This is a genomic window from Hallella multisaccharivorax DSM 17128, from assembly GCF_000218235.1.
Lineage (GTDB): Bacteria > Bacteroidota > Bacteroidia > Bacteroidales > Bacteroidaceae > Prevotella > Prevotella multisaccharivorax.
The window spans coordinates 2,924,093-2,981,763 of the sequence record NZ_GL945017.1 but is presented as its reverse complement, the minus strand read 5'-3'; the positions used below and the strand labels follow the sequence as shown (position 1 = coordinate 2,981,763).

Below are 57,671 nucleotides of genomic sequence, written 5' to 3'. Positions count from 1 at the left end.
CGTCAAACTCATCATACTTTGCTTTCTCTAAATTATTAATCTTTTTTATCCGGCCATCGCTATGCCGGTTGTTATCCTGAAAAACTTGTCAACTAAAACTAATCAACTAAACTACTGAATGTGTTACCTGAATACTTATCCTTTGCCTTTAAGAAGGCAGCCTAATTTCTTATGACGATGCAAAGTTAGGAAGAAAAACATGTGTACGCAAACAATACAGGGCTTTCCTATGCCGAACCCACGCTTTTATTGACAATCATCAAATGGGTTGACCGAAATCAATCCATTGGAATGATGACATCAGAGGCATCGGCTGAGAAACGGCATACAAGGCCGCAGAGAGTACCTTGAAACAGATAATACAAAAAAATATGCGGAACTGAATCATTCCTCAAATATATTTTATAATTTTGCCTGTGAAATGAATAAGAAGAAGGCGATCAACACTGTCATGCAGGTAGCATTGTCCCTGTTTTTGGGCGGCGCCATCCTCTATTGGATGTATCGGGGCTTTAATCTCCGAAGTATCGGCGACGTCATGCTCCACCACATGGACTGGACATGGATGCTACTCTCCTTCCCTTTCGGCATTTTGGCGCAAGCCTTTCGCGGCTGGCGCTGGCGGCAGAGCCTTGAGCCTTTGGGCGAGAAACCGCGCAGAAGCGTTGCGGTGAACAGCATCTTTCTCTCCTACGCGGCAAGCCTCGTGATCCCCCGTGTAGGCGAGTTTGCACGTTGCGGCGTGCTCAAGCGCTGGGATGGCGTCTCATTCCCGAAATCACTTGGCACGGTGGTCACTGAGCGTGCCATTGACACCCTGTTGGTGCTCCTCATCACCGTCTTCACCTTTCTATGGCAGCTGCCCGTCTTCCACCGCTTCTTCGCCCGCACAGGCACCCGTCTGGATGAGCTTCTGGGGCAGTTCACCACCACCGGCTGGTGGGTCACCGCCGTCTGTGGCGTGGCTGTGCTGGTGCTGCTATGGGCGATTGTAAGGAAGTTGTCTATATATAATAAGGTGAAAGAGACGTTCATCGGGCTATGGTCAGGGATTATTTCCATACGCAACGTACGCAATGTACCCCTGTTCCTTTTCTTCAGCATTGGGATATGGGCCTGCTACTTCCTGCATTATTATCTCACCTTCTTCTGCTTCATTCCCACAGCTCACTTAGGAATGGCATGTGCGCTGGTGACGTTCATCGTAGGCTCCATCGCAGTCATCGTACCCACGCCCAACGGCGCCGGCCCCTGGCATTTCGCAGTGAAGACCATGCTCATCCTTTATGGAGTGGCGGCCAGCAACGCACTCTACTTCGTACTTATCGTCCACACTATACAGACGCTTCTTGTGCTTGCGCTGGGCATCTACGCATGGATAGCGCTGGCACTGACAAAGAAAAGAATTTAAACAACATACACATTCATTTAATAACCAAAAGCTATGAGTGAAATCCGCAACTTACAACCTGCCGCCATCTGGCGCAATTTTGATGACCTTACCCAAATACCACGTCCCAGTGGCCACGTGGAGAAAGTGCAGCAGTTTCTGCTCGACTTTGCCAAGCGCGTAGGCGTAGAGGCATTCCAAGACCCCGCCGGTAACATTGTCATGCGCAAGCCCTCCACGCCGGGCTATGAGAATCGCAAGACGGTACTTTTACAGGCACACATGGACATGGTGCCGCAGAAAGCCCCCGACTCCACCCATAACTTCGAGACCGATCCCATTGAGACCTATATCGAGGACGGATGGGTACACGCCAAAGGCACGACACTCGGCTCCGACGACGGCATCGGCGTGGCAGCCATCATGGGCATCATGGAAGAGAAAGACCTGAAGCATGGCCCCATCGAGGCTCTCATCACACGCGATGAAGAAACGGGGATGTACGGTGCTAATGAGTTGCCTGAGGGCGAACTGCATAGCGATATTCTTATAAATCTTGACTCGGAGCTGTGGGGCAAGTTTGTCATTGGCTCGGCCGGTGGCGTCGATGTCACCTCCTCTCTCGAATACCAACCCGTGGACAACGACCAGGAGACAGCTGTCAAAGTAACCCTCAAGGGGCTTCGCGGCGGTCACTCCGGCCTGGAAATCAATGAGGGCCGCGCCAATGCCAACAAAGAGATGGTGCGCCTCGTACGCAAGGCTGTGGCTGAGAATGGCGCGCGACTTGCCGCATGGCATGGAGGTAATATGCGCAATGCCATCCCATTCAAGGCTGAAGTAGTGCTTGCATTGCCCGAAAGCCAAGTAGAAGCCGTGAAAGCCCTTGTGGAGCAGCAACGCCTCGCTATTGAGGACGAATTTAAAGGCATCGAGAAAGACGTTCAATTCTTTGTCGAAGAGGTAGAGAATCCTACCCAACTGGTACCCCGTGAGATTCAAGACAACCTCATCGACGCCATCTATGCCTGCCACAACGGTGTCATACGCATGATTCCCGCCTACCCCGACGTGGTGGAGACATCGTCAAATCTCGCCATCATCGACATTGAGGGAGGCAAGGCCGTCATCAAGATCCTCGCACGCTCCAGCCGTGAAGATATGAAGGAGTATGTAGGCTCCATGCTCGAAAGTTGCTTTGCAATGGCCGGCATGCGGACTGAGTTCAGCGGGAGCTATGGCGGATGGGATCCTAACCCTGACAGCAAGATCCTCAATCTGCTGAAAGAAATCTATAAAGAGCAGACCGGCAAGGATGCCACTGTACAAGCCGACCACGCCGGACTGGAGTGCTCGGTAATCCTGAGCAAGTATCCGGGCATGGATGCCGTCAGCCTTGGCCCTACCCTTCTCTCACCTCACACCACAAGCGAACGGTTCAAGATAGACACCGCAGAGCCCTTCTGGAAACTCCTCACCACTGCTCTTGAGCGGATAGAAGAGAAATAATTGCAGAAAAAAAACCGGGGAAATGTTTGCCTCTCCGGTTTTTTTTCTTTACTTTTGCAACGTCAAATATTCAGTTATCATCTTTATGGACGATTATCACGCGGACAGTTACAATTCATAGCGTGAGGATAAAGCCCTTTACGGCCAATCCCCACCAGCTGTTCATGTAATATAGGAGATTGGCTGCAATGAAAACATATTGGAACATTGAGAAGCAACTGAGAGTGATCAATGAGTGGGAAGCAGGGTGCTGGATTCAGGTTACCTGTCCCACCGACGACGACCAGCGCGAACTGGAAGAGAGATTTCATATCCCCGACTATTTTATGAGCGATATCAGCGATACCGACGAGCGTGCCCGCTATGAGTACGACGACGGGTGGACGCTCATTATTCTACGTATCCCTTATGTCAAGGAGATTCGCTCGCGCACGCCTTACACGACCGTGCCCATAGGCATCATCCATAAACGTGACGTCACCATCACCGTCTGCTTCTACGAGACCAACATGATGCTTGACTTTGTTAGCTACCAGCAGAAACGGGGCGTGGGATTCACCGATTATGTTGACATGACTTTCCGTCTATTCTTGTCCTCTGCCGTGTGGTATTTGAAACGATTGAAGCAGATCAACGCACTCATCGAGAAAGCCAAGCATAACCTCGACCATGAAGTAAACAACGAGAGCCTCATAGGCCTGAGTCGCCTTCAGGACTCACTCACCTACTTTATCACTTCCATTCGAGGCAACGAAAACTTATTGCAGAAGTTGAAGTTCAAACTACAAGTCGATGAGCTCGACGCCGATCTCATCGAGGATGTGAACATTGAAATGACACAGGCACGCGAGACCACTAATATCTATTCAGACATTCTTGAGTCGACGATGGACACTTATTCCAGCATCATCAACAACAACATGAATACCACGATGCGTACCCTTACCTCGCTCAATATCATCCTCATGGCACCTACACTCATATCCAGTATCTACGGTATGAACGTCATCAACGGATTGGAAAAGTCGCACTACGGCTTTGTCATCTGTATCGCTATCGCCGTGCTCGTGACAGGGGTAAGTTGGTGGATCCTACGCTGGAAAAAACTTATTTAACCACAGAAGCATAAAAAATAGTGTGAAAATTAGTATATTACAATCTTTTTCTCTAAGTTTGCACAATATTTACAACACGTATATATCATCAAGAAATATTTATAAATCATTGGAAGCCATGCGCATCCAAGGTGTTTGCTGGTCACAGCAGCATGGCCATGGAACTCCGAATCATAAACTTAATTTAGAGTGAAATGATGGACTCTCAAGAAAAGGCCCCCGAACAGGGCAATGCAGAAGAGCTGAAAACGGTGGTCAACTCCACTTCGGAAGCTGAGAACAAACCTGAAGCTAAGAACATGTCAGAAGCTGAAAACAAACCCGAAGCTGAGAACATATCAGAAGTCGAAAACAAGTCAGAAGCTGAGAATGAATCTGAGGAGACGAAGAAAGTCTACGCCTCAAAGCAGGAAGTCCTCAACCGTGTCAAGGAAATCGCCCAAAGCGATGAGCTCCCGAACAGGGACGAAATGGATCATCTCAAAGCCTCCTTCTACCGTTTCCACATCGCAGAACGCGACCAAAAACAGAAAGAATACCTGGAGGCAGGAGGTGACCCCGAGAAGTATCAAATGATGCCCGACGATGACGAGGAAACCTTTAAGGCAAACATGCAGGTCATCAAGGAAAAGCGTGCCAAGGCATTTGAGAGGGCGATGCAGGAGCGTGAGGACAATCTCAAGCGTCGCGAGGAAATCATTGAGAAGATAAAGACAATGGCCACTTCACCTGACGAAGCAAACAAATCATACAATGACTTCAAGGCTCTGCAGCAGGAATGGAAAGAGATAGGACCGGTGCCACCCGAAAAATCAAGCGAGACATGGCGCAACTATCAGCTATACGTCGAGCAGTTCTATGACTTGCTCAACCTCAACCGCGAAGCACGCGAATACGATTTCAAGAAGAATTTAGAAGCCAAGACACGCCTGTGCGAAGAAGCTGAAAAACTTGCTGAAGAGCCCGATGTGATCAGAGCCTTCCATCAACTCCAAGACCTGCATGAGCAGTATCGCGAGATAGGACCCGTGTCAAAAGACCTCAGGGAAGAAATCTGGACGCGCTTCAAGAATGCAAGCACCGTCATCAATAAGAGACATCAGGAACATTTCGAGAAGTTGCGCGCCAACGAGGAAGAGAATCTCGCCAAGAAGACTGCACTCTGTGAAAAGACAGAGAACATCGCCCAACAGGAAAATAAGAATTCAACTGATTGGGAAAAACACTCTAAAGAAATCATTGGCATCCAGCAGGAATGGAAAACCATCGGCTTTGCACCCAAAAAGAGCAACGAAGAGATTTTCCAGCGCTTCCGTAAAACATGCGACGACTTCTTCAGCCGGAAGGCTGCTTATTTCAAAGAGGTACGTGCACGGCTCTACGAGAATGCTGAGAAAAAGAAAGCTCTCGTGGCAAAAGCTCAAGAGCTCGCCGACTCTACCGACTGGAAAGCGACTTCTGACAAACTCATTCAGCTGCAAAAAGAATGGAGAGCCATTGGAACCGCGCCCCGAAAAGTCAGTGACCAGTTGTGGAACGACTTTCTCTCTGCCTGCAACCACTTTTTTGACGCCCGCAATGCTGCACATGCCGGCACACACAACGAAGAGAAGGAGAACTTGCAAAAGAAGCACGCCATCATCGAAGAACTCAAGAAAATTGCCGCTGACGCTGATGCCAACGCTCGAGAGAAAGTGCAGGAACTCGCTGATAAATACAATGCCATCGGACACGTGCCTTACCGCGATAAGGACAAGGTCTACAAGGAATACCACGACGTCATGGACAGAATCTTTACCGAACTGCATATCTCCGCGGCCAAACGTCATCTTGATAACTTCAAGAATAATCTTCGTGGCATAGCAAAGAAAGGAGAGGATGCCATTGATAATGAGCGCGCACGGCTCATGCACCGCTATGAGCAGCTTAAACAGGAAATCACAACTTATGAAAACAACCTCGGCTTTCTCAATATCTCAAGCAAAAAAGGCAACAGCCTTGTTGATGAGATGAATCGCAAAGTGCAGAAACTCAAGGATGATGCACAGATGATTCGTGAGAAAATCAAGGCCATTGACCAAACAAAGTAATCTCCGTTGAGATACAGGATTGCTGAATTCCAAAAGTCCAGAAGTACAGTCTGAGATTTAGTCTTATTACAAGAGACAGCTACCTCTAATTATACTTCTGGACTTTTCTTCACTTTACTTCAGAGTTTCTGTCTACTGAACTCTAATCATTCAACTTCCCCATGATATAATCTACCGTCTCTGGCCATAATTTCCGTGGTGAGCGGGGCGTTCCCTGCATACCGTTCTCCCTCAGCTTTGCAAGGGATAGTTCAGATGTATGAAACTCTTTCAGGAAGGAATAACGTACGTAGAGATGATCCGCCTTGTGGCGTAACCAGTTCTCAAAATATTGTTGGGAGATATAGTAAGATTCATCATTGGCGATCTCCTCACAAGTCAAGGCGACAGACGTTACCTCCATCATGAAAGTAATACGGCTTTCGGGAGCGGTGGCATAGAGGAAAACTACATCTCCTTTCTCAAAACGGTTCCTCATTCCCCAGTCAATAAATCCATTATCGTGTATGAAGTCGGCAACCCGGAAACGCTGATTGTTGTAAGCCCTAATCCAATAGTTCATATCAATCCTTCTCAAAATGCTGATAGTCTTTTACCGATTTCCACGATCCTCCCCATTTGAATCCCCGAGCCGTAAAGAGCCGCCAAAGCAGATCGCCACGCTCTATTTTATAAGGGAATGACGCCGACCGGTCTGAATATTTCCTTGCATTAGACGGCTGTACTGTAATGTTCCCGGATCTTGACTGCCTGACACAAGGATTATAAAATGTATTGATATCCACGGCCATTCCCTTAGCGTGAGCCGATAGTTTCCTGCTACCACGCACCACCCTATAGCAAAAGCTGCTGCTATTGTTAGCACGCATCGACTGCTCATCATCAGCTTCATAGTCATCAATAAGCCTAACTCGCTCTATAGGATACCTATGCTTATAGAGCTCCTCAAAGATTTCCAATACATCTTGAGCAATAGCCTTGTTGCAGACCATTTCACCATGATGGATTTTCCCTTCCTTATCAACATGCAACAACCGCAAGTACCTCAGCTCCGAGCGTTTAACAGGGCAGTCTGCTGGATAGCTCTTTCCTTTCATTCGCTGGAAAACGGCATCGGGAATCATCGAAACGGAAAAGTCCTCAGATTCACGAAAAGCATGGACTGTCAAAGGAATGAGGAGCAGCAAGAAAAAAATCAATATATTACGGCACATCATAATAGAGTAATCTTTACCTTCTTAAGAAAACGAAAAGAGACCAAGCAAGAAAAGCTTGATCTCTACATTGTTGGGGTACTCGGACTCGAACCAAGAATGACAGGACCAGAATCTGTAGTGTTACCATTACACCATACCCCAATTTGTCTCACTACTCTTATTTTCGAATGACGAGTGCAAAGTTACTGACTTTTTATAACCCCACCAAACTTTTCAACAACTTTTTTTGAAAAGGCCCATTACAATACGCTACACAATCGATGAAACAACCCAAGGCAAATCAGTTCATGGCATATTTATCCGTCCATTGACAAACATCATTGTCATCAATGGCCCATTCAACCCACCCGACTGTTTTTCCCGCAATGACATTGTGTCATATCGCTGTCCTGTCACCTCCACAAAATAATAAAAATAAGATTAATATTCTTTGTAATTCCTGTGTTTTTCACTAACTTTGTTGTATTATAGAAGCATTGACACACAAAAGATAATTATTGTATATCAACACTGCATGAAATCAACATCAACAGAAGCACTGCTCAAGACTATTATCGAAGCAATTGAAGACAAAAAAGGTGAGGACATTCGTATCGTAGATCTCCACCACATCGAAGGAGCTATCGCCAACTATTTTGTTATCTGTCAAGGTGGTTCACCTGCACAGGTAGAAGCCATCGCACAATCGGTGGGCGACAAATGCCGCGACAAGGAAAGTGAAAAACCAGTCGGAGTCAACGGTCTGGGCAGCGACCAATGGGTGGCCATAGATTTCGTTGACATCATCGTGCATATTTTTCTCCCTGGGCCACGTGCCTTCTACGACTTAGAGCACCTATGGGAAGACGCAGACATTTCAACACCCGCACACGCCCAGGTAATTTAATCAAAGCAAAAACAACAATACAACTATGGATAACAGGCAATTCAATCCAAACAACCAGCAACAGCCAAAGATGCCCCGGTTCAACATGAACTGGCTCTATATCATCGTAGCTGTAGTGCTTGCCATCATGCTCTTCTCAGGCGGAGGTGGTTCCATCATCAAGGGAAGCTCCAGTCAAGAGGTGAGTTACAGTGACTTTAAAACCTACGTGGAGAAAGGTTTCGCCCAACGTGTAGTCATCAACAAGAGCGACAACACGCTTAAGATGTTTGTCAAGCCTCAGTATATCCGCACCGTCTTCAACATGTCGGCGCAACAAGTGGGCACCAGCCCATGGGTAAGTGTACAGTTTGGATCCATTGACGAACTGGAGAAGTTTCTCGACAACCAGCAGCAGAAGCACAAGTTTGCAGGTTATAGCTACGATAATGAGCGCGGCACCGACTTTTGGAGCATACTTATCAACTTGGGACCCCTAATCTTCCTCTTCTTCATTATATGGATGTTCAGCCGGGGTATGAGCGGCAGCGCAGGCATTGGAGGTGGTGGAGGCATCTTCAATGTCGGCAAAAGTAAAGCCCGCCTGTACGAGAAAGGCAACGAGATGGGCATTACCTTCAAAGACGTTGCAGGGCAAGAGGGAGCCAAGCAAGAAGTGCAGGAAATTGTTGACTTCTTGAAGAACCCAAAGAAATATACTGAGTTAGGAGGCAAAATCCCCAAGGGAGCTCTGCTCATCGGACCCCCGGGAACAGGTAAGACCCTTTTGGCAAAAGCCGTGGCCGGTGAAGCCGGAGTGCCTTTCTTCTCCATGTCAGGCTCCGACTTTGTGGAAATGTTTGTCGGTGTCGGTGCCAGCCGTGTGCGCGATGTCTTTGCACAGGCAAAGCAGAAAGCACCATGCATCATCTTTATCGATGAGATCGACGCAGTTGGTCGTGCCAGATCAAAGAACCCTTCTATGGGAGGGAATGATGAGCGTGAGAACACACTTAACGCTCTGCTGACAGAAATGGACGGCTTCGGCACCAACTCGGGTGTTATCGTGCTTGCCGCTACCAACCGTGCTGACATGCTCGACAAAGCCCTGCTGCGTGCCGGACGTTTCGACCGGCAGATTCATGTCGACCTTCCGGATCTGGCAGAAAGAAAGGCTATCTTCCTCGTGCATCTCAAGCCCCTGAAGCGTGGCAACGATCTCGATGTAGACTTCCTGGCCCGGCAAACACCGGGATTCTCGGGGGCCGACATTGCCAACGTCTGTAACGAAGCTGCCCTGATAGCGGCAAGGCACAATAAGAAAGTCGTCTCAAAACAAGACTTCCTCAACGCTGTCGACCGTATCGTAGGCGGACTGGAAAAGAAAACCAAGGTGATGACTGCCAATGAGAAGCGCGCTATCGCCATTCACGAGGCAGGCCACGCCACCATCAGCTGGTTCTGCAAATATGCTAACCCTCTGGTCAAAGTCACCATCGTCCCCCGTGGGCAAGCACTCGGCGCCGCCTGGTATATTCCGGAAGAGCGCGTCATCACCACTAAAGAAGAAGAACTCGACCAAATCTGCTCACTACTTGGCGGCCGTGCGGCCGAAGACCTCTTCATTGGTTCCATCTCAACGGGGGCTATGAACGATTTGGAACGCTCTACCAAAGCAGCTTTCGGCATGGTGGCATATACAGGAATGAGTGACCGACTGCCAAACATCTGCTATTATAATAATAATGACTATTCCTTCCAGCGTCCCTACAGTGAGACCACGGCAAAGATCATCGATGATGAAGTCCTGAAAATTGTAAATGAGCAATATGCCCGTGCCAAACAGATTCTCACCGATCATAAAGATGGGCATGCCGCTCTGGCACAACTTCTCTTTGAGAAAGAAGTGATCTACCGAGAGGATGTGGAGAAAATATTCGGAAAACGCCCGTGGACAAGCCGATCGGAGGAGTTGATAAAAGAAAACGACAAGCTTGAAGCTGAAAAGAATGCCAAGTTAGAGGCCGAGACTCCAAAGCTCGAAGACATGCCTGACGAGGTGAAGCAGGCACAGGCTGAGCACGATAAGGCTGTGGCTGATCAAAAGAAGGAGACTGACGAAAATAAAAAAGATTGACTGTATCAAGACAATACGCTGAAATTATGACAGAAAAACAGAAGAATCTGATTGTCCGGACTATCACCGGCGTGCTCTTCGTCGCCATTATGGTGGCGGGATTCCTCAATGCTTCAGCGATGATGCTGCTCTTTGCCATTATCACGGGACTGACTCTCTGGGAATACTCAGGGCTGGTGAACGACCGCGTGGCAAACGTCAACATCAACCGCTTTATCTCTACTGTAGGTGGAGTTTATCTCTTTATCGCCGTAGCGCTGTGGAGTTTGGATGTCGTGAGAGGCTTCGCCGTAATGATGCCCTACGTACTTACGATTATCTACCTGCTCATCAGTGAGCTATATGCAAAGAACCGCGACGCGGTCAACAATATGGCCTACACCATGCTCGGTCAGATGTATATAGCCATGCCGCTGGCCCTCATCAACGTACTCGCCTTTCATCGCGATGCCAATGGTGACTTTTCCGGATATGACATGCTGCTGCCTCTCTCGGTCTTTATCCTGTTATGGGCCAATGACACGGGCGCTTACTGCTTCGGCTCTCTGTTTGGAAAGCATAAGCTTTTCCCCCGCATCTCACCGGGGAAGACCTGGGAAGGCAGTATCGGCGGTGGCATCTTCGCTGTCGTCATTGCCGGAGTGATCGGCTATTTTGCAAATAATGGTGCTGAGCCGCACTCCCTCAATGAGTGGCAATGGCTTGGACTTGGGGCTGTCATCGTGATATTCGGTACATGGGGAGACCTTGTTGAGAGCCTCTTCAAGCGCACCATAGGCGTCAAGGACAGCGGAAAGATACTGCCGGGCCACGGCGGAATGATGGACCGTTTCGACTCCAGCCTCCTTGCCATCCCTGCAGCTGTCATTTACCTTTACACCATCACCATCTTCATGCAATAAAAACCTGACATGGGGAAAACACAACAGGCAGACCTCCAAAACGGAAGCCTGCCTGTTCCTGACTGTCAGAAGAATAAAAACTTATACAGCGCTATAGCCTCTTGTCGAATTATCCTTCATGATGTCACGAATGTTTTTCTCAACATAAGGTCCTGCCTGATGTGCCGTGGGGTCAGCGTGGTGGGGAATATCCTCTACATAATTGAAGTTTTTGTAATGCAGCTCTCCAATGCCCCACAACAGGCATGCTACGACAAGAAAGAGTATCAAAGCTAATGCAATGCTCATAATGCTATCGTGTTTTAATTGATAATTTTCGGCAAAGTTACTGAAAATCCCACAAAAAACTAATTGTCGGCAACCCTTTTTTAGTAATTTTGCAAGGGAATAACGACAAACAAGTTTTACTTTGGCAGAATATGACAATGGGAAAATGGATAGGAGGATTTTTAGGCCTCATGGCGGCTGGTCCTTTAGGTGCCATCGCAGGCTTCGTATTAGGATCACTCTTCGACAAGAGCACAGAGCCTGCAGAGCTGGAGGGGGATGGCACACAAACGCAACAGCAAGTCTATGAAGGCCAGCGCAATACCTTCCGCTTCTCGCTATTGGTACTGGCCTCTTACATCATCCGTGCCGATGGACGGGTGATGCACTCTGAGATGAATGTCGTGCGCTCGTTTCTGAGAAACAACTTCGGAGAAGCTGCTGTCAGTGAGGGCGAACAGATCCTTCTCAAGCTCTTCGACCAGCAGAAACGGCTGGGCATGGGCGAGTTTAAGTCGGCCGTGATGAGCTCGTGCCGGCAGCTCCGACTATATATGCCCTACGCACAACGCCTCGAACTGCTCCACTTCCTGGTTATTATCGCTCAGGCCGACGGCGTGGTGTCTCCCGGAGAGGTGAGTGCCCTACGCGAGTGCGCTGTGGAATTGGGCATGGATCCATCCGATCTCGACAGCATGCTTAACCTCCACGACGCTTCCTCTTCTCTGGATGCCGCCTACAAAGTGTTGTGCGTCGAACCCACCGCCACAGACGATGAGCTGAAAGCCGCTTACCGAAAACTGGCTTTGAAGAATCATCCCGACAGGGTGGCCACACTGGGCGAAGACGTTCGCAAAGCAGCAGAAAAGAAATTCCAGGAAATCAACGCCGCAAAGGAGACCATCTGGAAAGCAAGAGGGATCAGAGGATAAAGCATCTTGATGAGACACTCCAGACGGATGACAGACAACTTGAATTTTAAATGACAAATTGCTTTCTGAGAATCGATTCTTACAAGTCGACCTGTCCTCCTGGTTAAAAAAACGCATTCATGGCTGAATTGGCAAGATGTTATCAATCAGCTGTTTATCATCTATCGTGCTTTTATGGAGCCCTTTTGTCGTCTCATTTCATTTGCCATTACAATTGAAACGCCACGTCTCTACGCTTGTTTGGCGATGCGATTGCACCATAAAGGCGATGCGATTCAACTGTAGAGGCCGTCTCATACAATAGAAATACCATTTCTCTCCACTTTTAAATGGCTGAAAATACGTTTTTGTCCTATTTATTACACGCTGAAAGTCAGTTTGCTTTCCTAAAACGTGTGCTCCGCAAGGTGCTTTTTTTTGATAGATTTCTTTACACTTTACAGACTCTCCTGCAAGAGTATCGTATAGATTTGCCCGGCTATCCTCCCAGCCCTTTCAATATTTTATAACATCTAAAACAGATCTTGCGGCAAAAGGTAAAAACAGTTGGACGCGGTTCTCATGGCCGCCCACAATAGCATTGATCATCAATGACTTCGCAGATGGTCACAGGAACCACATCCTGCATACGGATGTATCGACACCCCTCAAACGGGAAATTACTCCGCCTCGGTTTCTTCTTTCTTCTTCCTGGAAGTACGCTTCCGTCTCGGCTTCGTCTCATCAGGTGTCCCCGTCTTTACACCGGCAAGCTCTGGGTCAATCAGGATGCGACCGCAATACTCACACACGATGATCTTCTTATGTTGCTTGATGTCCAGCTGCCGCTGTGGCGGAATTTTGTTGAAACAACCTCCGCACGCGTCACGCTGCACGTAAACAATACCCAGTCCATTACGCGCAGACTTGCGGATGCGCTTGAAACTCTGAAGCAGGCGAGGCTCTATCTTCGCCTCCAACTCCTTTGCCCTATCCTTCAAGTCAGCCTCGGCCTCACGGGTCTCCTGCATAATATCATCAAGCTCTGCACGCTTTGAGACCAGGTCGGCCTGGCGGTCAGTAATCGTTTCCTGTACCTTGGCGAGGTCACTCTGCCGCTCGGTGATCTTCTCGGTTGCCTCCTTGATCTTCTTGTTGGCAAGTTCGATCTCCAATGTTTGGAACTCTATCTCTTTTGACAGGTTGTCATACTCCCGATTGTTCCGCACGGTGTCAAGCTGTTCCTTATAGTGGTCCACACTGTGCTGGTACTGCTCAATCTCATTACGTTTCTGTGAGACCGCGCTCTGATAGTCGGCTACCTCGTCCTGTATCTTCTGCAGGCGTGTGTTGAGTCCGGCTATTTCATCCTCAAGATCGCCTACTTCCAACGGCAGCTCGCCGCGCAGGGCACGCTTCTCGTCAATAGCCGAAAGCGTCACCTGTAACTGGAAAAGCGTCTTCAGCTTTTCTTCTACCGACATTTCTGACGAATTCTTCTTGATTGTTGCCATATTAATATATGTGTTTGTTGTTTTGTTGAATCGCTAAAAATAAAGGATTGGGTTGGTGTTAATGCCCGACAGCACGCACCTGACTCCCGGGCAACTCCTCTCGATGATCTCTCTGAAGATCTCCTTGGTAAACTGCTCACTCTGGTAATGGCCGATGACTGCTATCTGCAACTCTTGTTCATGACCAAAATACTGATGGTAGTGCATCTCCCCCGTGACAAAAGCATCAGCGCCCGCCTTTACAGCTTCAGGAAGCAAGAAGTCGCCGGCTCCCCCACAGATAGCCACCTTCTGGATGGGCCGGCGCAACAGTTCATTAGCCATCACGCACTCCACGTCGAAGACCTCTTTGAGCATGGCCATGAAATCATCGGCAGCCATGGGAGCTTTAAGCAAAGCCATCACGCCGTCATTTCCGCTAACCACAGTACCGTTATCAGCCGTTGCTTCTTTATGTCCGCCAAGGCTCCCCATCACTTTCGCATTCATTTTAGAGGCGATCTTATAGTTCACGCCCCCAACGGCTGCGTCAAGATTGGTGTGCATAGACACGATGGCGACATCATTTCTGACAGCTTTCATCACCACCCGTTGCACTTCGTCCTCACCCGTGATATGGGCCAGCCGATGAAAGATAAGAGGATGATGGCTCACTATCAGGTTACAACCATTCTCCATAGCCTCGTCAAGCACAGTCTCGGTAACGTCCAGACACAATAATGCCCCTGAAACCTCGGCCTCTGTCAGTCCCACTTGCAGACCGGCATTATCATAGTCCTCCTGCAGGGGCAAAGGCGCGAAACGCTCAAGGGCATCAACCACTCCTATTATTTTCACGCTTTAAAAACGATTTGGCACAAAGTTAATAAAAGCGCGGCACTTATGTTGTGTTGCGCTTTATTATTTATGCTTTTTTAAGTTTAACCTTATTCCGTCTTCTCTGCAATGGCAGCCTCACCGTCTTCCGCTGCCTGTTCAGCAGAAAGCAATTCCTTAAAGTCCGTGTAACCATTCTCCACGAGGATGTTGTACCATTGCAGCAGCTTCTTAATATCGCTGTCATGCACGCGTTCACGGTCATAGTTGGGCAGCACCTCAGCAAAATAGTCATGCAACTCCTTAGCAGAGCACTTTCTGTAGTTGAGTGAAGCCTTTTTGGATGCTTCCTTCTCCCCCACCTTAGCCAGTACCTGCCAGAGAGGAATATCGTCGGCATCAGTATACATGGCGATGTCGCCCAGACTGGTCACCCTGTCGGTGGAAAAGACTGGAGTACGATGATGGGAAGCGTCTATTGCCTCAACGATCAGATTCATCTTTCCGTGTGAGAGGAGCTTGTAAAGTCCCGGCTTGCCTGAGATAGATAATATTGTTTCCATGTTATTAATAATTGATATGTTGTCTATTTGACGATAAATTCAATTGATTCAACCGATTGAGCATTTCCATAACCTGCTCGTTCAGGTCGCGATGACCGTCATTGACGATAACAAAATCGCTGTGACGCTCCACTTCTTCCTGCGGCCATTGCCTGGCCATCCATTCCATAGCCCTCTCACGGCTGATGCCATCGCGTCTCATTACACGCTCCACTCTGACATCAAGCGGTGCGGAAACACAGACTGTAAAATCAAAAACGAGACGTTTATAGAAACCGCTGTCAAAAAACACCGCACTTTCCAACCACCTAAGACCGCTTTGCAGAAAGTCGAGGGCTACAGCCGGATGAACGAGGTTATCGACTGCAAGCTTGTTGGATACCGATTGAAGAAGAAACGTTGCCAATACCCCTTTCTGCAGGTTGCCGTCCTTGTAGACCTCATCTCCCACAATGGCCTTCAAGCCATTCTGTAAAGCTCGGTCGGTCGCCCACAGTCTTTTCGCAGCCGCATCGCAGTCATAAACTTTGATGCCATAGGCCTCAAGCGTGTGACATACATAGCTCTTGCCACTACCGATTCCACCCGTAATCGCAAAATGCCCTATCATAAATAGTTAATAATTACGAGTTTATTGCTGCTCTATCAGGTAGTCCACTTGTGACACCTCCAATTTTGCATTGCGGGCATAACGTGAATTATTGTGCAGGTAAATATTGCACTTATCCGATGGATGAGATGAAATCTCCTTAAAGTCAGCCGTAACCTGAAAGTCAGCAGGACGCACCAACCGGTAAACATTAGCCCCTACATTGTATTTCACCTTAACCGATTGCGGGAAAGTTCTCACCACTAAGTCCTTCGGTCTGTTCACAGTTGTGATGGGCACATCAACAGAACCTTCGGTAAGTACGTCCGGATAAAGGGTCACCTTCACTTTCATCGGCACTATCTTTGCTCCTGTAATGGGTCGTAATCCTATCTCCCTTGTCACCGTATCGTTGAAATTAGAGATATCCAACTGCTCTGTCAACACTGAGCCAATGCGGCTGAGCACATGGCGGCTTGCATAGACCGTGGCATTGTCTGGCTTAATCTGCACATGCGCTAAATAATAGTTGTCGATAGGCACAACCTTACCTGTAAGCATGATCTTGATTCTGCGGTTCAGTCCGTAGTTGAAAGAAAATGAGGACTGCTCACATTTCACCGACGTGATGGTTGAGGAGCCATAGACCTGCAACCGAAGTTGTCTCAGCAAATCCGATGATGGGATTTCCCCATGCCCTGTCTCCTTATCGGCATAAGTTGCAAACCTGATTGCCAGTGGGTGAAAGCGTTTGTAGGTGGAATAGAGCAGGATGACAAGGCCCTTATCTCTCACCGAAACACGGATCGTATCGGAGGGCTCAGAAGTCATTACCACATTCTTCGGCACACCAGTAACGACCATCGGAACCTTGAACTCTACTTCATAGGTCTCATTGAGTGTCATCATCAACCAGAAAATGCTACTGAGTGCCAGGAAGAAGAGGAAAATCAAAAACTCCTTGCCCGAGAAATCAGACAAGAAGCTTTTTATGAGATGATAAGCTCGGTCCAGTGTACGCATCAGGCATTAGTCTGCCTTTGTGTGGTATCCTGAAACACACTGCCCTTGTCTACAGTGATCACGACGCCATGTGCCACTTCCACGTCAATCGTGTTCTTTGCTTGATCGATACGCCTCACGGTACCATAGATACCGCCACCCGTAACGACACGTGAGCCTTCCTGAAGAGAATTCTGAAACTCACGAATCTTCTTTTGACGTTTTTGCTGTGGGCGAACCATGAAGAAATACATGATGACGAAGATAGCAACCAGCATGAAGATCATACCGCCAAATCCGCCACCTCCTTGTGCTGCCTGTGCAGCAAGAACCAGTGATATCATAATTAGCTGTTATTATTGTTTGTCTTTATTGATCTGTAGTATTTTGAGCATCCCCGCCGACTGCCTTATCCTGAGTGGAAGAAGCCTCAACATCGTTGGCTCTGTGCACGAACCTCACAGGCTTGGAATAGCTTCCCTGGGGTCTTCTCTCCGCTTGCTTCCATCTCTCCTGACGTGGCGGCATCTCCTTGAGCATCTTGCCCGTATTGATAAGATGACGCGCGATAGCGTCAAGCATACCATTGATATACCCGCCACTCCGTGGAGTGCTGTAGCGCTTCGCCATATCCACATACTCATTGATGGTCACTGTGGCAGGGATATTAGGAAAGTTGAGCAATTCGGCAATGGCAATTTGCATGATGATAACATCCATGTAGGCCAACCGAGAGAAGTCCCAGTTACGGGATGTCTCGCTCATATAGCGCTGATAGTCGTTGGCGTTGAGAATGGCTGCACGGAAAAGTTTGCGGGCAAATTCCTTGTCGTCCTCATCTTTATATTCCGGCAACAGTTCCTGATTGCCTTTTTCTTTGGGATCAAATCGCTTGATGGTCTTGAGCACAAAAGTGTCCACTACCTCCTTATCGTCGTTCCAATAGATGCTCTTTTCCTCTAACAAGGCATCGAGATCCTCGTTATCCTTAATGAGTTGACGGTAGAGTTTGCGCCACATTTCACGGTCAGCCTCATAGTCACTCTCAGCCACAGCCATGTATTCTTTGTAGACTTCGCTCTGTTCAATCTTGTCGCAGAGCTTGCGCACAAAGTCAGCATCTCCGTCCCAAGACATATTCTTATCCTCATTGAAGCTGCTAAGCGTCTTGTTTTCCTCTAACTGTACAGCGAACTTATTGAAGATGAATTTGGAAGAAGGTTCTTCCGTTCCTTCCCTGCGGCTGCGAACAGAGAGTAGCTCCACACGGCGACGCTCCTCCTTGGTGACAGCTATAATGAGATCAAGGAGATAATTATAAAGGTCGTAAGCTTTCGAAAGGCTTAGCAAAAGCTCTTTCTCTGCATTCTCGATGTTCCTGCCGCCATTCTGATAATAAGCATAGGTCAACTGCACGATTTTCGTGCGTATCAGCTCTCTGTTAATCATTTGTTGTCTCTTTGGCGATGCCTGTGCACCGTTCTTTCGTTTATTCTTTGCAAAAGTAGTAAATAATCATATTCTACACAAAGAATAAGGGTAAATATTTGTTTTTTTTCAAATATGTTTGTGCAAATAGCAATAAAAGCCGTACCTTTGCACCGCTTTTCAGACTTGGAAAGTCTTCCAGTGTGATGGCGAATTAAAAAAAACAGTTTAATTTAGAGTAACACATTTAACGATGAAAGAAATCAACATCTCAGGTCAGAAGCGTGAGAACCTTGGCAAGAAAGCTTCTAAAGCCCTCCGTAAGGAAGGATTCATTCCCTGCAACCTCTATGGTGAGGCTAAGGATGCCAATGGTCAGCCCATTGCCTTGTCTTTCGCTTCCCCATTCAGTGAACTGCGCAAGATCATCTACACACCCCACATCTATGTTATCAAGATTACAATTGACGGTCAGGATCACACAGCCATCCTGAAGGAAATCCAGTTCCACCCCGTCACCGACGCTCCTTTGCACGTCGACTTCTATGAAGTCAACGACCAGAAGCCCATTACCATTGGTATTCCTGTCAAGCTCAACGGCCTGGCACAGGGTGTCCGCGATGGCGGCCGCATGAACCTTTCCATCCGCAAGATCAACGTCACCGCTCCTTACCAGCAGATTCCGGAGCACCTCGATATCGACGTCACCGGTCTGCGCTTAGGCAAGAGCATCAAGGTGGGTGAGCTTTCTTTCGAGGGTCTTGAGATTGCCACCAGCAAGGATGTCGTCGTCTGCTCTGTGAAGATGACACGTAATGCTGTCACCGCCGCTGCAACGGACGAAACGGCAGCCGATGAAGCAGCTCCTGCAGCTGAATAAGCTATTGATAAACACACCATAAAGGTAAAAAGGAAAGCCCCGCCATTTCATCGTGGAGCGCTTCTTTTTACCTTTTATTATATCATCACGTCAACAACATGGATAAATACTTGATATGCGGCCTGGGCAACCCCGGCGATGAATATGCAGGCACCCGTCACAACACAGGTTGGATGACTGTCGATGCTTTCGCCAAAGCCATGGGAGCCGATTGGCACGACCGACGCTACGGGTTCGTGGCGGAGACCTCGCTGAAAGGTAGGAAAATATTCGTGCTCAAGCCGACGACCTTCATGAATCTCTCCGGCAATGCCGTGCGCTATTGGCTCAATGAGGAGAAAATTGATCAAACGCGGTTGCTTGTCATCAGCGACGATGTCGCACTGCCTTTGGGAGAGTTTCGCCTTAAGGGTGGTGGCAGCGGCGGCGGACATAACGGGCTCGGACACATCATCCAACTTATCGGTCAGGACTTTTCCCGACTGCGCATCGGCATAGGCAACGACTATCCACGCGGCGGACAAATAGACTGGGTGCTTGGCCATTACTCAGCTGACGACATGCAGACGCTCCAGCCCACCCTCGACCTCTCCGTGGACATCATCAAGAGTTTTGTGCTGCAAGGCATCGACGAAACCATGAACGCATACAACAAGCTGGGGAAAATCAAGAAGGAAAAAGAGTAATAAAAGGGAAAAAGTACAAAGTATAGAATGAGCGACAACACTCCAAAGATGCCCGGCTATGGCGCGACAGCACGCATAGACAAATGGCTGTGGGCAGCACGTATCTATAAGACTCGGTCTATCGCCGTGGATGCCATCAAGAATAACCGCGTCACCATCGACGGCAATGCCGTCAAGCCAAGCCATACCGTCAAAGCCGGAGATGTGGTAAGCGTGCGCAAGCCTCCCATCACCTTCTCGTTTAAGATCATCGCCTGCATTGAGACGCGAGTGGGTGCCAAACTGCTTCCACAAGTATATGAGAACGTTACACCTGCAGAAGAATACGAGAAGTTAGAGATGAGCCGCATCAGTGGCTTCATCGACCGTCAGCGCGGCACCGGCCGGCCCACAAAGAAAGAGCGGCGGCAGCTCGACGCCTTCACTGATCCCCTGATGTTTGGCTGGGATGAGGAATGAACAGCCACGATTGAAACTTACGGAAAGACTTATAAACCACCATATATTGAGAGACGGTGAGGTTACGTCAACGTAATCACACCACCTTTCTTATTGAATGGCGTTGCCTCTACACCGTTAACGCATCGCCTCTACACCGTTAACGCATCGCCTTTACGCCGTAATGGCGATGCGTTTACGCCGTTGAGGCAATGGCCTCAGTATTGTATTTTAAATAAATTTGAAAAAAATACAAACAATTCCTTGCATGGAATAAATTTTCTTATTAAGTTTGCACCACCAACAGAAAAACGGAATGAACTGGAAGCATACCACTGCATATAGATGGGCCTACAATGCCTTTCATCTCTATTATGACGGATTCAAGAGCATGACCATAGGGAAAACGCTATGGGCTGTCATCCTCATCAAGCTCTTTATCATTTTCGTCGTCCTCAAACTGTTCTTTTTCCCTAACTATCTGAAGGAGAAAGCGCCCAGCGGAAACAGTGCTGCATATGTCTCATCACAGGTTATTGGAAGAAGCAATAACCACTAAGACAACGTCTCATCAACTGAAAACCTATTCGCAAAAACCAACGAAACTTTAACTTGCAAATTCAATTACTCAATAACTCATAAACTATGTTGAATCTCTTATTGGACATTACGACATCGACCGTGGACTGGTCGCGTGCGCAATTTGCGCTCACAGCCATCTACCATTGGCTCTTTGTCCCGCTCACGTTAGGACTTGCTGTCATCATGGGCATTGCTGAGACATGCTATTACCGCACGGGCAAGGCTTTTTGGAAAGAAGTGGCACGCTTCTGGCAACTGCTCTTCGGCATCAACTTCGCTATGGGTGTAGCCACCGGTATCATCCTGGAATTTGAATTTGGCACCAACTGGAGCAACTATTCATGGATGGTAGGCGATGTGTTCGGAGCGCCATTGGCCATCGAGGGCATACTGGCATTCTTCATGGAGAGCACCTTCGTAGCTGTCATGTTCTTCGGTTGGAAGAAGGTCTCACGCGGCTTCCATCTCGCCTCCACATGGCTTACCGGCCTTGGCGCCACCATTTCGGCGTGGTGGATTCTCGTGGCCAACAGCTGGATGCAATACCCCATCGGCCAGCGATTCAATCCCGATACCATGCGTTTCGAGATGACGAGCTTCACGGATGTGGCCTTCTCGCCTTTCGCCATCGACAAGTTCTGCCATACCGTCACCTCGTCGTGGATCATCGGCGCGGCGTTTACGGTAGCCGTGAGCGGCTGGTTCCTGATCAAGCACCGCAACCAAGCGCTGGCCAAGGAAAGCATCAAGATTGGTGCAATGGTAGGTCTGTGCGCCTCACTGTTGGCCGTTTTTACCGGTGACAACTCCGCCTACATGGTCAGCAAGACACAGCCTATGAAGCTCGCGGCTATGGAGGCCCTCTATAATGGCGGTAACGACCAGAGCCTCACCGCCGTAGCATGGGTGGCACCTTTCAAGCAACCCGACTATGAAAAGCGTGCCGAGCCGCCACTCCGCATCAGCATACCCAATGCCCTCTCTATCCTCGCCACGCGCACACCACACGGACTTGTGCCCGGCGTGAACGACATCATCAAGGGCTACAAGCGCGACAACGGCACGCGCGAGTTATCGCTTCAAGAAAAGATAGCCAGTGGAAAGAAAGCCATCATGGCGCTGAAGAAATATCGTCAATTGACACAAGGCAAGCAGTTCACCCGCGCCACGCTGCCAAAGGAAGCACGCATACAGCGAGACATCCTGACGAACAATATCCAGAATTTCGGTTACGGGTACATCAAAGACGTGCATGAGCTCGTGCCGTTCATACCTGTTAACTTCTGGTGTTTCCGTCTCATGGTGGGCATCGGCACCCTGGCCATCCTTTTCTTTCTCGTCACCTTGTGGCTCGTCTACAAAAAGGATATCAGCCGCATTAAATGGCTGCACGTCGCTGCGATCGTAATGCTTCCCTTGGCTTACATTGCCAGCGAATCAGGATGGATCGTCGCAGAGATGGGCCGACAGCCCTGGGCCATCCAGGACATGCTGCCTGTAGGCGTGGCCGTGTCCGACATACCGTCGAGCAATATCTCCATCACCTTTTTCATATTCCTCTTCCTTTTCACCACCATGCTGGCAGTGGAAATCAGCATTATGTGCAAGCAAATTGCGAAATACAGAATGCCAGAGACCGTGAACTGATGAGTGCCTATAATAATAATATATAAAGACCTTCTTGTATGACTTATCAATTGTTACAACAATACTGGTGGTTCGTCGTCTCCCTGATGGCGGCGTTCCTTGTGTTTTTTCTCTTTGTCCAGGGAGGAAACAGCCTGATATTCTGTCTGGGCAAGACAAAGGAAGAACGGCGGCTTGTCGTCAACTCTACCGGCCACAAATGGGAATTCACCTTCACCACGCTTGCCACATTCGGCGCATCGTTCTTCGCCTCCTTCCCGCTATTCTACAGTACGAGCTTTGGCGGAGCTTACTGGATATGGATGCTCATCCTCTTCACATTCGTGGTGCAGGCTGTAAGTTATGAGTTTCAAAACAAATTAGGCAACTTTCTCGGTCCCAAAGTATTCCAGGCCGGCCTTCTCATCAATGGCATTGTAGGGCCGTTACTCCTCGGCGGTGCCGTGGCCACCTTCTTTGATGGCAGCAATTTCTATATAGAGAAAGCCAACATGACGACCTCCCTCCAGCCTGTCATTAGCCATTGGGCCAACGGCAGCTACGGACTCGACGCACTCCTTGATGTGTGGAACCTCATCTTCGGCCTTGCCGTTTTCTTCCTGACACGCGTCACTGGCCTGCTTTACATGCGCAACAACATCGCCGATGACACCCTCCGTGAGCGATGCCGCAAACGCCTCCTGCCCAACGCCGTGCTCTTCCTTGTCTTCTTCCTGACCTTTCTTGTCCGTACCCTGCTTAAAGACGGATTCGCCGTGAACCCAACCACAGGTGTCATTTTCATGGAGCCGATGAAGTATTTCAACAATCTCATCACAATGTGGCCTCTGCTGCTGATATTCCTTGCGGGAGTAGTCCTGGTCTTGTTTGGCATTGGAAGAACCATTTTCGACAAGGCTTACGTGAAAGGCATCTGGCCTGCAGGTGTGGGTGTCATTATGGTCGTGCTCGTGCTTTTCCTTATCGCCGGATGGAATAACACAGCTTTCTATCCATCCAATGTCGATTTGCAGAGCAGTCTAACCATCAGCAATGCCTGCAGCAGTGAGGTGACACTCCGTGTCATGGCCTGGGTCACACTGCTTATACCTGTCATTCTGGCTTACGGCGCCTATTGCTGGTGGAGCATCGACAAGAAGAAGATCACAAGGGCTGAGATAGAAAAAGGCGACGCTTATTAAACGCCGCCGGTATCCACTAAAGGGTATTTTCGCTAAATGCCGACCGGTCTTGCCGCCGGTCCTCGGTCCTTATTTTCCAATAACTCTACCATGAGATGGGCCGCATTGTCGGGAGCTGACTCACTGCCGAGCCGCCTCTCCACCTCACGGTAGCCTGCAAGCATCTTCTCACGGTCTGTCCCCCCGGGCAGAATCGCAAGAAGACGCTTGCGTATCTGCTCCACACTGAAACGGTCAGCAAAGAGCTCAGGAACGATTTCACAGTCAGCAATAAGATTGACCAGACTGATATACTTACATTTAATGATATGGTTAAAGCCCCAACGGATCAGTTTGGGCAGCGGTGTCTCATAACAAACCACTTGTGGAACATGGAGCAAGGCCGTCTCCAGCGTTGCCGTGCCGCTCGTCACCAAGGCAGCTGTGGAATGCACAAGAAGCGGATAAGTCTGACCAAAGACTATCTTGACATCCTTGCCGGCTATAAACGGCTTGTAATAGGAACGGTCGATGGAAGGCGCACCGGCTATGACAATTTGGTATCCCTGGAGTTTGTCGTCTCCCTCCATATTACGGGCAGCCGCAGAAACCGCCCCTGCAAGCATTCCTGGAAGATTATCCTTTATCTCCTGCTTGCGGCTTCCTGCAAGCAAGGCGATAATGGGCTTTGAGACATCAAGGCCACAGCGTTGACAGAACGCTGTCTTTGTCTCATCATAACCGGAAGAAAACGACCGCACTTCCTCTGCCGTAGGATTGCCCACATAATGGATCGGGTAATGATAATGATTCTCATAAAACGGAACCTCAAAAGGAAGGATGGAGAACAGCTCGTCAACATTGCGCTTTATCGACTTAATGCGCCACTCTTTCCATGCCCATATTTTCGGTGAGATGTAATAATAGACGGGTATCGAGGTCTTTGCATGCAGAAACTTGGCTATATCAAGATTGAATCCTGGATAGTCAACAAGTATGACCACGTTAGGTTTCCATGCCACAATGTCTTGTTTGCAGAGCGCCATGTTCCTGAAAATCGCCCGCAAATGCAACAACACGGGGATGAAGCCCATATAGGCAAGTTCCCTATAGTGCCTCACTCGGGTGCCTCCCTCAGCTGTCATTAAGTCACCACCAAAGAAACGAAACTCCGCCTCACGGTCCTCTTGTTTCAAAGAATGCATGAGACGGGAGGCGTGAAGGTCTCCACTCGCCTCACCGACAATCAGATAGTACCGCATTGAAATCGCTCTAAATACTTGTAATCAGTCACATCCACCGTTGTCGGCGTGATGGCGATATAACCATGGCTCAATGCCCATTGGTCCGTATCCGCTGCCTCCGGCTCGTCGTTACGATACTCACCCACCATCCAGAAATAGTCGTAACCACGCAGATGGTGGCGCTTGTCAACCTCGTTAACCCATGAGCCCCACGTCATCCGGCATGCCTTGATGCCCTCAAACTGCTCACGAGCAGGAAAGTTGACATTGAGACAAGTACCCTGTGGCAGACCGTCGGCAAGCACTTTGCTGACAATCCGCCCAACGTACGGACGCAATGGCTCAAGATTTGCGTCTTCATTGTAATAACAAGATGAGAAAGCCACTGAAGGAATGTATTTCATGCAGCCTTCCATGCAGGCTCCCATCGTACCACTATAATGGCTGTTCACCGAAGAGTTGTCACCGTGATTGATGCCACTGAGAATAATGTCAGGCCGACGGTCCTTGCATAACTGGTCAAGTGCAAGCTTCACACAGTCGACAGGCGTACCCGTACACGACCACACTTCCGCCTGACCAATATCTTTCCGGCGCTTCAACCGGAGATAGTCGGCGGCGGAAAACGCACACGAGTAGCCTGAACGGGCACTTTCCGGCGCACACACGAGCACATCACCAAGACGGCTCACAATATCTACCAACTTGTGGATTCCCCTGGAATGATAGCCGTCATCGTTTGAAATAAGTATTAAAGGTCTTGCCTGCATTTGCTTCTGAATGTTATGATTACTGATTCTTTTATATTAAAATCCACGGGCAAAAGTACGAAAAAAGGTTTAAAAAGTGAATGTTTCACGCAAAATATGTATCTTTGCAACAAACTATGCCACGTCTTCATCTGCTGGAAGTGGCGAAAAGAAAGATAACAATGGCAAAAATCATTGCTTTAGCTAATCAGAAGGGCGGTGTAGGAAAGACCACTACCACCATCAATCTTGCCGCTTCGCTTGCCACGCTTGAGAAGAAAGTCCTCGTCGTGGATGCTGACCCACAGGCCAACGCATCCAGTGGACTGGGCGTCGACATCTCACAAGTGGACTGCTCCATCTACGAGTGCATCATCGACCACGCTGATGTGCGCGACGCAATATATACTACCGATATCGACGGGCTTGACATTATTCCCAGCCATATTGACCTCGTCGGAGCTGAGATAGAAATGCTAAACATTGACAACAGAGAGAAAGTACTGAAGAATATTCTTGATCCCCTGCGCTCCGAATACGATTATATACTCATCGACTGTTCGCCGTCTTTAGGACTCATCACGGTCAATGCACTCACGGCTGCCAACTCTGTTATCATACCGGTACAATGCGAATATTTCGCTTTAGAAGGAATCAGCAAGCTACTCAACACCATCAAGATCATTAAGAGCCGGCTCAATACCAAGCTTGAGATAGAGGGGTTCCTGCTCACTATGTATGATTCACGCCTGAGACTTGCCAACCAAATCTACGATGAAGTGAAACGTCACTTCCAGGAATTGGTTTTCAAGACCGTCATCCAGCGCAACGTAAAGCTATCTGAAGCTCCCAGCCATGGACTACCGGTCATTCTTTATGACGCTGATTCTACAGGAGCCAAGAACCACCTTGCCCTGGCTAAGGAAATCATTGACAAAAACGCGTAACACGGATTACAACTATGGCAGTACACAAAAAATTCAACGCACTCGGCCGTGGTCTTGACGCCCTCCTCTCTACAGAAAACGTGCGAACGGAAGGATCATCGACCATCAGCGAAATACCTCTCGATCAGATTGAGCGCAATCCCAACCAGCCACGAAGTCTCTTCGACGAGGACAAGCTGGAAGAACTGGCGGCAAGCATCCGTGAGATCGGAATCATTCAGCCCATCACGCTGAGGCAGACGGCAGAGAACCGATTCCAGATCATCGCCGGTGAACGCCGATGGAGAGCCTCACAGATCGCAGGACTCAAAACGATTCCGGCCTATATCCGCACCATTAAGGATGAGAGCGTCATGGAGATGGCGCTTGTGGAAAACATACAACGTGAGGACCTCAACCCTATAGAGATTTCTCTCGCGTATGAACATCTGATGGAAGGGAAAAACATGACACAGGAGAAAGTGGCGGAGCGCGTCGGCAAGAGCCGTGCCAACGTCACCAATTATCTACGTCTTCTGAAGTTGCCTGCTCAAGTGCAGATGGCATTGCAGAAACGGGAAATAGATATGGGACATGCCCGTGCGCTGCTCGCCATTGACAGCCCATCTACACAGCTTCAGCTCTTCAAGGAAATCATTAAGAATGGATGGTCGGTAAGAAAGGTAGAGGAAATGGTACAACATCTCAAAAATGGAGATGACATCGATTCTGGAAAGAAAAAGATTAAAGCTAAAAGTACTCTCTCTGAAACCTATAATACGCTCAGAGAACACCTCTCCAATTTCCTTGGGACCCAAGTGCGGCTTTCTTGCTCGAACAAAGGCAAAGGGAAGATCAGCATACCCTTTGAGAATGAGAAAGAGTTGGAACGTATTATGAGCGTCTTTGACGGTTTGAAGAAACAAAACGCACAGGCTGAATAGAGCCTTCGCCATTTATGTTACCACATTATTCTATATATAATAAATTTTGGACTGCTATTCTATGCCTTCTATGCTGTCCTTTAGGAACAAACGCACAAGTTGCCGAGGCCAGACATGGTAACGACACGATCCATACGGAAGAGTTTGTGGCGGAGGACAGCATAACCGTAGCAGAAAAGCAGGCCGTAGCTGACACGACAAAGCTAAAAAAGCAAAAACGCGATTGGGCAACATGGAAACCTGACCCCAAAAGAGCCATGTGGCTTGCCCTCGTCATGCCAGGAGCTGGTCAGATATATAATCGTAAGTATTGGAAACTACCTATTTTTTACGGCGGTTTTGTGGGTTGTGCCTATGCGTTGAGATGGAACAACATGATGTACCGCGACTACAGTCAGGCCTATCTTGACATCATGGACGACAATCCCGCCACGCAGAGCTACAATCAATTCCTGCATCTTGGCACACAGATCACCAGTCAAAATCAAGCACAATGGCAAGATGTATTCCGCAAACGTAAGGACCGGTATCGCCGTTGGCGCGACATGAGCTTCTTTGTCATGGTGGGCGTCTATGCGCTGTCAGTCATTGACGCCTATGTTGATGCCTCGTTGTCAGAGTTCGACATCACCCCGGACCTGAGCTTCTACTTTTCCCCGACGGTCATTAACAGCCAGGGAAACGGGCTGACACCCTTCAGCAGACCCACCATCGGCTTGCAATGTGGGTTTACGTTTTAAAAGACGTACTCGCGGTCACACACTAATGTTTGAAAAAAGAATGAAAAAGAAAAGAACTCTCATTGTTTCAGTTTTATTAGCTATATTCTGCCTTAACACACAAGCGCAGACAGATGAGAAAGGCATTACCGTCAACGGCAATGGCAGAAAGGAACACATAGACCTTCCTCTGGCAATGACTACAGATCTTGACAGCCTTATGCAACTTTACAAGACCAAGATGTATCTCAAGCCAGATACCGATTGCAACATGCCGGACATCAATCCTATATATGATGCAAGCATCTACAAGGAGCGGTTGGCAAAGCTTCCTACCGCCATTGAGATGCCTTACAATGACATTGTCCAGGCCTTTATTGACCGATATACCGGCCAGCTCAGACGCAAGGTGGCTTATATGCTCGGAGCCCAGAACTTCTATCTTCCTGTCTTTGAAGAAGCATTGGAAAGCTATGACTTGCCTTTAGAATTGAAATATCTTCCCGTGATCGAGTCTGCACTCAATCCCACGGCAAAGTCCAAGGCCGGCGCTGTGGGACTGTGGCAGTTTATGCTCACGCCTGCGAAGCGCTACGGATTGAAGATCAACTCATTGGTCGACGAACGTCGTGATCTTATAAGAGCTTCCTATGCAGCAGCCCATTATTTGAGCGACTTATATAAGATCTACGGTGACTGGAATCTCGTAATTTCTGCCTACAACTGTGGCGTGGATGCACTTAACAAGGCCATCCGCCGCTCTAAAGGTGAACGAGACTATTGGAAAATCTATCCAAAACTGCCTGCAGAAACACGCGGTTATGTACCCGCCTTCATTGCTGCCAACTATGTCATGAACTATTACTGTGACCATAATATCTGCCCATTAAACACCGACCTGCCACAATCAACAGATACGGTAATGGTTGACCGTGATATTCATTTCGAGCAGATAGCGCAGTTTCTCCCCATCAGTATTGATGAACTCATGGATCTCAATCCGCAATACCGCCACAATATTGTCAGCGGGCGATCCGAACTTGCTGTCCTTCGCCTGCCGTCAGCCCTGATTCCCGCTTTCATTGACAAGGAAGATTCCATCATCTCGTCTAACACAAAAGACTACAAGCCCAAGCGCATGGAAGTGAAAGTAGCCGGAGGCAGCGACAATTACACCGTCAAAGAGAACAAGGTCACTTTCGACAATACCGAATCAGACGAGCAAACAACAGAGAAAAGCAGCTACCGGCAATCATCAAAGAGAAATAGCAGAGGCAGCCGGAGCTCCAGGAGCAGCAAGAGATCTAAGAACAGTAAGAAGAAAGACAAAAAGAAACAAAAAGCCAGGAACGTGTCCGTCCGAGAGGGTGACACGCTCAGCGAGATAGCAGAACGTAATAATACTACAGTCTCCAAACTGAAGAAACTGAACAAGATCAGCGGCAACAATATCAGGGTCGGAAAGAAGATACGCGTGAAATGAACCAGCGTTTAGACTGAGCAGGATGAACCTATTAATGAGAAATTGAGTATGGACGACCAAGAGTTGAAAAACAAGGAGAGGGAGCAGGCCGATAACAAGATGATAACGGATGCTTTCAATCATCTCCTCAACACTTATCTGCAATCCTCACACCGCCGTAAAGCAGATATCATCACAAAGGCCTTCAACTTTGCCCGCCAGGCACACAAAGGCGTGCGCAGACTGTCGGGAGAGCCATATATCATGCACCCCATCGCCGTGGCACAGATAGCATGCGAAGAGATGGGACTTGGCTCCACAAGCATTTGCGCGGCTTTGTTACACGATGTGGTGGAGGATACCGACTATACTACCGAGGATATTGAGAATATCTTTGGACCAAAAATAGCACAAATTGTTGATGGACTGACTAAAATCAGTGGTGGTATCTTCGGTGATCACGCTTCAGCCCAGGCGGAGAACTTCAAGAAGCTACTGCTTACCATGAGTGATGATATCCGAGTCATTCTCATTAAAATCTGTGACCGACTGCACAATATGCGCACACTGGCCTCGCAACCAAAGAATAAACAATACAAAATCGCGGGCGAGACGCTATATATCTACGCGCCCATTGCCAACCGATTGGGACTCAACAAGATTAAGACTGAGCTTGAAGACCTGAGCTTCAAGTTTGAGCATCCCGAAGAGTACGACCGCATCATGCAGAAACTGTCCATGACTGAAAAAGAGCGGCAGACACTCTTCGACGAGTTCACTGCCCCTATCCGTGAATCGCTCAATCAGATGGGATTCACTTATCACATCAAGGCCCGCGTCAAAAGTCCCTACTCCATCTGGTGCAAGATGCAGAACAAGCATGTTACATTTGAGGAGATCTACGACATTCTCGCAGTGAGAATCATCTTTACTCCAAAGGAGTACAAGGATGAAATCAACGAATGCTTCCAAATCTATGTTGCCCTGAACCAAATATACAAGAGCCATCCAGACCGATTGCGCGACTGGGTCAACCACCCCAAAGCCAATGGCTATCAGGCGCTCCATGCCACCATGATGTCGAAACAGGGCAAATGGATTGAAGTGCAGATCCGGTCCGACCGTATGGATGACATCGCGGAGCAAGGCTTTGCAGCACACTGGAAATACAAGGAGCAAAACTCCACCGACGAAGACACAGAGCTTAACAAATGGCTCGGCACCATCAAGGAGATTCTTGACGATCCGCAACCGGATGCCATGGACTTTCTCGACTCCATCAAACTGAATCTCTTCGCCACAGAAATCTTCGTGTTCACGCCTAAAGGAGAGGTCAAGAACCTTCCCTCCGGTAGCACCGTACTCGACTATGCTTTCCAAATCCACACATTCCTCGGAAGTCACTGTATCGGCGCAAAAGTCAATCACCGTCTTGTGCCACTGAGCCATAAACTGCAAAGTGGAGACCAGGTAGAGGTACTGTCCTCCAATTCACAGCATGTGCAGCCATCATGGATCAACTTCGTTTCTACAGCCAAGGCCCGCTCTAAGATTCAGGCAATCCTTAGGCGAGACCATCGCGAGCAGCAGAACACCGGTGAGGAAATATTCAAGCAATGGCTCAAGGACAAAGACCTGCAACCTTCACCTGACATCATCGACAAGCTGTGCACTTATCATGAGATTGACTCACAAGAGAATTTCTTTGCGGCCTTAGGAAAGAAAACCGTCATCCTTAGCGACAAGGATGCTGAGATTCTCAATGAGAAAAAGACTTCGACCGTATCGGGATGGAAAAAATATGTACCATTCATCGGAAGAAAGAAAAAGGGAGAGCCCACACACCCCATCAGCAATGAGCTGTTGGTTGCCGACAAGGGATTCAACAGAAAAATACCCTGTGTCATTTCCGAGCGTACCATCGGCATGTACATCTTCCCCGCATGTTGCCATCCTATCCCTGGCGATGACATTCTCGGATTCATTGACAGCAAGGACCATGTGGAAATACACAAGCGGTCGTGCCCCACCGCAGCCAAGCTTAAGGCAAGCTTTGGGCCACGCATCCTCGACGCGACATGGGACATGCACCGTCAGCTCTTTTTCGATGCCACCATCGAGGTGGAAGGCATTGACCGCAAGAGCATCTTCCACGATGTGGTGGAAATCATCTCCAACAAAATGAATGTCAACATTCACAAAGTGTCGTTCACTGCCGACCAAGGCATCTTCAGCGGGCAGATAGAAATACGTGTCCACGACCGCGAAGAGGTGAAGACCATCGTCGGCAGACTGAAAAAGATAGAAGACTTGAAAGAAGTCAGGCAGATACTGTGATAAAAAACGATTCCCCTGCGGACAGCATACGCATGGGAATTACAGCAGATCGAGATGCGCTTTTATTTCTTTCAATTCGGAAAGCGTTTCCTGCAACATGCCGATGACCTCTGAGCTCTTGTCCACCCCATCCCTGTTGCTACGCAGATAATTCCGTGCGGCAGCTATCTTGAAGCCTCTCACCTTGATCAGATTATAGATGATCTTCAGCTCCTCAATGTTCTTTTCAGTGTATTGCCGGACTTTGCCCACCCCTGTCGTCTTAGGCTTAATCATTGGAAACTCCTTCTCCCAAAAACGTAGAGTACTTTCATTTACGCCGATTATTTCCGACACCTCCTTGATGGAGTAGTACAGTTTCTTTTTCTTCTCGCTGTATGTCGCCATAAATCTTTTCTCTTTCTTGGCTGCAAAGATACAGAAAAAACAAAGAAATTAGTAATTTTGCACTTGATATTCAACTATTGAGAATAAAAAAACAGACTTATTATTTAAAACATCTAAATACAAGATGATGACAGCAAACGAAATCCGTGACTCGTACCTGAAGTTTTTCGAGTCAAAGGGACACGTCATCGTGCCTTCTGCCCCAATTGTGGTGAAGGACGACCCCACGCTGATGTTCACCAATGCCGGTATGAACCAGTGGAAAGATATTATTCTCGGCACAAAAGATCCCCACCCATGCCGACGCACCGACTCACAGAAATGCCTGCGCGTCAGCGGAAAGCACAACGATCTTGAAGAGGTCGGACGCGACTCCGCACTCTCCCACCACACCATGTTCGAGATGCTGGGCAACTGGAGCTTCGGCGATTATTTCAAGGAAGGTGCCATCGACTATGCCTTCGAGTACCTGGTCAATGTGCTGCACCTTGACCCGAAGGACCTTTATGTTACGGTCTTTGAGGGCGATCCCTCCGAGAATATTTCCCGCGACGACGAGGCTGCCAAATACTGGGAGAAGCACTTCCCAAAGAACCATATTGTCAACGGAAACAAACACGATAACTTCTGGGAGATGGGCGACACAGGCCCCTGCGGACCCTGCTCAGAGATTCACATCGACTTCCGGCCCAAGGAAGAGAAGAAGAAAGTACCTGGAGAACAGTTAGTCAACAAAGATCATCCGCAGGTCATCGAGATCTGGAACATCGTGTTCATGCAGTTCAACCGTAAGGCAGATGGCTCTCTGGAGCCCCTGAAGATGCACGTCATCGACACTGGCTTAGGCTTTGAGCGCCTCGTGCGGCTGCTTCAAGGGAAAAGCTCCAACTACGACACCGACATCTTCACCCCTATCATTGAGGAGATTGAGCGGCTGTCAGGACACAAGTACAACCACACCTTCCCTGAAGGAGCCAACGGCGAAGGGGTGAACGCAGAGGAGAAAGTAGACATCGCCATCCGTGTCGTTGCCGACCATCTGCGTGCCGTTGCCTTTGCCATTGCCGATGGACAGCTGCCAAGCAACGCCAAGGCCGGCTATGTCATCCGCCGTATCCTTCGCCGCGCCGTGCGCTATGCCTACACTTTCCTCAACCAGAAGGAAGCGTTCATGTACAAGCTCGTGCCCGTACTCGTGGCTGAGATGGGCAGTGCCTATCCCGAATTGAAGACACAACAGGAACTCATTGCCAAAGTGATGAAGCAAGAAGAGAATTCCTTCCTCCGTACTCTCGACCGAGGCATCAGCCTGCTCACCGTGGATATGGAGGAGCTGAAGGCTGCCGGTAAGAAAGAACTTGAGGGCGAAAAGGCCTTCCGTCTCTTCGACACTTATGGCTTCCCCCTCGACCTTACCGAGCTCATCTGTGGCGAGAACGGCTTCAGTGTCGACGAGAACGGCTTCAACGAGGAGATGACCAAGCAGAAAGAGCGCGCACGCAACGCCGCTGCCGTAGAGAACAGCGACTGGGTCAGCGTCAGCGAGGGTGAGCAGGAGTTCGTAGGCTACGACACCGATGCCTGCGACGCGCACATCCTGCGCTACCGTAAGGTGACACAGAAGAAAAACGTGTTCTTTGAAGTCGTACTCGACCAGACGCCCTTCTATGGTGAGATGGGCGGACAGGTAGGCGACAAGGGCAAGTTTGTCTTTGCCGATGAGACCATTGACGTCGTCGACACTAAGCGTGAGAACAACCAAAGCATTCACATTATCAAGAAGTTGCCGGCCGACATCACCGCTGACCTGCGCGCCGAGGTGGACATCGCCAAGCGTGAAGGCTCCGCCTGCAACCACACTGCCACCCACCTACTCGACTATGCCCTGAAGCAAGTTCTCGGCGAGCAGACCGAACAGCGTGGCTCTTATGTCGACGAGAATGTGCTGCGCTTCGACTTCAACTATTTCCAGAAGGTCTCGCCAGAGCAGATCCGCCAGGTAGAGCGCATCGTCAACAAGATGATTCGCGAAGACCTGCCCCTCGATGAACACCGCGACACTCCTATCGAGGAAGCAAAGAAACTCGGTGCCGTCGCCCTCTTCGGCGAGAAATATGGTGATAAGGTACGCGTAGTGCGCTTCGGACCGTCGGCCGAGTTCTGCGGAGGCATTCACGTCAAGAGCACCGGCCACATCGGATTCTTCAAGATCATCGCCGAGAGCAGTATCGCCGCGGGTATCCGTCGCGTCGAAGCCCTCACCGGTGAAGCCGCCGAGGAAGCCATCTACGCTGTGGAAGACACCCTCGACACCATCAAGGGCATGTTTAATAATGCCAAGGATCTGCAGAAGACCATTCAGAAGTCCATTGACGAAAACACCGGATTGAAAAAGCAAGTGGAGCAGTTCCAGGCGCAGGTAGTGCAGCAGATGTGCGACCATCTCGTGGCTGGCGCCAATGAGATGAACGGTGTGAAGGTGGTGAAGGCCGTTGTGCCGTTCGATGCCAACAATGCCAAGGATCTCGTCTTCAAGATTCGGGAGCGCCTGCCCGAGCGTCTCGTCTGCGCCATCGGCAGCAATGCTCACGACAAACCGATGATTTCGGTCATGTTCTCAGACGACATGGTGAAAGACCGCCGACTCAACGCGGGGCAGATCGTCCGCGAGGCTGCCAAGCTCATCAAGGGCGGCGGAGGAGGACAGCCCCACTATGCTCAGGCTGGCGGAAAGGACCTTGACGGCCTCAACGCGGCCGTAGAAAAGGTCGTGGAGCTCTGCGACCTTTGAGACAGTGCTTATTTTTCATCGTACGGCACGTGTCAGACAATGCTCCGGCACGTGCCGTACAATTTTCCGGCACGTGCCGGAGATTGCTACGACACGTGCCGGATCTCATGATGATCTTATTTGGCCCGTGTGTTATATGAGGCGGAAGTGCGGCGAAAATGACGGTTTACGGATGAAAAACTGCAAAAATCTTGATTTATGGAGCAAACTGTCGACCGCTATTCAAAATAAATTGCTATTTTTGTGACGACCTGTATGTTTTCATTTTCAGCTTCACTTGTCTGCCCTTCAATAAAAAGAGGAGGGCAGGAAAAAGTGGACAGGTTTTTTGTATATGTTACCGTTCATGATGTTACGAGCCATGAAAAAACAATATCACGGAAAGTGCCTGCTACTGGCATGGGCGCTCCTCTTTCTCCACCTGCATGCCGGCGCGGCCCGTTATGAGGTTTACGGGCTTACGTGCGAGAACTTTCCCCGTCCCGTCGGCGTTGAGTCGTCCCACCCACGGTTTAGCTGGAAGCTGCTGGCCGAGCAGCGCAACACCCTGCAAACAGCTTATGAGCTGGAGGTATACCAGGACCGGCAACTCGTATGGGCCTCGGGGAAACGGCAGGGCGAGAGCCAGCTGTACGTGCCCTACGAAGGAAAACCCCTGCAAAGCGCCACCCGGTATGAGTGGCGCGTAAGAAGCTATGACAACCACGGCAACTGCTCGCCGTGGAGCGATAGGCAACCGTTCACCACCGCTCTCCTCGCTCCCGCCGACTGGCAGGACGCCAAATGGATAGCCCTGGAGAAGGACCAGGCCACAGTCACCGACGGCCGTCACCTTTCAGCCGCCTATGGCGACGCGCGCACAAAGCTCTTCGGCCGCTACCGCATGCCCCTCTTCCGCCGTGTCATCCAGTGGGACAAGCCCATCCGGCAGGCCGTGGCCTACGTAAGCGGACTCGGCCATTTCGAGCTGATGCTCAACGGCAGGAAGCAGGGCCGCCACTTTCTTGACCCCGGATGGAGCAACTACAACAGGCAGGCCCTATATGTAGCGTTCGACCTTACCGACAGCCTTAAATCCATAGCCTCCCGCCGGGCCGTGCTCGGCGTGATGCTGGGCAACGGGTTCTACAACATTCCTACCGGGCGCTATTTCAAGCTGAGCCGCTCAAACGGGGCGCCCAAGCTGCGCCTCAAGCTGGTTATACGCTACGAGGACGGAACCACGGCCACCGTTGTCAGCGACAAAAACTGGAAAACCTGCGCCGGCCCCATCACCTTCTCAAGCATTTACGGAGGCGAGGACTACGACGCACGGCGGGAACAGCGAGGCTGGGCGTCTGACGCCGGTTTTGACGACAGCAGGTGGCAGAAGCCAGTGATTGCCGGCGGCTATCATGTCCGGATGAAGGCACAGCTCGGTGCGAGGATGGAGCTGGCGCAGCGTGTCGACACCCGGCGCCGATACAAAAACGGGCACGGCCGCTGGGTATACGACCTGGGCCAGAACTTCGGAGGTGTCGTCTCCATGCAGGTCAGGGGAAAGCAGGGCTGCCGCATTGTCCTTGTTCCGGGCGAGCTGCTGAACGCCGACAGCACCGTGAACCAGGACGCCACGGGCAAGCCCTTCAGCTACAGCTACACGTGCGGCGGGGAGGACACGGAGCGGTTCGCCCCACGCTTTACCTACTACGGGCAGCGATACGTGGAGATTGAGGGGGCAGTGCCAGCGGGAACGCCGAATCCCGACGGCCTTCCCGAAATAGACGACCTCTGCGGCTACCTGTCAACAAGCGCCGGACAGCCGGCCGGACAGTTCGTGTGCTCCAAGCCGCTCTTCAACCAGATACACACCCTTATCGACTGGGCCATACGCAGCAACATGGCCAGCGTCATTACCGACTGCCCCCACCGTGAGAAGCTGGGGTGGCAGGAGCAGGACAACCTGATGCAGCATTCCATCAACTACCGCTACAACACGGCCTCGATATACGAGAAGTTGTTCGACGACCAGCTGCTTGCGCAACGGCATGACAGCATACGGGGGACCGACGGCGTGAGCCACGAGGGGTGCATGCCATCCATCTGCCCCGAATACGTGCGCTTCTCCGATGGATTCGAGGATTCGCCTGAATGGGGCTCCTCCTGCATCATCAGCCCGTGGTACAACTATCTTTGGTACGGCGACCTGCGGAGCATCCGTGACCACTACGCCTCCATGATGGCCTACCTCGGCTATCTTGACCGGCGGGCAAAGGACAACCTGCTTGGGTATGGCCTGGGTGACTGGTTCGACATCGGCCCCAAGGCCCCCGGCTACGCGCAGCTCACGAGCCAGCGCCTCACCTGCACGGCCACCTATTATTATTGCACGCGCATCATGGGCAAGTGCGCTTCGCTGCTCGGCTACACCGCCGAGGCCGACCGCCTGCTGAACAAGGCAGAGGCCATACGCCAGGCATACAACCGGGCCTTCTACCACCCTGAAACCGGCCTGTACGAGAACGGCAGCCAGACGGCACAGGCCATGAGCCTGTACATGGGCCTCGTTGACGAGGCCAACCGAGGCAAGGTGGCCGCACGGCTGGCGAAGAGCCTGCGTGACGGCAACTACGCCCTCACGGCAGGCGATATAGGCTATCGCTACCTTCTGCAGGCGCTCACCCGTGAGGGCTACGGCGACGTGGTGTTTAAAATGAACTCAAAGTATGATACGCCGGGGTACGGGTGGCAGATTGCCCACGGCGCCACGGCGCTCACGGAATCGTGGCAGGCCTACGGCTTTGTGTCAAACAACCACCTCATGCTCGGGCACCTCATGGAGTGGCTGTATGCCGGGCTCGGCGGCATTACGCAACAGGACGGCAGCGTGGCTTTCAGGACGGTGAGGATAGCCCCGCAGGTGGTGGGTGACATAAGCTATGCTGACGTGAGTTACGAATCGTCCCGCGGCACCATAAGGTGCGGCTGGAAGATTGTTGACGGCCGTTTTGTTCTCGATGTTGACATTCCCGCCGGCTGTGAAGCCGTGGTATGCCTGCCCGCAGGCATCGGCGGGCCCGCCCATGCCGCACCGCACGGGGAGCTGAAGGTGGGCTCGGGCCACTACCATTTTGAAGTCGGGCAATAGCGGGAAGCAAGCCCTGCGGCAGCGAAAGCCGCCCCTTCTTTCCGCAGTTGTCCAATTCGCTATACCAATTTTAGCACACTTTTCTGAGCGTTTTAGTTCGTTCTTTAACCCAGTTCTTGGACAGGTGCTCGGTTGACCAAGCACGGATGTCCTTTAGTTTAACATTTACAATAATATATTCTGTTCTCACGGTAGATCGATGACAACTTTGTAGGGATCCCTTGTCGGATCCTGCTCGCAAAAATAGTCAGAGCATGCTCATAGCGTTTAATAGCTGTTTCACATATATCTTGCTTCTCTTATTTGGATGCAAGATACGAATTCATTGTTTCAGCTACAATACACAATCGCGGAGACGCTTACGCAATTGTGAAGTGACCAGCATCAGGGCTTTAATACCTTGGAAGTCAAAAGTATACAGTCCCTATTTCTTTAGGACCCCGTATTTATTGAAAAGATTTTTTCTTTTTGTTTGGCTATAAAAATAAAAGTTGCTACCTTTGCACTCGCAACTTCGAAATAAGTCGGGCTTATTTTTGAAGTTGACTCGCTAGCTCAGTTGGTAGAGCACAACACTTTTAATGTTGGGGTCATGGGTTCGAGCCCCATGCGGGTCACGAAACGGCAAAAAGGGGATTCTTTCAAGGATCCCCTTTTTTAGGTTCAAACACAGGCACTTGTGTTCCAATGCGTTGGTTTAGAGGATTTTGTGTCAATGTTAAATCCTATGGCCAACGGGAAGTGTCGGGAAGTAAAAAGACCCATCGGGAACCATTTGCGCTACAAAATGCCAAATGCGCTACAAATTTGCGCTACACGCTCAAACTCGGTAAGCGAAGTAAAGATATTCATCATCAGCTTACCTGAGGGTGATGAAGCTTTGACGATGAATAAAGAATTTAGCAACAATATTTTAATAAGTTTTTCTTCTAAAAATATTTTGTCACAAACTAAAATTTTATTAACTTTGCGCCAAAAGAGAATTTTTCATAACCCGAATCTTTAAAATTGATACCTTTATCGATGAATGATTTTCAAACTGTGAGAGTTAGTAATTCTCTCTTTGTCATATTTAAATATCAATACCATGCACCAAAAATGGTTTTTTAAACTATCCCTGATGGTAGTTACTTTGATTAGCTTCAATGCTTGTCAGGATTCTGAAGAGGAAGTTACAAGAAATCCTCTTTCAGAAGAGGTCTCGAATTCACATGCCATTACTGCCGAGGAAGCATTATCTACACTTAATGATTTCCTCAAGGGTAGTATGACAAGGTCGAATAGTCCACTCCCAAGGGTTATGAACGTAATCCCAATGAAGTTGGAAAACGTTGCGACACGGGCAATGGCCACAGATGCGGAGAATGTTATATACGTCGCAAACTTCTCTGACAATAGCGGTTTTGCTGTTTTAGCAGCAGATGATAGAATTCAGGAGCGAGTTATTGCTGTAGCTGACAAGAGTAACTTAACAAAAGAGGATGTAGATGCTGTAGCATCTTTTTTCAAGAATAAAGAGAATTATATAGATCCAGATTATCCAACTACTGGTAATGGATTATTCACGGTAGGTGATTATCCTGATGAAGTGTTTTTAAATCCAAACACTTTCTCTACCTATGATGAAACACAAGATGACAATTGGGTTGGAAATTTCTCAGAAGAAGATAGTATGCCAGCAACAAGGGCAATTGCAAATCCAAGATACAATCACGAAAGAATTGCCTTGTCCTATTGTGTAGATTATGCTATGGATGAGATATATACTGGCAGCGGTAGTAATAACAATTCTTATACTACAAATACGACGTATACAGATTGGAGAGATATAAAACGGACAAGTAACATATTAAGTGCATATGTTGGATGGCATCAAAAATCTCCATTTAATGATTTTTATCCCAAGAAACGAATGTGTATTCTTTTTGGTCATAAGAGAAGAGCACCCGCAGGGTGTTTCCCTTTGTCATTAGCTAAAGTTCTAACAAAATTTAAGTGTCCAGGAATATTCTCTTATAATGGGAATATTGTAAATTGGGATGCCATGAGTAATGTAAATACGACTCTTGGCAAGGTTTCAGCTGCAACTCTATTAAAAGGCATATCAGAAAGTTGTGGCTCAATGTATTTTTACCAAGGAACTTTCACATTTCCATCAAAAGCATCTTCTTTCTTAAAAAAAATGGGGTATGAGGATGTGAATAGATTCAACTATAATTATAGTAGAGTCACATCGATGATTAACAATGATTGTCCTGTGATTATCTACGCTATTCTAGGCATTAAAGTATGGTTTAGTCATGCTTGGATTATAGATGGGTATAAAGTAAGGGTCAGACAGAAGATTACAAAACAATACAGGAACGGAAGCCTAATTGGCACAAGTACAATAACTGATACATGTCGAATGGTACATTGCGATTTCGGATGGAGAGGACACTGTAATGGATATTATGTCGATGGAGTTTTCAAACTCAATAGCAATGAGAATGATTATGATTATCCTTGGGAAAAAAGAGACAAGACCAAGTTTAATCATCATATTCGTATAATCACGTACAAGAAGCCAATATAATTGCAAATATGAAAAGAGAAATTTATCTTATATCTTTATTATTATCACTCTTACTTGTAGCCTGTGGAAGTACAGATAACTATGGCTATCCGTCTCATATAACGTTTGAGAAAGATGGTGGCACAAAGGTCTGTTCCGGAACAAGTGGATGCTACCAGGTGGAGATCCATGACTACAACGGTGACGGGAACACAACCTACTCTAAGGGAGAGAATGACACCATAATCGCTACGTATGATTGGCTGACCGTAAAATTCAGGCTATACACGGAAGTATTGAAGATTACAGCATTGCCCAATACTACTGGGAAAAAACGAACACTTTATCTAAGCGGTATGGTGAACGATTTTTCTGCAGATATCAAGGTAACGCAGCATTGATGACCATATGGGGCTCAAGGTCGACATTCTCATTTCTGTGTTGGGCCTTGGGGGCTCCCTAAGCGAGGGCGTCATTGGCTGATAATTTTGGCAATTGTCAGCAGTGTAACTAATCCTTAAAAATGAAGAAAAATCTAAGTTGATGCAAACTGACTGACTGATAATGAGCAGGAAACGGAACAATTTGCATAAAACTGCCTCCTTTGTAAAGGGCGGGGATATGCTGATTCAGGCAGAAGTTCAGTTACTAAACCATTACCCGATTTCACCTAGGTAACGATGGAGTACTATTCGGTAACTGAATTATTTTTGCTCGTGTGACTGTTGCTTCGGTCGGCAGTTTTCTTCTATATAACTACTCAGTGCCAGTAGTATTTAAGAACCGACCCAAAACCGTCAAACAAAATATGACGGGCATAAAATAATTCTGGAGCCGTTGCGTTATCCATTTGAGGCCTGCTTTGGGTAAAAGAACTGAAATGGATGAATGATGAAAGTAATTTGATAAAATTGCTTCGAGGTGGCGACCGCCACGCCTTCGACCAGATATTCCGCATCTACTACAAGCCCATGTGCGTCGTTGTCAGCCAGATTGTCATGGACAGGGATGCCGTAGAGGAAGTTGTTGATGACGTGTTTCTCGGTATCTGGGAAAAGAGGGAGCAGCTTCCTGAAATCAGGAACTTCGGGGACTACCTCTTCGTTACCACCCGCAATGCCAGCTTGAACTATATCCGAAACAACGGCTCAGGCAGTGGCGGCAGGCTGCCATGGAGTGTCGTCAGGCGGTTCTCGGATATGGTTGACAAAGCCTTTGTGGACGCGAACAACCCTTTGGACTTTCTTCTTCAGGAGCAACTGGGCGAAGAGGCCAGGAAGGCTATGGCCCACATTCCGGACAAAAGCCGTAACGTTTTTCTTAAAAGCAGGATGGAAGGCAAATCGTATCAGGAGATAGCCCGGGAGCTTGACATATCGGTAAACACGGTGAGGTATCACATGAAGTTGGCGTTGCGTATTCTCAGGAAACATTTGTCCAAATTTCTTATGGTTCTTATTTTTTTCGCGTGAATTGGATTAAGTGTCCTACCCGCAAGCCGTGAAGTTTACATCATATATTAAAAGAAGTGTTTCAAAATGGATAGCCAACAATACAATAGAATGGACGACCTCATTGCCGACTGCCTCACCCGCCAGGCAAGCCCGCGGGAGTATGAGCGGTTGTCGGCATGGATGGACGAACGGCCCTCCCACCGTGCATATGTCCGCCGGCAGTTACAGGCCTGGTATGCAACCCAATGCGATTTGTCGGCCTCTGAAGAAAGCGTTGACGAAGCCCTTTACAGAATCAGGGCAAAGGGTTATGGCGCGGCGCCGGTTCGCCGCGTGGTCATTCACCGGTGGCTTGCCGTGGCGGTGGTTGTCCTGCTCTTGCTGCTGCCTCTGTCCGGATTCCTGATAGGCAGCCATGTACGCCAGCCGCACGGCCGTGCCCTGACAGCGGAGACCGGCAGCCGGGGCAAGGCCCTGTTCACGATGCCTGACGGCACAAAAGTGTGGCTCAACAGCAATTCAAAGCTTACATGGGGGCAGGCATATGGCATAAGCAATCGTGATGTTACCCTGTCAGGAGAAGGCTATTTTGAGGTAGCGGGGAACAAGTGCCTCCCCTTCCGTATTCTGTCGAGAGAGCTGTCTTTGACCGTTGTGGGTACAAAGTTCAATTTCCGTAACAGGCGGTACGAAACAAACGTTACGGCCGACTTGGTGGAAGGCAGCATCAGGCTGTCGCTCACCGGCGGCAGGCAGGAAATGTTGCTCGTGCCTAACCAACGCATGACGTATAACCGCCTCACGGGGCAAATGACCAAGAACACGGTCAATGCCAAGCATGCCAGGCTGTGGACACTTTCACGCATGAGGTTCGAGGACGCAACCGTTGGAGAGATTATGGGCAGCCTTCAACAATACTACCAAAAAAGAATTGTCGTGTTGCCTGGTGCGGCCTCTGTCAGGTTTTACTGTAATCTGGACGTTGAACAGGAATCACTTGACAACATTCTCCACAACATGAGCTCAACAGGAAAGATACACGTGTCGGAGCAAAACGGCACTTACTACGTCAGGTAACCGTGGCATGCCTTCATGAAGAAAAAGCTATGTAGGGCAAAAAGTGTAATCCATGTTTCTAAATTACAGGCATGGATTTTTTTTTCAGTAATTCTCCTACCCACCTCCCACGAATTCGGTGTCATCTTAATATCGTGTCAAAACCTTCATTGATATGGCATGACTGCCGTAGGCTAATTTTTTTTATTTACAATAAAGATCAATCTATCCTATGAGAATCAAAACCAAACTAATCGTTGCAGCGGCCGCGTGCTGTTTCAGCATGGCGCTTGCGGCGCAGAACATTACGTTGAGCATCCGCAACCTCACGTTCAGGGATGCGATACACAAAGTGGAGAAGGAATCGGGCTATTCCTTCATGTTCTCTTCACAGGACCTTGACCTGAACAGGCGTGTGTCGCTGGAGGCAAAGAACTCGACAATCCGCCCCATCGTTGAAAGGCTGCTGAAGGGGCAGGATGGCCTGACCTTTGACATTAACGGGAAAACCGTTGTTATCAGGCGCGCCGTCAAGCCACAGGGGCAGAATGGCACATCACCCTTACAGCCGGTGAGCAAAAAAAGTTTCAGGGGACACATCTGCGACAGCAAGGGTGAACCTGTCATCGGTGCCACGGTCAAGGTGCACGGCGCGTCCTTCGGAACAATTACGGACGCGAAGGGTAACTTTCAGCTTGAAGCACCCCTGAACGCCATGCTGGACATCAGCTATATTGGATACCAGGATAGGACATTGCGCGCGGTCGACGGCATGACGGTAACCCTGACGGAGAGCAGCAGGCAGCTGAGCGAAGTGGTCGTTACGGCACTGGGCATCAGGCGTGAGGAGAAAGCCCTGGGCTACTCCACCCAGAAGCTCGAGGGCGATGCCCTATCGAAAGTGAAGTCGACGAACGTCGCTGCTTCAATGACCGGAAAGATAGCCGGCATGAACGTTCAAAACAGTACGGAGTTCAATGAAGCGCCGGTCATCAAGCTCCGGGGTGAAACTCCACTGCTGGTTGTTGACGGGGTGCCGTATCATAACCTCACCCTGCGTGACATTGCCGCAGACGACATAGAGTCGGTGAGTGTGCTGAAGGGAGCCACGGCCTCGGCCCTTTATGGTGACCGTGGAGGCTCTGGTGCCATCATGATTACAACCAAGCACGGGCAGAAAGAAGGTTTCAGCGTTACGTTCAACAGCAGCACGATGTTCAATGCCGGATTTCTCAGGCTTCCGAAGGTGCAGACAAGTTATAGCTCCGGTTCAGGCGGTAAATACAAAACGGGTGACTACGTATGGGGCGACCGTTTGGATATCGGCCGTGAGGCCAGCCAGTACAACCCGCAGACGCACGAGTGGGAAGTGATGCCGCTGGTGTCAAAGGGAAAGGACAACCTGAAGAATTTCTCGCAATTCAGCTTTGTTACCAACAACAATCTCAGCATTGAGCAGAACGGTAAGTACGGCGGTGTGCGTTCGTCGCTCACTTACGTGTACAATAAGGGGCAGTGGCCGAATGAGCGCCTGAACAAGCTTACCTATGCCGTCAGCGGCCATTTCAAATATAAGAAATTCAGCGGCGAGGCAGGCGTCACCTATAACAGGCGTTTCTTCCCTAACGACGAGGGTACGGGGTACGGTGGCAACGGCTATCTGTATAACCTGCTTATCTGGAGCGGAACGGAATTTGACATACGCGACTACAGAAATTACTGGGTAAAAAAGGACGAACAGTCGAACTGGATGGACCGCAGCTGGTACGACAACCCTTATTATATGGCTTATGAGGTAACCCACAAGCAGAGGTATGACGTTACCAATGCTTTTTTCAGCGGGAATTATGAGCTGCTGCCGTGGCTGAAGCTCATGCTGCGCAGCGGCATAGACACTTACACAGAGAAGGATGAGTATCAAACACCTGTGGGTTCCGTCAGCGGCTGGGGGAACAAAAAAGGATATTACCACTACGCCAGATACACCGGGCTCAGTTCAAATACCGATGCCATGTTGCTGGGCAACTATAAATATAAGGACTTTCAGTTTGATGGTTTTTTCGGTGGCACCATCTACTACTTTGAAGATGACGGTATTCATTCTGAAACGTCAGGGGGGCTTCTTGTGCCGGGATATTACTCCCTCAACGCTTCAGTTGACCCTCCCACGACGGGTAAGTCGGAAAGCCACAAGCAGGTCAACTCCCTCTATGGCAAGATTGCCGCTTCCTGGAAGAGCACAGTGTTCATTGAATTTACCGGACGAAACGACTGGTCGTCAACGCTCCCGCCTGCCACGCGTTCATATTTCTATCCATCCGTTGCTGGAAGTGTGGTGCTGTCACAGTTTGTCCCGCTGCCAAAGGAGGTTTCTTTCTGGAAGATAAGAGGGGCATGGACGCAGACGAAACACGACATGGGTATTTACTCCATAAACAATGCCTACTCCCTGGCCACAAACGTATGGGACAACATGACGGCCGTATATTCGCCGTCAACCATTCACAACGCCGTCCTGTCCCCGTCGGCATCGCGCACATACGAGCTTGGCACAGCCGCACAGTTCCTTGACGGGCGCCTGCGCTTCGACCTAACTTACTATCATAAACTCAACTACAATAATACCCGTTCGGCAGGGCTTACGCCCACGAGCGGATATACCAGCACCCTTATCAACATGGAGGAAGAGCAGGTCCGCAAGGGCTGGGAGGTTGTTCTCTCCGGCGATATTGTCAAGAATCAGGACCTCGTATGGTCGGCAACGTTCAACTGGTCACGTGACCGCTTTTACTACGGAAAGGTAGACCCTGTTTACAGCACGCAGCATCCTTGGGTGAAAAAAGGCAAGCGCTGGGACTGGGTATCGGCCTATGACTACCAGCGCGACCCTGACGGTAACATTGTTCACGGCAGCGACGGCATGCCTTTGTACAATCCATACGCCACCGTCCAGGGCTATTCTGAGCCCGACTGGATATGGGGGCTCAACACAACGGTATCGTGGAAGAATTTTACGTTAAGCCTATCGGTTGACGGAAGGACAGGAGGCATTGCGCATTCGGTTATTGACCAGGCAATGTGGAACTCGGGCGTGCATCCCGACAGCGATAACCAATACAGATATGAAGAGGTGGTAAACGGCAATAAAACCTTCGTGGGAAAAGGGGTCAAGGTGGTATCGGGAAGTGCCGACTGGGACAGCGACGGCAACATCGTGCGTGACGACCGCGTGTTTGCTCCTAACGACAAGGTGGTTTCCTATGAGTCGTACATGCTGAAGATGAATCCGTACATAGGCAGCGTCCGTACGCAGAATCTGCTCGACCAGACGTTTTTCAAGCTTCGCGAGTTGGCCATCAGCTATGATGTGCCACAGTCGTTCTGCAGGAAGCTTCGTGCCGAGCGTGCCAGCATAGGCTTCATCGGACAGAACTTGCTCATATGGACAAAGGAATTCCGCTTCTCTGATCCTGACAAGGCTTCGGAGAACCTGAATTCTCCATCCATTCGCTATTTAGGATTCAATTTGAAACTTACATTCTAATTCAATGATGATTGAAATTATGAAATACGCAAATTATATTTCCGGTATGCTTATTGCCATACTCCTTTTCCCATTCACGTCTTGTACAGGCAACTTTGATGACCTGAACACCGACCCGGACGCGGCAACAAAAGCAACGTCCACCCTGCTCGCCACCGGAGCCATCATGGGCATTGTCAAGCAGCCAACGGCAAAGTCGTTTGTACAAAACCAGTTCTATAGCAAGTATCTTGGATGGGCTGAAGGGTTTGAGGATGCACAGTACAACGGTTTCGGCCGTGAGAACTTTGATGGATATACACGCCTGAAAGACTACCGGCTTATGGGAGATTTGTCCAATCCGCAGGATTCTGCGGCCTACCGTGGCCTTGGCCTCTTTCTCAAGGCTTTCCTGCTGTTTAACTATACCCTTAACGTGGGTGACATTCCATACAAGGACATCCTTCAGGGGGCCAACGGACAATTCACGCCAAAATATGACACGCAGAAAGACGTTTTCATCTATCTCCTCAAGGATCTTGACAGGGCTTATGAGCTAATGTCAGGAGCAACTGACTTCACCGGTGACCCTGTCCTTGGCGGCAAACATGCCAAATGGGCCAAGATTATCACCGCACTGGAGCTCAGAGTGCTGATAAACCTGTCAGGGAAAGTTGACGACAGTGACCTTAACGTCAGGCAGAAGTTCGCCCAGGTTGTCGCAAGGGGCGACCTGATGGAATCGAATGATGACAATCTTCAGCTGGTGTTCTCGTCCAAAGAAGGACAGATGTATCCGTTCAATCATGCCCAGAACAAGTTTACGCTGTATCCTATCGTGTCCACTACACTGATAGACATTCTGCAAAAGAATAAGGATTACCGCCTCTTCTACTATGCGGCCCCGTCGGCGGCAAAACTCAAGGAGGGGTTGAAAGAAAACGAATGGGAAGCCTATCCGGGCATAGACCCTTCAGAGCCTCTCGACTATTTGAAAGACGTTCTTAGCAAGGGGGAGCACTGTTCACTTAACGACCGCTACATGTATTATACCCCGGGCGAACCATACATCGTCGTTGGTTACGCCGAACAGAACTTCATTCTCGCCGAAGCGGCATTGAGAGGCTGGATACCTGACCCTGTGACATATTACAAGCGAGGCATTGAAGCCGCCATGCGATTTACGGCAGACCATACACCGGACGACGCGGCATACAACCACGGTATGAAAATAACCGACGAGGTAATCACCAACTTTCTTAATCGTGAAGCAATACAGTTAACGGGCGATTTCCAATCTGACCTCAGGAAGGTTATGGAACAGAAGTATGTTTCCGAGTTCATGCAGTTAGCGTACATTCCTTATTATGACTACCGCCGTACCGGTTATCCTGATTTCCCCATAAACCCGGAAACCAATATGAACTCTGACCAGCCCACGAAAATACCGCTCAGATGGCTTTATCCTACATCAGAATTTGACCATAACAAGAAGAATGTCGAAGAAGCCATCCAAAGACAATATAATGGCGATGACGACGTTAATGCAGTAATGTGGATTTTAAAGTAAGTGGCATGAGAACAATGATTATTCTGATACTGGCCTGTTTTTTCAGGATGGCGGCACAGGCCGTTACCTTGAGGTTTTTTGAAATGAACATATGGCAGGAAGGTACAATGGTGAAGGGCGGCTTTAAGGGCATAGTCGACGAAATAGTCCGTTCCAATGCCGACATCGTCGTGCTCTGCGAGGTGAGGAATTACAACGGGGTCCGCTTTACTCCGAAGTTGGTCAAGGCACTTGAAACCAAAGGTGTGACTTATCATGGCAACGACTCAACCAACCTTGATGTTGCCGTCTTGTCCAAAGGCCCCATCTCGGAGCAGACAGAAGTGTTTTCCTCCGGCGGTTCCATTCTCAGATGCATAACCTCTGTTTTGGGCCAGGACGTTGCCGTTTATGCTGCCCATCTCGATTATACAAATTATGCATGTTATCTTCCGCGTGGATATGACGGTGTAACCTGGAAACCTCTTGACGCTCCCGTAACGGACAGCAAGCTGATTAGCCAGGCCAACCGCCTTTCGACACGTGACGAAGGCATACGTGCCTTTCTGGATGCCTCGGGGAAAGATATTGCTGCCGGAAGGTTTGTCTTTCTGTCGGGAGATTTTAATGAACCGTCACATCTGGACTGGAAGCCGGCGGTAAAGGAATTCTGGGACCATCACGGTGCCGTTGTGAAATGGGACTGTTCATCCATGCTCTACCGGAATGGCTTTAAAGATGCTTACCGAATGGTTCACCCCAATGTAAAGTCCTGTCCAGGGTTTACTTTCCCGGCCGATAACAATTTGATGCCGGTGTCTCGCCTTTCGTGGGCCCCGAAAGCTGACGAGCGTGACCGCATAGACTATATTTATTATCGTGCCAACAAGCGCCTTCGTCCTGTAAAGGCCGTGGTTGTAGGCCCCCGGGGGAGCATTGTGCGCAGCAAGAGGGTAATGGAGGAAAGCAATGACGAATTCCTCTTACCCGCTGGCGTATGGCCTACCGACCATAAAGCTGTGCTCGTGGATTTTAGCATCAAATAGGAAATCGGCCAAATAAAAATGCGGCGTAATGGCCATTGGGCAGGATGGAGTTTCCCTGCACAGTGGCCATTACGCCGCATTTTCATGGCTGCCTGAGCAATTCATGACTATAATACCACCATCCTTTTAGACACTCGCACTTTGTTAAAATGAACAGACCCGTTAATGCGAAAAGAGCTGATGGCTTACGAAAAAGTAATCCAAGTTAAAGATAATCTGTATAAAGAATCAACAGAAATATATGCGTTCTGAAAAATTGTTGCTAATTTTGCTGGTATGAACACACTATCGTACTCGTTAGGATAATTAAGAATGCTAATAGATATGCTCTGGCTGAAAGATAACTTTCAGACCTTCAACACCCGCTATTTCGAGAACGGGCTCCCAGAACCGCGCTTTTTCATTGGACGCTCAAAGTCGCAACTCGGCTCCTTAGCCTGCCAGCACGGCCTTGTGTGGGGTCGTCGGTTCTTTGGAAAAGGAAAATCCGCCGACGCTTTCACACTTTCTATCAGTAATTACTACGACCAGACAGAATACCAGTTCCGCAATGTTCTGCTGCACGAAATGATCCACTTGAGCATTGCCGTCAGCGGTGTCAAGGACACATCGCCTCACGGCGTGGTGTTTCGTGGCATAATGGCAAGACTGAACCGTGACGGATGGCACATTCAGGTGACAACGAGAATGCAGGGCACAAGAAAGGCCTATACGGGATCGGAAAACGTCATCAAGCAATATCTGGTGCTTGCCATTGAGACGTCCGACGGCAAGCACTTCCTCTCATCCGTCAATCCCAAGTTCGCCAAACAAATCGACAACCGCCTCAAACAAGTACGCGAGGTAACTGCCTTTCATTGGTTCACGACCGACAACCGCTGGTTCGAGGATATGCCGCGCGTGCGCTCACTCCGTGGACGCCTCACCGATTCAGAAACCTTTGATTGGCTCACCAGTACGATGATACCACTTTAGAGGGACGGCTGAGGATTCATCAAAAATACATATCGGCCATTTGCTAAAAATGAGAAAAAATCGTATCTTTGCAACATCAACAGCCAATCAATAAGCTGGCAATAAGGGAAAGCTATGATAGACAGGCAAACGGCAGAAAAAATCAAGGAAGCAGCCAACATCGTGGATGTGGTGTCTGAGTTCGTCACGCTGAAAAAGTCAGGAGCCAACTACAAAGGTCTCTGCCCTTTTCACAATGAGAAGACGCCATCGTTCTATGTATCACCTGCGCGTGGCACTTGCCATTGCTTCGGCTGCGGCAAAGGCGGCAATGCCGTGTCCTTCATCATGGAGCACGAACAGCTCACCTATCCGGAGGCACTGCGCTGGTTGGCAAAGAAATATCACATTGAGATTCGTGAACACGAACTGACTGACGAGGAAAAGGAAGAGCAATCGAAGCGTGAGTCGATGTTCATAGTCAACGAATGGGCCGAGAAGTATTTCGAGGACCTGCTCCACGACCATCCCGACGGCCAGGCTATCGGCATGCAGTATTTCCGGTCACGCGGCTTCCGCGACGACATCATCCGGAAATTCAACCTCGGTTACGATCTCCCCGATCGCTTTCTGCTTGCCTCTGCCGCCAAGCAGAAGGGTTACAAGGCGGAGTTTCTCGTTGCTACAGGACTATGCTATCAGACAGAGCTCGGCGAGCTGATCGACCGTTACGCCGGCCGTGTCGTCTTTCCCTGGACAGGAGTCAGCGGCAAGGTGGTAGGGTTCACGGCGCGCGTGCTTGACAAACGCACAAAAGGCGTCAACCAGAAATACGTTAACTCACCCGACTCTGAGGTTTTTCATAAGGACCACGAGCTCTATGGCATTTGGCAGGCAAAGCGCGCCATTGCCAAAGAGAATCGCGTGTATATGGTAGAAGGGCAGGCAGACGTCATCTCCATGCACCAATGCGGAATAGAGAATGTCGTGGCCAATTCGGGTACGGCCTTGAGCCTGCATCAGATACACATGCTACACCGCTTCACCTCAAACATCACTCTCATCTACGATGGCGATGCAGCAGGCATTCACGCCGCCCTCCGGGGCACTGACATGTTGCTCTCCGAAGGCATGAGTCTCAGAGTGCTGCTTCTCCCCAACGGACAAGACCCTGACGAGTTTGCCAGAAACCACACTGCCGAAGACTTCCGCAACTATATAGAGGCGCATCAGGAGGACTTTATCCAGTTCAAGACTCACCTGCTGCTCAAAGATGAGGCTGACCCAAAGAAACGGGCCGACGCCATCAATTCCATTGTAGGGAGTATCTCTGTAATCCAAGATCCCATCCTGCGCGACACCTATCTCCACGACTGTTCGCAGCGTATCGGTATTTCCGAGGCTACGCTCATCAATCGCATGAACGCATTTATAAGAAGTCGCGCTAATAGCTTTTCATCAACCCTCACTAATGATCGAAGCGGCACCAATGCTTCCAGCGACGCTGAAGACGGGTCCGTCAGCCCTTTCCCCTCCCCCATTGGGGAAATCCGAAGCGAGTCTTCTGACGGAGTTTCCACTCCCTCTTCCCTCCTCATGCGTCTTATAGTCAAGCATGGAGAATGTGTTATATATAATAATGTGGAGGATGATCAGGGACAACACCATGATCTCACGGTGGCACAAGTAGTAGCTTACAGTCTTGCCGCAGACCGGCTCTCACTGGGTAACACACTATTCGACCGCATGCTGCAGGAGGCTTCACAGCACAGCTTAAACCCGCAATGGAAAGCCGAACCTTACTTCCTGCACCACGACGACATTGAGGTGTGCCGTGCAGCTACAGAGCTGTCGGCAGATAGCTACCACGTCACGAAGCAACGGGAGGGAGGCCCTCAGAACAAGGAAGCCCTGCTGCAACGAGAAACCAATGCAGTCGATGCCCTTAAAACACAGACCGAACATTTGCTGCTCGACTTCCGCAAAGGATATGTAGAACTACACCTCAAGGAAATCCAGACTGAGATGGCGAAGGTGGGCACCAATAAAGAAAGACTCAAACAGCTGATGACCGAATACAAGGACATGCAGCAGATACGCAATGCTCTGGCGAGGCAGTTAGGAAACAATATCATCCTGTAGGTAATCCAAAAGAAGAAACATTATTTTTACCGATAATGCTATTTTCTCAATTATTCTTACTATCTTTGTGGAAAAATACGATGGCATGCCATGCAAAACCTTGAACATATTTCTTCCGTCCTGCTATGCTTACTCACCATAGCGTTGGCAGCATGGTGGATACTGCGGCCTCGCCTCAAGTGGCCGCTGTGGCAGATACATGCCACAACAACACCCCAAAGAATCTTGAGCCAAGCCCTGCGGCGGATAAATGTCAGTCCCGAATGGCAGAAAGACAATGACAAACTTATAACGCACTATGCCTATCAAGGCGGACACTTCAATATCACTTTGGAGAAAAACAGTCCTTATGTACGGCTCACCTATCTCTATTTTTATAAGACCGATATGGACAGGCTGGACGACATCCGCCTCGTGTGTAACCTCTGCAACCTCAACACCGACGCCTGCCGTATCGTCTACACTATCGACGAGAAGGAGGGGAAAGTGGATATCCATCTCATCAGCGTGCTCCCCATCAGCTATGAAGATATGACCCATACGATAGAACGCGTCATGAATGATGCGTTCAGATGGCAAAATACTTTTTCGAAGAAAATCAGCGAATTAGGCCGGAGCAAAGGCATGGATGCTGAAAAACTACAGGCCAACTATAGCCGCGAGCTGGAAATCATCCGTGAGCGAGAGATGACACATCAGGAAGAAGGTCCGGATTGGCATGAGACGAAGGCAATACCCTACAGTATGCGTGACCTACTCAGCGTAGCGATGGGACTCTCCGACATTATCCCCACCAACATGACGGTGACAAAAGGAAACATGACCATGGCAGTTTCTGATCCGGACAGGATTCTTAACCTAAAGGTTCAGGAAGTCCTCATAAAAGAAAACGCCTTTGAGAATAAGTCTGCTGTTGCCAAACTCGACTTCTACGATCCGCGCGACCTGTTGAAAGCACGGCATCTGCTCATAGACTTTGAGGCTGAAGAGCAAACACCAGACACCCTCTATTATCGGGTCACTCTGTCACTTTCTCCATTATCATTGACAGAGAATATAGACGAAAGCGCTGCTCAACGACAAAAGTTGATGAGCAGCATATTACTCGGTTATGACCTTACCCCCTCTGCTGAACGCATTGCTCATTTCAGATATGTGTGGAAAGAAGCAATGAGCAAAATCAGGAATGGAGAACAGGATAGCATGACCGATGAGGAGAAAACACTTGCCAAGATGCAGGACAGCCACATGGCAGAAAACTTCTACAATGGTCACCATCTCTTTCTACATAAACGTTTCTATGAGGCATTACGGTACCTGACGGATGCATACCGAGAAATGACGACGGGCTTTCCGCGAATTGAGAGCACCTCTAAAAGCATCATCGATGAGATAGCCTATCTCATTGGCTGCTGCTACATGAATCTGCGCCAATATGAAAAGGCATGTTACTATCTGCAGATGACATTGCCTTCAACACATCAGTCTTACTTGGAGGCTTACATCAATTGTCTGGTCAATGGTAAGGATTTTCGTGCGTTAGACACGATCAATACGCTCCTCACCAATCTTGACATGATGCTGAAAAGCATGGATATGGACAACGGAGAGGAGGAAGGGCACCGTCAGGGTCCATCAAGGCAACAGATAGAGCGGTTTGTCGCCTTCGCCAATAGGAGAAAGGCATATCTCCTTGTCAGCATCGGACGCTACGGTGAGGCCGAAACCATACTCAAGAAATTGCTTGACGATCCGGAGAACAGCGACTTCGCCCTCAACGAGCTTGCTTATATACAGAAAAACAAAGCGAAGAAATAAGATACACCATAATAACTATATCATTCAGATCGTTATGTATTATATCGAGAAATCATTTGAAATATCAGCTTGCCATCACCTCATCCTTGACCACGGAAGCAAATGCGAGAACATCCACGGCCACAATTGGCAAGTAACGGTTTATTGCAAGTCTGAGGAGCTTGACAACAACGGTATGGTGGTGGACTTTACACTCATCAAGAATAAAATCCACGGACGCCTCGACCATCAGGACTTAAATCAAAAGCTCGACTTCAATCCAACGGCAGAGAATATCGCCAAATGGATCGTAGACGAGATTCCACACTGCTATAAAGCAAGGGTAGCAGAGACAGCAAGCAACGTGGCTATTTACGAGAGATGAGCAAGACCTATCGCGTCAACGACATTTTCTATTCGCTGCAAGGCGAAGGCCGCAACACCGGCAGGGCCGCAGTGTTTGTCAGATTCAGCGGTTGTAATCTCCGTTGCCCATTCTGTGATACAGACTTCACAAACTATGAAGAACTGACGGCCAGCAAGATTCTCAGCAGGATGAAAGAGCTGTCATACCTTTGCACGGAAGGGATGCCGATGGTGGTGCTCACAGGAGGAGAGCCCACCCTGCAAGCGGACGAAGCACTCATCGATTACATCCACGCAGCAGGTTTCTCCTTTGTCGCCATGGAAAGCAATGGTACTCATGAGCCACCAAAGAATCTCGATTGGCTGACAGTATCGCCCAAGGGAAACGTCACCATTAAGCATTGCAATGAGCTAAAGGTGCTCTTCGATGGCAGCACTGATCCCCAGAGATATGAAATCAATGCCGGTCTCTATTATCTCCAGCCACTTGACAGTGGTGAGAAGAAAGTGAACGTTCGTATCATGCGACAATGCGTGGACTATATCATGCGGCATCCACAATGGCGGCTCAGCCTTCAGACCCATAAGCTCATTGGGGTAAAATAATAGATAACCTACATAAAGGTCTACGAAAGATTGAGATATTTCTATTGGCTCATATATGGCATTTATGTCGTCATCGACATTGTGGTCATGCTGAAAGTTGTCATGGACAACCGCCAGCCTGCCAAGACTATGGCATGGATTCTTGTGCTGTGGGCATTGCCTGTGGCTGGAATTATTCTCTATTTTTTTTTCGGACAAAACACGCGCAAGGAACGACTTATTTCTGAGCGATCTCTTAGCCAACTGACGAAGCGATCGATGCTTGAATATATCGAACAGGAAGGACTTCGACTTCCAGAATCACATCGCCCGCTGATGATGCTGTTCAAAAACCAAAGCATGGCGCTCCCCTTCAAAGATAATGAAGTGGAGCTTTACACTTCCGGCTATCAGTTTTTCCCTGAACTGTTACATGAAATCCGCCATGCCCAATCACATATCCACATTGATATATTCATTTTCAACAATGATGAGCTCGGAAGGCTTATTGCTGACGCGCTCATTGAAAGAGCCGAACACGGTGTTGAAGTGAGGGTGATTTATGACGATGTGGGCTGCTGGAAGGTGAAGAACTCCTTCTTTGAGCGCATGCGTAATGCAGGAATTGACGTACACCCATTCATGCCGGTAAAGTTTCCCGCTTTTACATCGAAAGCTAACTATCGCAATCATCGCAAGATCATCGTTATTGACGGGCGGATCGGATTCATTGGTGGTATGAATATCGCGACTCGTTATGTGAAAGGCACCGGTACCCAGGCCTGGCGTGACACGATGATGCGCATTACGGGTGGAGCTGTCTACGGTCTCCAGCGGGCATTTCTCATTGACTGGTATTTCGTGGACCGCACTCTCATTACAAGCAGGGACTATTATCCTCCTATTTATCCGACCATCAGCAACAACAGTATCGCACAGGTCGTAACCAGCAGTCCCGTAACCAAGTGGCCAGACATTATGCAGGGCTATGTCCGTATCCTCCTTGAGGCCAAGCGATATGTCTATATGGAGACACCTTATTTTCTTCCTACCGAGCCCGTGTTCTTCGCCATGCGAACAGCCGCTTTGGCCGGTGTCGACGTAAGACTAGTTATCCCCATGCACGGTGATTCGAAAATTGTGGAATGGGCAAGTGTGAATTATGTGTTGGAGGTAATGGAGGCTGGAGTGAAAGTCTATCTTTACGAGGCAGGATTCAATCATTCCAAAGTCTTGGTTAGCGATGACAGTATCTGCTCATGCGGAAGCACAAACGTCGATTTCCGCAGCTTTGAGCACGATTTCGAGGCAAATGTCTTCCTTTACGACGAGGGGCTCGCTTTGCGCGTAAAAAAGATGTTTCTTGATGACCAGTCAGAAAGTCGTCTTTTCTCCGACGTTTTCGGCAGCGCGCATTTCCCGTTTATAAAAAGGCTTTGGGCAAGTATTGTAAGGCTTTTAAGTCCGCTTTTGTAATTTTTTTCGTAACTTTGCACCAAGAAAAACATGTTGAGATGAAATCCAAATTAAACCATACGTATATCCTCTGCGGATGCGTCTTAATGTTGGCATTACTCTGTATCCTGAGCATCGGCTCGCCTATCCGTTTCGACAATCAAAGATCAAAAAGAGAGAAGGCTGTGAAAGTGCGGTTGATGAGCATTCGCTCAGCTGAGGAAAAGTACCGAACACTTCACGGCGTATATGCGACAACATTTAGAGATCTTGTCGAGAGCGGTCTTCTTAGCGATTCAGCAGCTTACATCCCTTACAGTGGAGGTATGTGTTTCACGTTGACAGCTACCACACTGCCTGGGAAGGGCGGCGGAAAAATCCCCGTCATGGAGTGCGGTGCCACTTACAGTCAATACTTGCAGGGACTTGATAAGACCAGTATTGCAGACCTCACAGAAGAGGCCAATGTTAACGGGAGATTTCCAGGGCTTAAAATCGGAGACATCAATGTACCCAACGATAATGTAGGGAATTGGTGACGTCTGAATGAATGATTCCAAGAGATGAATAACGAACAATATATCAATCGCCGGATAACTATCAGAGTCTCTTCTGAGTCGCTTGCCATTGCGATTCCGGACAGTAATGACCGTACTAAGGGCTCATTTTTCAAGTACATCTCAAAGAGTGGCATTTCTGTAGCTGCCAATCTCCGAGATGCCTTCAAGACTGTAGAATTACTCAAAGAACCCGTGACAAATGCTAAAGTCCTTATTGACAGTCCTACCCTGCTCAT

At 49.1% G+C, this 57,671-nt stretch carries 50 protein-coding genes and 2 tRNA genes (1 of these 52 cut by a window edge); 38 read left to right on the top strand and 14 right to left on the bottom strand.

Annotated features, from left to right (window positions below; genetic code table 11):
- Nucleotides 1-421 precede the first annotated feature (421 nt).
- The 4 genes from PREMU_RS12670 (at nucleotide 422) to PREMU_RS12655 (ending at nucleotide 6,104) form a co-directional block, all read left to right on the top strand.
- Complete coding sequence (locus PREMU_RS12670) at nucleotides 422-1,411, top strand: lysylphosphatidylglycerol synthase transmembrane domain-containing protein (protein WP_007575869.1); 990 nt, start codon at nucleotides 422-424, stop codon at nucleotides 1,409-1,411.
- Nucleotides 1,412-1,444: 33 nt separating this feature from the next.
- Complete coding sequence (locus tag PREMU_RS12665) at nucleotides 1,445-2,899, top strand: aminoacyl-histidine dipeptidase (RefSeq protein WP_007575867.1); 1,455 nt, start codon at nucleotides 1,445-1,447, stop codon at nucleotides 2,897-2,899.
- A gap of 188 nt (nucleotides 2,900-3,087) precedes the next feature.
- Nucleotides 3,088-4,014 carry a magnesium transporter CorA family protein gene (locus PREMU_RS12660; protein WP_007575863.1) on the top strand — a complete coding sequence of 309 codons (927 nt, stop codon included), beginning with the start codon at nucleotides 3,088-3,090 and terminating at the stop codon, nucleotides 4,012-4,014.
- Nucleotides 4,015-4,208: 194 nt separating this feature from the next.
- The gene (locus tag PREMU_RS12655; RefSeq protein WP_007575861.1) at nucleotides 4,209-6,104 is read left to right on the top strand and encodes a DUF349 domain-containing protein; all 1,896 of its coding nucleotides are present in this window, start codon (nucleotides 4,209-4,211) and stop codon (nucleotides 6,102-6,104) included.
- A gap of 142 nt (nucleotides 6,105-6,246) precedes the next feature.
- On the opposite strand, the gene PREMU_RS12650 is transcribed toward PREMU_RS12655, so the two are convergent.
- The 3 genes from PREMU_RS12650 to PREMU_RS12640 all read right to left on the bottom strand — a co-directional run bounded on the left by PREMU_RS12650 (nucleotide 6,247) and on the right by PREMU_RS12640 (nucleotide 7,462).
- Nucleotides 6,247-6,681, bottom strand: a complete 435-nt coding sequence (locus PREMU_RS12650; protein WP_007575859.1) for an EVE domain-containing protein — start codon at nucleotides 6,679-6,681, stop codon at nucleotides 6,247-6,249.
- On the bottom strand, nucleotides 6,668-7,321 hold the full coding sequence (locus PREMU_RS12645) for a M15 family metallopeptidase (RefSeq protein WP_007575857.1): 654 nt from the start codon (nucleotides 7,319-7,321) through the stop codon (nucleotides 6,668-6,670). Before PREMU_RS12645 ends, PREMU_RS12650 begins: the two co-directional genes overlap by 14 nt.
- Nucleotides 7,322-7,391: 70 nt before the next feature.
- Nucleotides 7,392-7,462, bottom strand: a tRNA-Gln gene (locus PREMU_RS12640).
- A gap of 373 nt (nucleotides 7,463-7,835) precedes the next feature.
- Between PREMU_RS12640 and rsfS the strand changes: the two genes are divergently transcribed.
- From rsfS to PREMU_RS12625, 3 genes are read left to right on the top strand one after another with little or no spacing between them, the layout of a single operon-like run.
- Nucleotides 7,836-8,207 (top strand): ribosome silencing factor, encoded by a 372-nt coding sequence (gene rsfS / locus PREMU_RS12635; protein ID WP_007575855.1) that lies wholly within the window; start codon nucleotides 7,836-7,838, stop codon nucleotides 8,205-8,207.
- A 25-nt stretch (nucleotides 8,208-8,232) separates the two neighbouring features.
- Nucleotides 8,233-10,323, top strand: coding sequence for an ATP-dependent zinc metalloprotease FtsH (ftsH, locus tag PREMU_RS12630; protein WP_007575854.1), 2,091 nt, complete (start codon nucleotides 8,233-8,235; stop codon nucleotides 10,321-10,323).
- Between the two features lie 26 nt (nucleotides 10,324-10,349).
- A complete protein-coding gene (locus tag PREMU_RS12625; RefSeq protein WP_007575852.1) occupies nucleotides 10,350-11,225 on the top strand; it encodes a phosphatidate cytidylyltransferase in 876 nt (291 codons plus the stop codon).
- Between the two features lie 81 nt (nucleotides 11,226-11,306).
- Here PREMU_RS12625 and PREMU_RS12620 read toward each other — a convergent pair whose 3' ends face one another.
- On the bottom strand, nucleotides 11,307-11,513 hold the full coding sequence (locus PREMU_RS12620) for a hypothetical protein (protein WP_007575850.1): 207 nt from the start codon (nucleotides 11,511-11,513) through the stop codon (nucleotides 11,307-11,309).
- A gap of 131 nt (nucleotides 11,514-11,644) precedes the next feature.
- Here PREMU_RS12620 and PREMU_RS12615 point away from each other — a divergent pair, with 131 nt between their 5' ends.
- Nucleotides 11,645-12,424: a TerB family tellurite resistance protein gene (locus PREMU_RS12615; RefSeq protein WP_007575848.1), complete on the top strand. Its 780-nt coding sequence runs from the start codon at nucleotides 11,645-11,647 to the stop codon at nucleotides 12,422-12,424.
- A gap of 659 nt (nucleotides 12,425-13,083) precedes the next feature.
- Here the strand turns inward: PREMU_RS12615 and PREMU_RS12610 are convergent.
- The 7 genes from PREMU_RS12610 to nusB form a co-directional block, all read right to left on the bottom strand.
- Nucleotides 13,084-13,917 carry a zinc ribbon domain-containing protein gene (locus PREMU_RS12610; protein WP_007575847.1) on the bottom strand — a complete coding sequence of 278 codons (834 nt, stop codon included), beginning with the start codon at nucleotides 13,915-13,917 and terminating at the stop codon, nucleotides 13,084-13,086.
- Nucleotides 13,918-13,950: 33 nt separating this feature from the next.
- Nucleotides 13,951-14,754, bottom strand: coding sequence for a Nif3-like dinuclear metal center hexameric protein (locus PREMU_RS12605; protein WP_040558456.1), 804 nt, complete (start codon nucleotides 14,752-14,754; stop codon nucleotides 13,951-13,953).
- Between the two features lie 89 nt (nucleotides 14,755-14,843).
- Nucleotides 14,844-15,296 carry a DUF5606 family protein gene (locus tag PREMU_RS12600; protein WP_007575843.1) on the bottom strand — a complete coding sequence of 151 codons (453 nt, stop codon included), beginning with the start codon at nucleotides 15,294-15,296 and terminating at the stop codon, nucleotides 14,844-14,846.
- Nucleotides 15,297-15,300: 4 nt separating this feature from the next.
- Nucleotides 15,301-15,906, bottom strand: coding sequence for a dephospho-CoA kinase (locus PREMU_RS12595; protein WP_007575841.1), 606 nt, complete (start codon nucleotides 15,904-15,906; stop codon nucleotides 15,301-15,303).
- Nucleotides 15,907-15,927: 21 nt separating this feature from the next.
- Nucleotides 15,928-16,908, bottom strand: coding sequence for a CdaR family protein (locus PREMU_RS12590; RefSeq protein WP_007575840.1), 981 nt, complete (start codon nucleotides 16,906-16,908; stop codon nucleotides 15,928-15,930).
- The gene (gene yajC / locus PREMU_RS12585; RefSeq protein WP_007575838.1) at nucleotides 16,908-17,231 is read right to left on the bottom strand and encodes a preprotein translocase subunit YajC; all 324 of its coding nucleotides are present in this window, start codon (nucleotides 17,229-17,231) and stop codon (nucleotides 16,908-16,910) included. The genes PREMU_RS12590 and yajC overlap by 1 nt, the downstream gene beginning before the upstream one ends.
- Before the next feature lie 25 nt (nucleotides 17,232-17,256).
- Nucleotides 17,257-18,336, bottom strand: coding sequence for a transcription antitermination factor NusB (gene nusB / locus PREMU_RS12580; RefSeq protein ID WP_007575837.1), 1,080 nt, complete (start codon nucleotides 18,334-18,336; stop codon nucleotides 17,257-17,259).
- 232 nt (nucleotides 18,337-18,568) lie between these two features.
- Between nusB and PREMU_RS12575 the strand changes: the two genes are divergently transcribed.
- From PREMU_RS12575 to PREMU_RS12550, 6 genes are all read left to right on the top strand, one after another.
- A complete protein-coding gene (locus PREMU_RS12575) occupies nucleotides 18,569-19,195 on the top strand; it encodes a 50S ribosomal protein L25/general stress protein Ctc (protein WP_007575836.1) in 627 nt (208 codons plus the stop codon).
- Nucleotides 19,196-19,293: 98 nt separating this feature from the next.
- Nucleotides 19,294-19,881, top strand: coding sequence for an aminoacyl-tRNA hydrolase (pth, locus tag PREMU_RS12570; RefSeq protein WP_007575835.1), 588 nt, complete (start codon nucleotides 19,294-19,296; stop codon nucleotides 19,879-19,881).
- A 27-nt stretch (nucleotides 19,882-19,908) separates the two neighbouring features.
- Nucleotides 19,909-20,340 carry an RNA-binding S4 domain-containing protein gene (locus PREMU_RS12565; RefSeq protein WP_007575834.1) on the top strand — a complete coding sequence of 144 codons (432 nt, stop codon included), beginning with the start codon at nucleotides 19,909-19,911 and terminating at the stop codon, nucleotides 20,338-20,340.
- Between the two features lie 295 nt (nucleotides 20,341-20,635).
- On the top strand, nucleotides 20,636-20,878 hold the full coding sequence (locus tag PREMU_RS12560; protein ID WP_040558453.1) for a DUF4492 domain-containing protein: 243 nt from the start codon (nucleotides 20,636-20,638) through the stop codon (nucleotides 20,876-20,878).
- An 86-nt stretch (nucleotides 20,879-20,964) separates the two neighbouring features.
- The gene (locus tag PREMU_RS12555) at nucleotides 20,965-22,548 is read left to right on the top strand and encodes a cytochrome ubiquinol oxidase subunit I (RefSeq protein ID WP_007575832.1); all 1,584 of its coding nucleotides are present in this window, start codon (nucleotides 20,965-20,967) and stop codon (nucleotides 22,546-22,548) included.
- Nucleotides 22,549-22,586: 38 nt separating this feature from the next.
- Nucleotides 22,587-23,729, top strand: coding sequence for a cytochrome d ubiquinol oxidase subunit II (locus PREMU_RS12550; RefSeq protein ID WP_007575831.1), 1,143 nt, complete (start codon nucleotides 22,587-22,589; stop codon nucleotides 23,727-23,729).
- A 32-nt stretch (nucleotides 23,730-23,761) separates the two neighbouring features.
- On the opposite strand, the gene lpxB is transcribed toward PREMU_RS12550, so the two are convergent.
- Together lpxB and surE are read right to left on the bottom strand one after the other, a co-directional pair.
- Complete coding sequence (gene lpxB / locus PREMU_RS12545) at nucleotides 23,762-24,970, bottom strand: lipid-A-disaccharide synthase (RefSeq protein ID WP_007575830.1); 1,209 nt, start codon at nucleotides 24,968-24,970, stop codon at nucleotides 23,762-23,764.
- Nucleotides 24,955-25,722, bottom strand: a complete 768-nt coding sequence (surE, locus tag PREMU_RS12540) for a 5'/3'-nucleotidase SurE (RefSeq protein WP_007575829.1) — start codon at nucleotides 25,720-25,722, stop codon at nucleotides 24,955-24,957. The genes lpxB and surE overlap by 16 nt, the downstream gene beginning before the upstream one ends.
- Nucleotides 25,723-25,883: 161 nt before the next feature.
- On the opposite strand from surE, the gene PREMU_RS12535 reads away from it, so the two are divergent.
- From PREMU_RS12535 to PREMU_RS12515, 5 genes are read left to right on the top strand one after another with little or no spacing between them, the layout of a single operon-like run.
- Nucleotides 25,884-26,648, top strand: coding sequence for a ParA family protein (locus PREMU_RS12535; RefSeq protein ID WP_040559065.1), 765 nt, complete (start codon nucleotides 25,884-25,886; stop codon nucleotides 26,646-26,648).
- Nucleotides 26,649-26,662: 14 nt separating this feature from the next.
- Nucleotides 26,663-27,571, top strand: a complete 909-nt coding sequence (locus PREMU_RS12530; protein ID WP_007575825.1) for a ParB/RepB/Spo0J family partition protein — start codon at nucleotides 26,663-26,665, stop codon at nucleotides 27,569-27,571.
- 14 nt (nucleotides 27,572-27,585) lie between these two features.
- The gene (locus PREMU_RS15790; RefSeq protein WP_007575822.1) at nucleotides 27,586-28,311 is read left to right on the top strand and encodes a DUF5683 domain-containing protein; all 726 of its coding nucleotides are present in this window, start codon (nucleotides 27,586-27,588) and stop codon (nucleotides 28,309-28,311) included.
- Between the two features lie 40 nt (nucleotides 28,312-28,351).
- Nucleotides 28,352-29,773, top strand: a complete 1,422-nt coding sequence (locus tag PREMU_RS12520; protein ID WP_007575820.1) for a lytic transglycosylase domain-containing protein — start codon at nucleotides 28,352-28,354, stop codon at nucleotides 29,771-29,773.
- 48 nt (nucleotides 29,774-29,821) lie between these two features.
- Nucleotides 29,822-32,089, top strand: coding sequence for a RelA/SpoT family protein (locus PREMU_RS12515; protein WP_007575818.1), 2,268 nt, complete (start codon nucleotides 29,822-29,824; stop codon nucleotides 32,087-32,089).
- Between the two features lie 39 nt (nucleotides 32,090-32,128).
- Here PREMU_RS12515 and PREMU_RS12510 read toward each other — a convergent pair whose 3' ends face one another.
- Nucleotides 32,129-32,476, bottom strand: coding sequence for a MerR family transcriptional regulator (locus tag PREMU_RS12510; RefSeq protein WP_007575817.1), 348 nt, complete (start codon nucleotides 32,474-32,476; stop codon nucleotides 32,129-32,131).
- 124 nt (nucleotides 32,477-32,600) lie between these two features.
- Here PREMU_RS12510 and alaS point away from each other — a divergent pair, with 124 nt between their 5' ends.
- The 19 genes from alaS to PREMU_RS12415 all read left to right on the top strand — a co-directional run.
- Nucleotides 32,601-35,267 (top strand): alanine--tRNA ligase, encoded by a 2,667-nt coding sequence (alaS, locus tag PREMU_RS12505; protein ID WP_007575816.1) that lies wholly within the window; start codon nucleotides 32,601-32,603, stop codon nucleotides 35,265-35,267.
- A 361-nt stretch (nucleotides 35,268-35,628) separates the two neighbouring features.
- Nucleotides 35,629-38,394, top strand: a complete 2,766-nt coding sequence (locus PREMU_RS12500; RefSeq protein WP_050796439.1) for an alpha-L-rhamnosidase — start codon at nucleotides 35,629-35,631, stop codon at nucleotides 38,392-38,394.
- Between the two features lie 544 nt (nucleotides 38,395-38,938).
- Nucleotides 38,939-39,011: transfer RNA gene (locus PREMU_RS12495), tRNA-Lys, on the top strand.
- A gap of 110 nt (nucleotides 39,012-39,121) precedes the next feature.
- Nucleotides 39,122-39,400, top strand: a complete 279-nt coding sequence (locus PREMU_RS12490) for a hypothetical protein (RefSeq protein ID WP_156804022.1) — start codon at nucleotides 39,122-39,124, stop codon at nucleotides 39,398-39,400.
- 114 nt (nucleotides 39,401-39,514) lie between these two features.
- Nucleotides 39,515-40,969, top strand: coding sequence for a C10 family peptidase (locus PREMU_RS12485; RefSeq protein WP_156804021.1), 1,455 nt, complete (start codon nucleotides 39,515-39,517; stop codon nucleotides 40,967-40,969).
- A gap of 8 nt (nucleotides 40,970-40,977) precedes the next feature.
- Nucleotides 40,978-41,349, top strand: coding sequence for a BACON domain-containing protein (locus PREMU_RS12480; protein ID WP_007575813.1), 372 nt, complete (start codon nucleotides 40,978-40,980; stop codon nucleotides 41,347-41,349).
- A gap of 483 nt (nucleotides 41,350-41,832) precedes the next feature.
- Entirely contained in the window at nucleotides 41,833-42,420 is a 588-nt protein-coding gene (locus PREMU_RS12475; protein ID WP_007575810.1) for an RNA polymerase sigma-70 factor, read from the top strand.
- Nucleotides 42,421-42,486: 66 nt separating this feature from the next.
- Entirely contained in the window at nucleotides 42,487-43,479 is a 993-nt protein-coding gene (locus PREMU_RS12470) for a FecR family protein (protein ID WP_007575809.1), read from the top strand.
- A gap of 211 nt (nucleotides 43,480-43,690) precedes the next feature.
- Complete coding sequence (locus tag PREMU_RS12465; protein ID WP_007575808.1) at nucleotides 43,691-47,002, top strand: SusC/RagA family TonB-linked outer membrane protein; 3,312 nt, start codon at nucleotides 43,691-43,693, stop codon at nucleotides 47,000-47,002.
- 19 nt (nucleotides 47,003-47,021) lie between these two features.
- Complete coding sequence (locus PREMU_RS12460) at nucleotides 47,022-48,551, top strand: SusD/RagB family nutrient-binding outer membrane lipoprotein (protein ID WP_040559060.1); 1,530 nt, start codon at nucleotides 47,022-47,024, stop codon at nucleotides 48,549-48,551.
- Nucleotides 48,552-48,565: 14 nt separating this feature from the next.
- Nucleotides 48,566-49,576: an endonuclease/exonuclease/phosphatase family protein gene (locus PREMU_RS12455; protein WP_007575803.1), complete on the top strand. Its 1,011-nt coding sequence runs from the start codon at nucleotides 48,566-48,568 to the stop codon at nucleotides 49,574-49,576.
- 324 nt (nucleotides 49,577-49,900) lie between these two features.
- Nucleotides 49,901-50,551 carry a SprT-like domain-containing protein gene (locus tag PREMU_RS12450; protein WP_007575802.1) on the top strand — a complete coding sequence of 217 codons (651 nt, stop codon included), beginning with the start codon at nucleotides 49,901-49,903 and terminating at the stop codon, nucleotides 50,549-50,551.
- A gap of 114 nt (nucleotides 50,552-50,665) precedes the next feature.
- Entirely contained in the window at nucleotides 50,666-52,672 is a 2,007-nt protein-coding gene (gene dnaG / locus PREMU_RS12445; protein ID WP_007575800.1) for a DNA primase, read from the top strand.
- A gap of 90 nt (nucleotides 52,673-52,762) precedes the next feature.
- On the top strand, nucleotides 52,763-54,490 hold the full coding sequence (locus PREMU_RS12440) for a hypothetical protein (protein WP_007575799.1): 1,728 nt from the start codon (nucleotides 52,763-52,765) through the stop codon (nucleotides 54,488-54,490).
- A gap of 34 nt (nucleotides 54,491-54,524) precedes the next feature.
- Complete coding sequence (locus tag PREMU_RS12435) at nucleotides 54,525-54,854, top strand: 6-pyruvoyl trahydropterin synthase family protein (RefSeq protein ID WP_007575798.1); 330 nt, start codon at nucleotides 54,525-54,527, stop codon at nucleotides 54,852-54,854.
- Nucleotides 54,851-55,441 (top strand): 7-carboxy-7-deazaguanine synthase QueE, encoded by a 591-nt coding sequence (locus PREMU_RS12430; RefSeq protein WP_007575797.1) that lies wholly within the window; start codon nucleotides 54,851-54,853, stop codon nucleotides 55,439-55,441. Before PREMU_RS12435 ends, PREMU_RS12430 begins: the two co-directional genes overlap by 4 nt.
- Nucleotides 55,442-55,471: 30 nt before the next feature.
- The gene (gene cls, locus PREMU_RS12425; protein ID WP_007575796.1) at nucleotides 55,472-56,896 is read left to right on the top strand and encodes a cardiolipin synthase; all 1,425 of its coding nucleotides are present in this window, start codon (nucleotides 55,472-55,474) and stop codon (nucleotides 56,894-56,896) included.
- A gap of 38 nt (nucleotides 56,897-56,934) precedes the next feature.
- Complete coding sequence (locus tag PREMU_RS12420; protein WP_007575794.1) at nucleotides 56,935-57,414, top strand: type IV pilin protein; 480 nt, start codon at nucleotides 56,935-56,937, stop codon at nucleotides 57,412-57,414.
- A 24-nt stretch (nucleotides 57,415-57,438) separates the two neighbouring features.
- A protein-coding gene (locus PREMU_RS12415) for a DUF3822 family protein (protein ID WP_007575792.1) crosses the window boundary here: on the top strand, nucleotides 57,439-57,671 show its 5' portion. It continues 568 nt past the right edge of the window; the window shows 233 of its 801 coding nt (coding positions 1-233); it begins with the start codon at nucleotides 57,439-57,441; its stop codon lies off the right edge, out of view.

Excerpts from the sequence above, each read along its gene's own strand:
- PREMU_RS12460 (WP_040559060.1), top strand. The coding sequence starts at position 47,022 with ATGAAATACGCAAATTATATTTCCGGTATGCTTATTGCCATACTCCTT.
- PREMU_RS12485 (WP_156804021.1), top strand. The coding sequence starts at position 39,515 with ATGGTAGTTACTTTGATTAGCTTCAATGCTTGTCAGGATTCTGAAGAG.
- PREMU_RS12555 (WP_007575832.1), top strand. The coding sequence starts at position 20,965 with ATGTTGAATCTCTTATTGGACATTACGACATCGACCGTGGACTGGTCG.
- PREMU_RS12575 (WP_007575836.1), top strand. The coding sequence starts at position 18,569 with ATGAAAGAAATCAACATCTCAGGTCAGAAGCGTGAGAACCTTGGCAAG.
- PREMU_RS12450 (WP_007575802.1), top strand. The coding sequence starts at position 49,901 with ATGCTCTGGCTGAAAGATAACTTTCAGACCTTCAACACCCGCTATTTC.
- PREMU_RS12660 (WP_007575863.1), top strand. The coding sequence starts at position 3,088 with ATGAAAACATATTGGAACATTGAGAAGCAACTGAGAGTGATCAATGAG.
- PREMU_RS12435 (WP_007575798.1), top strand. The coding sequence starts at position 54,525 with ATGTATTATATCGAGAAATCATTTGAAATATCAGCTTGCCATCACCTC.
- surE (WP_007575829.1), bottom strand. The coding sequence starts at position 25,722 with ATGCAGGCAAGACCTTTAATACTTATTTCAAACGATGACGGCTATCAT.
- PREMU_RS12470 (WP_007575809.1), top strand. The coding sequence starts at position 42,487 with ATGGATAGCCAACAATACAATAGAATGGACGACCTCATTGCCGACTGC.
- pth (WP_007575835.1), top strand. The coding sequence starts at position 19,294 with ATGGATAAATACTTGATATGCGGCCTGGGCAACCCCGGCGATGAATAT.
- PREMU_RS12475 (WP_007575810.1), top strand. The coding sequence starts at position 41,833 with ATGAATGATGAAAGTAATTTGATAAAATTGCTTCGAGGTGGCGACCGC.
- PREMU_RS12550 (WP_007575831.1), top strand. The coding sequence starts at position 22,587 with ATGACTTATCAATTGTTACAACAATACTGGTGGTTCGTCGTCTCCCTG.
- PREMU_RS12625 (WP_007575852.1), top strand. The coding sequence starts at position 10,350 with ATGACAGAAAAACAGAAGAATCTGATTGTCCGGACTATCACCGGCGTG.
- PREMU_RS12670 (WP_007575869.1), top strand. The coding sequence starts at position 422 with ATGAATAAGAAGAAGGCGATCAACACTGTCATGCAGGTAGCATTGTCC.
- PREMU_RS15790 (WP_007575822.1), top strand. The coding sequence starts at position 27,586 with ATGTTACCACATTATTCTATATATAATAAATTTTGGACTGCTATTCTA.
- PREMU_RS12610 (WP_007575847.1), bottom strand. The coding sequence starts at position 13,917 with ATGGCAACAATCAAGAAGAATTCGTCAGAAATGTCGGTAGAAGAAAAG.
- PREMU_RS12615 (WP_007575848.1), top strand. The coding sequence starts at position 11,645 with ATGACAATGGGAAAATGGATAGGAGGATTTTTAGGCCTCATGGCGGCT.
- PREMU_RS12665 (WP_007575867.1), top strand. The coding sequence starts at position 1,445 with ATGAGTGAAATCCGCAACTTACAACCTGCCGCCATCTGGCGCAATTTT.
- yajC (WP_007575838.1), bottom strand. The coding sequence starts at position 17,231 with ATGATATCACTGGTTCTTGCTGCACAGGCAGCACAAGGAGGTGGCGGA.
- lpxB (WP_007575830.1), bottom strand. The coding sequence starts at position 24,970 with ATGCGGTACTATCTGATTGTCGGTGAGGCGAGTGGAGACCTTCACGCC.
- PREMU_RS12645 (WP_007575857.1), bottom strand. The coding sequence starts at position 7,321 with ATGATGTGCCGTAATATATTGATTTTTTTCTTGCTGCTCCTCATTCCT.
- PREMU_RS12590 (WP_007575840.1), bottom strand. The coding sequence starts at position 16,908 with ATGCGTACACTGGACCGAGCTTATCATCTCATAAAAAGCTTCTTGTCT.
- PREMU_RS12535 (WP_040559065.1), top strand. The coding sequence starts at position 25,884 with ATGGCAAAAATCATTGCTTTAGCTAATCAGAAGGGCGGTGTAGGAAAG.
- PREMU_RS12600 (WP_007575843.1), bottom strand. The coding sequence starts at position 15,296 with ATGGAAACAATATTATCTATCTCAGGCAAGCCGGGACTTTACAAGCTC.
- PREMU_RS12420 (WP_007575794.1), top strand. The coding sequence starts at position 56,935 with ATGAAATCCAAATTAAACCATACGTATATCCTCTGCGGATGCGTCTTA.
- PREMU_RS12530 (WP_007575825.1), top strand. The coding sequence starts at position 26,663 with ATGGCAGTACACAAAAAATTCAACGCACTCGGCCGTGGTCTTGACGCC.
- PREMU_RS12565 (WP_007575834.1), top strand. The coding sequence starts at position 19,909 with ATGAGCGACAACACTCCAAAGATGCCCGGCTATGGCGCGACAGCACGC.
- PREMU_RS12560 (WP_040558453.1), top strand. The coding sequence starts at position 20,636 with ATGAACTGGAAGCATACCACTGCATATAGATGGGCCTACAATGCCTTT.
- dnaG (WP_007575800.1), top strand. The coding sequence starts at position 50,666 with ATGATAGACAGGCAAACGGCAGAAAAAATCAAGGAAGCAGCCAACATC.
- PREMU_RS12455 (WP_007575803.1), top strand. The coding sequence starts at position 48,566 with ATGATTATTCTGATACTGGCCTGTTTTTTCAGGATGGCGGCACAGGCC.
- PREMU_RS12430 (WP_007575797.1), top strand. The coding sequence starts at position 54,851 with ATGAGCAAGACCTATCGCGTCAACGACATTTTCTATTCGCTGCAAGGC.
- alaS (WP_007575816.1), top strand. The coding sequence starts at position 32,601 with ATGATGACAGCAAACGAAATCCGTGACTCGTACCTGAAGTTTTTCGAG.
- PREMU_RS12595 (WP_007575841.1), bottom strand. The coding sequence starts at position 15,906 with ATGATAGGGCATTTTGCGATTACGGGTGGAATCGGTAGTGGCAAGAGC.
- PREMU_RS12480 (WP_007575813.1), top strand. The coding sequence starts at position 40,978 with ATGAAAAGAGAAATTTATCTTATATCTTTATTATTATCACTCTTACTT.
- PREMU_RS12500 (WP_050796439.1), top strand. The coding sequence starts at position 35,629 with ATGAAAAAACAATATCACGGAAAGTGCCTGCTACTGGCATGGGCGCTC.
- PREMU_RS12465 (WP_007575808.1), top strand. The coding sequence starts at position 43,691 with ATGAGAATCAAAACCAAACTAATCGTTGCAGCGGCCGCGTGCTGTTTC.
- nusB (WP_007575837.1), bottom strand. The coding sequence starts at position 18,336 with ATGATTAACAGAGAGCTGATACGCACGAAAATCGTGCAGTTGACCTAT.
- rsfS (WP_007575855.1), top strand. The coding sequence starts at position 7,836 with ATGAAATCAACATCAACAGAAGCACTGCTCAAGACTATTATCGAAGCA.
- PREMU_RS12520 (WP_007575820.1), top strand. The coding sequence starts at position 28,352 with ATGAAAAAGAAAAGAACTCTCATTGTTTCAGTTTTATTAGCTATATTC.
- PREMU_RS12655 (WP_007575861.1), top strand. The coding sequence starts at position 4,209 with ATGATGGACTCTCAAGAAAAGGCCCCCGAACAGGGCAATGCAGAAGAG.
- ftsH (WP_007575854.1), top strand. The coding sequence starts at position 8,233 with ATGGATAACAGGCAATTCAATCCAAACAACCAGCAACAGCCAAAGATG.
- PREMU_RS12510 (WP_007575817.1), bottom strand. The coding sequence starts at position 32,476 with ATGGCGACATACAGCGAGAAGAAAAAGAAACTGTACTACTCCATCAAG.
- PREMU_RS12620 (WP_007575850.1), bottom strand. The coding sequence starts at position 11,513 with ATGAGCATTGCATTAGCTTTGATACTCTTTCTTGTCGTAGCATGCCTG.
- PREMU_RS12490 (WP_156804022.1), top strand. The coding sequence starts at position 39,122 with ATGGCCAACGGGAAGTGTCGGGAAGTAAAAAGACCCATCGGGAACCAT.
- PREMU_RS12515 (WP_007575818.1), top strand. The coding sequence starts at position 29,822 with ATGGACGACCAAGAGTTGAAAAACAAGGAGAGGGAGCAGGCCGATAAC.
- PREMU_RS12440 (WP_007575799.1), top strand. The coding sequence starts at position 52,763 with ATGCAAAACCTTGAACATATTTCTTCCGTCCTGCTATGCTTACTCACC.